Genomic DNA, 57,671 nt, shown 5'->3' with positions numbered 1-57,671 from the left:
GTCCGCCGCCATGGTCGAACGACACAGAACCACACCACCCCCGCTAAGAGCGCAAGGCTGAGACCCTCAAAGACTCTCAGTGCCACCAGATTCCACGTCGGCATACGGTCAACCGGGCCCGCCCGAAGTCAGGTGAAAAGACCCACCGCACCAGCGCCTGCACCGCTACGACAAGCCACAGGGCCGCAATCGCCGCCCCTACCGTCGCACCGCCAGTACGAGCGGGCTCGGATGCATTGGGGCTTGTCCGTGTGACGGCAAGCTCCGACACCACCATGGTGAACTAGCCTCCGTAGGTGCGCGAGCGCCTATTCAGCCGAGGAGTTTTTTCTAATTCAACACAGAATTTCGTTGACTCTCGAGTCGAACTCTAAGTAGCGTCATGCCTTATCAACCATCGATGAGGAGTTCGTGATGACGACCGGCATTCAGAAAACGATGGCGTGGAGCGGCGCCGCCTTCCTGCTGCTCCTATTCCCCGGCATCATCATGGTCGGCCTGCTCCCTCCGATGGCTCCCACGAAGTCCGCCGGCGAGGTCGCAGAGTTCTGGTCGACAAACACCGGGGTGAAGCGCACCGGACTTGTCGTCCTGCTGGCGGCGGCGGGACTCCAGGTACCCTTCGGCGCGCTCATCGCCGTGCGGATCAGGCAGCTCGAGGGCAGGTTCTCCCCGCTTGCCTACGCGCAGCTGATCGCCACCGGCCTTGCGGTGATGGCGATCGTCCTACCAACCTTTGCGTTCGCCGCGGCGTCGTATCGCCCCGAGCGCAATCCCGAGATCACCCAGGCACTCAACGACCTCGGCTGGCTGCCGTTCGTGATGAACTGGCCCGCGGCCACCATCCAGTGCCTGGCGATCGGCTTTGCGATCTTCGGCTACCAGGGGCCGCACCCCGTCTGGCCGAGATGGGTGGCCTACTACAACTTTTGGAGCGGTTTCATCTTCGCCGCAGGCGGTCTCGTGGTGTTGTTCAAGACCGGCGTGTTCGCCTGGAACGGACTGCTCGCGTTCTGGCTGGTTGCCGTGTTCTTCGGGGCGTGGCTCCTCGTCATGACCTGGCAGTTGCTGACAACGATTGGCGCGCAACCGGCAGACGACCGCGAGGAGCCCGTCCTCCACCGCACAGGCGCATGATCGCAACGGCCGACCGCGAGACACGGGCACGGGCCACAGAACCCAAACGCATTCCCGGCGAGGAAGGGATTTGGGTATTCGTCCTCGGCGACATGACGGTGTTCGCGCTGTTTTTCGCCACGTTCATGTACTCACGCGCCAAGAACCCTGAGCTCTTCGCCCGCGATCACGCGAGCCTGAACGTCGCCCTGGGCACCATGAACACCGTGCTGCTACTGAGCAGTTCGTTGTTTGTCGCATTGGCCGTACAGCAAGTCCTCACTGGTGTGCACCGCTCAGCGCTCCGGCTGTTCGGTGCCGCGCTCGCATGCGGACTGGGCTTCGTCGTTGTGAAGGCCGTGGAGTGGTTGCATCTGTTCGGTAACGGCAAGACCGTCGGCAGCGGCGAGTTCTTCTCGTATTACTTCATGTTCACCGGTATACATCTGGCGCACGTGTTGATCGGCTGCGTGGTGCTGAGCCGGCTCATCACGGTCAGCCGCAAGCCACAGCTGAGTGGGCGCGACACGATGCTGTGCGAGGCCGGCGGCATCTTCTGGCACATGGTCGACCTGCTGTGGGTCGTACTGTTCGCTCTCTTCTATCTGATGCGGTGATGGCAATGACGCGCCGGGTGACTCTGGTATGGGCCGCGCTCATCGGCCTCACGTTCGCATCGTTCACCGTTGGGGTCGAACAGGGCGCCGGCGTGGCATCGGCGGCCGCCGTGGTCATCATCGGCCTCGCGCTGTGCAAAGTGCGGCTGATCGGCCTGCATTTCATGGATATCCGGGCCGCTCCGTGCACACTGCGCCTCATATTCGAGGGCTACGTCCTCGTAGTGTTTGCCACGCTGGTGACGTTGGACCTCGTCGTGTCCTAGAAACGACATGGCCGGTCATCTGCGTACAGTCGAACGATAGCCAGAAAGTCAAGGCCGCGGGCCGGCAGTCCGGAGGAAGGCGATTTCAAATCCGCTCGGACGCGGGCCGCTCATGTCCTGAGCGTCAAAGGGTATGCGAGCACGAGGCTTTCGGACGTAGCAGAACAAGCCGAACCCAATCCCCGCCATCTACTACTACTTCCCGCGCCGTGACGAACGGCATGCAGAAAGTTGTGGACATTACACGTAAACAGGCCGGAGATCCGCAGAAGACCATCGAGCAAATATTTGGCCACGATGCACAGCATGGTTACCAAGATGAAGGCCATGACGGTCGACATCACTCAATTGCGGGATAACATCGGTAATTTCGACGACTTTCCTCCGCCCCCTGCACAACTAGTTCTCCCGTACGAGTCCGAGTTCCGAACAGGGTTCCACGCTATAGATGGTAGTTATCGGCGGTCGGACGTGAATAGCAGACCTTCACATTGACCTGTGACAGTTGACTGTCATAGTGTCGGGATGCAGGTCCGGCTGACCCGATCGCGGAGGAGCGTTGAGATGGCAGAAAGTATGTTCTCCTCTATGAACTTGACCGGGAATCCGGACGAGGTGGTGGCCGAGTTCACTAAACGGGTGACCGCGGGCACACTGACCACGGGTCTGACCACGTTCGGTATCGACCGGGTTCGGGAAGTACTGAGATTGCCCGTCACGATCGTGCCGATGTCCGCCATCTACCTCGGCGTTCCCGCCAAGAAGCTCTCCGCGCCGCGTCGACGTCCGGCGATGTCGGTGACGTTCCGCGACCGGTTCGGCAACTCCTGGTAACGAAAGAGGGTTCTTGGTCGTGTCTTTGGCGATAACGGAAGACCACCGCGCCTTCGCGGACCTCGCCGCGGCGGTGGTGGCTGCGCGCGGGGGCATGGCGGCTGCGCGCGACATGCTGCTGAATCCGGACCGACCTGACCGTTGGTGGGCCGCAGACGAGCTTTGGAAGGAGATGGCCTCGGCGGGCTGGCTCGGCCTGCACATCGACGAGCGGTTCGGGGGCCAAGGCTACGGCCTTCCCGAGCTCACGGTGGTGATGGAACAGCTCGGCCGCGCCGCTATCGGTGGGCCGTTCCTGCCGACGGTGGCTGCATCGGTGCTAATGGCCGAGTTCGGCAGCGAACAGCAGCAACAACGCTGGCTTCCCCGTCTCGCGTCGGGCGAGCTGATCGCAGGCGTCAGTACGACCAACACTGCGATTCGGTCGGATTCGACCATCACGGGAACAAACATCGCGGTTCTCGGTGACTCCGGCAGCGACGTCTACCTCATCACCGTCGGTGAAGACATCGTGCTGGTCGAAGATGGCGACGCCGTTTCCGTCCAGGTCGGCGAAACAAACGACATGCTCACCCGCCCGCTAGTCGTCCTAGAACTATCCGCTGCCCCCGTCGCCGACGTGCTGGTCGGTGCTGCTGCCAGCGCCGTGCGCACGCTTCGGCTGCTGGCGGCGGCCGAGGCGGTTGGCGGCTTGGCCGCTTGCACCGAAATGGCGACCAGCTATGCCAAGGATCGACGACAGTTCGATCGGCCCATCGGGTCGTTTCAGGCGATCAAGCACCACTGCGCGAACATGCTGGTCGATTCGGAACTGGCCGTTGCGGTCACCTGGGATGCAGCCCGCAGGCACGGACCAGAAGCCGACCTGGCGGTGGCCATGGCGGCCGGACATGTGCTGCCGGCCTATCAGCGCGTCGCGCTGCAAAATCTTCAGATCCACGGCGGCATCGGATACACCTGGGAGCACGACGCCCATCTCTTCATTCGCCGGGCCACAATCTTGCTGGCGTTCTGTGGCGGGCGAGAAGCATTGCACGACAAGGTCATCGAATCGCAACGCGCTGGGGTGCGACTGCATCACGCGCTAGATCTGCCGCCCGAAGCCCAACAGTACCGACTGGCCGCCGAGGAGTTCCGGTCGGAGTTGGTGCGGGCCGACGTTGACAGCAGACCCAAGTTATGGGCCCGCAGCGGATATCTGCAGCCGCACTGGCCGCCGCCGTTCGGGCGCGGCGCGGACTCGGTGGAGCAGCTGATCATCGAGGAAGTGCTCGGCGCACTGGGTAAGCCGCACCTCGGACTCGGCGAGTGGGTGGTGCCGACTTTGCTTGAGCACGGTAGCCCGGAGCAGGTCGAGCGGCTGATCTGGCCCAGCCTCGAGGGTGAGCTGCGCTGGTGTCAGTTGTTCAGTGAGCCAGGAGCGGGCTCTGATGCGGCCGCGGTCGCTACCAATGCCGAGCGCGTCGAGGGCGGTTGGTCGGTGACCGGCCAGAAGGTGTGGACAAGCGATGCGATGAATTGCCAGCGGGGTCTGGCCACGGTGCGCACCGATCGCAGCGCAGCCAAGCACCGTGGCATCACCGCCATGATCATCGATCTGGCGGCACCGGGTGTGGAGATCCGCCCCCTGAAGGAGATCACCGGCGCGACGCTGTTCAACGAGGTCTTCTTCACCGACGTCTTCGTCCCCGACCGCGACATTGTCGGTGAGGTGAACGCCGGTTGGAAAGTCGCCATGGCGACCTTCGGCAACGAACGCGTATCCCTCGGTGGTGGTTCAGTGACCCTGCCTGCGGACAAGCTCGCCGATTTGTTGGAGCAGTACCGCAGCGGCGACACAGGCCTCGCGCGTGAAGTCGGCGCCCTACTCGTGGAGTCGTATTGTCTTGCAGCGCTGAATCTCCGGCGGGCGGCCCGAGCGGTATTCGATTCCGGGTCAACGATCGAAGGCAACATTGCGAAGCTATACGGCGCTGAACACGCGCAACGCGTCGCCGAACTGGCTCTTTGCATTGTCACCCCTGCTGTCCTCGTCGGAGAGCAGGCCGAGGTCGTACATGACTACCTGTACAGCCGCTGTCTCACGATCGCCGGCGGGACCTCAGAGATTATCCGCAATCTCATCGCCGAACGCATCCTCGGCCTACCGCGCGACCCACTGCTGGCATAACAATCGAGCGATACCGTTTGTCTGCAAGCACTTGGCGAAACTCATCGATCCCAGCGGCCGCGCCGAACATGGGTAGCTGTGAAGCGGGTCTGCCCTGAAACCCAAGGGCGGCCTAGGCTTTTGACCAAACCCGTTTGGCCGGGGAGTTGAGCGCGTCGGACCGCTCGATATAAACCTGGCCGACTTCCCCATCCCATTCGCAGGGGCCGAAGTTCAGCACATACATCAGCCCCGGCCCCTCCAGATCCTTCCCGACCGCAAGGTACTTCTGCATCGACATCCAGATGGAGCGTCGGGTCTCCAGCACAGTGTCGATCGCCCCGCCATCCCAGCGCAGGCGAATAGGCAGGCGCTCACCCGAGAACTGCAGATCCTTCAGCCTCGGCGGTTCGAGCACCTCAGCGGTGCAGAATCTGCCGTCGCGGTCAACGACCGCTGCACCTTGCAACGTGATCAGCCCGTCCAGACGCCAGTAGGACGAGAAGACGAATGCTTTCCCACTTTCGTACAGGCAGCTCGCTATCACGTGACCGCCCCACGGTTCGCCGGTGCCGCCTCCGCGCGGGCCGCGCGAGTGGTCACGCCAGCCCGTCGCATCGATGTCATAGATCGTCTGGTCCACCCGCACCTGGCCGCGGGCGCGATAGAGCTGTTCGTAATGCTCCTTTGCCCAGCCCTGATTGGTCATGTCACCCTTGCCGCCCTCGCCGTGAGCCGAAGTGTGCGCGTCCCACACCGGCGTCACACAGTCGACCTCCAAGTCGATGACGAGGCGCTTGCGCAGGCCGTCCGGGACCAGCCCATTCTGCATATCGGTGTTCGAAACGTGTTGTGCGAAGCCGTCAAACGTGACCTTCCAGCGTTTGAACGGCTCAATGCATCGAAACGCCAGGTTCGGTCCCGCCGGCTTCTTCTGCTGGGGTGTGTAGTAGTAGCCCCACATCGTCAGAACGCCCTCATCGCCAGGCAGACAGACCAGCACCCGGTCCTCCCACATATCCCACTCATTGGGCACGCTGCCCAAGTGCAGCCAGAAGCCGAGATCTGCTCGAGGGTCGTATAACGCGAAAAGAAGATTCTCCGCCCAGAACGGCTCAGTCGGTCGCTCCGAGACGACACTCTCCTGCGCGGCCGGCAGTCCGCTCGACAAATCCTGGACGGTCACGAAATCTCCTTACTCACGGTGGTTTGGGGGCTCCATGCCGGCGTCGCCTAGTCGTCCCACCCGGACCAGCGCGATCCAAAACGCGGGGGCGGCGGACCGTCGAGAAGGCCGTCCAGCCAGTCCATGTTGCCGCTCTCGTTGAGTTGGCGCGCCTGGTCCGGCGTTAGCTGTCCGGTCGCCAGCAGCATGGCGGGCAGGCGCACCATCACGAGCGTGATGCGCAGGGCGTTCAGCACAAGGTGCCAGTCGAGGTGTTCAGCCGGGCGACCTATGAGCTCTTGCCAAAGATTGATCGCGTCGCGCCGCGAGCCAAACCCCGCAGGACGCGGCAGTCCGCGCGCGGTGGTGACGGCGTGATCCGTGTACGTCCACCAGGCCAAGTCACACTCCGGCCCCGCCAGGGAGACCATGTCCCAATCGAGCACGGCCGCCACGGACGTTCCCTGGTAGATGATGTTCTGGGGTCGCGCATCGCCCCAGGAGAACCCGGGCGGAGCGCCTTGAGGCAGATTTGTGACCAACCATTCCGAAGCGCGCTTAACCATTGGAAGCTCATCACCTCCACACCACTTGGCATACGCCAGCCAATGGTTCAGCTCCTGCTCGAGTCCCGTGCGGCCCAGGTTTGGCCGCGCCAAGAAACTGAATTCAGCCGGATCCAACCCGTGTAGTTCGGCCATCACCTCGATGGCGCCGCGCCACAACTCATGCTGCGACTGTGGTGGGAGTTCGACTACCCAGCCACTCACGTTGAAGGGCGGATTGTCCGGTGGCACCTGGCCCTCCACCCTCTCCATGACGAAGAAAGGCTGGCCGAACACCCTCGTGTCTGGCTCGTAACCAACCACTGGTGGCGACGGGATCTGCGGCTCCTGCGAAAGCTTCTCGTAAATCAGGTAGTGAGTCTTTACATCCATCCCCATGAATAAGTGCTCGGTCGCGCCGACTCGCATGACGTAGCTGGCCTCCTCACACTCGCCGTTCAATGCGCAGGTGGCGCTTATCATCAGGGTCTCGTTGGCGACGCCAGCGGTGTCGGGCTGATCCACTTTATGCACCTCGAGGTCGTCTCCGACGCGTCGGCGCAACCATGCCTCGATTGCCGGCCGGACCGCACCCATATCGCGAAGCCGAACTTTTGTGGGGATGTCGACGTATTCGACAGCCACGTCGTCGGCCATGCTCAATTCTCCTTCCTGAACTGTCTAGTTCTCTACAGCCGCCCGTCGACGCGGCAGCCGGATGCATCCATTGGGGTGAACGCAAGTCCTTGAGGGCGTGGAAGCCCTTCAGGGGCAGAGTCGGATATGTCAGTTGACCGTCGTACTTGTCGACTCTTGCGTGGGTGCATTTACTTTGATCCCCAAGGACTTTCGTCGGTGCACCGATCGAAGAAACGCTGTGCTTGAACGTCCCTCGCCGGAGGAATACACAAAATTCGCGATCGCCGTGAAAGCCACGCCGATGCCGGCCCGCACCAGCACCGGCCGAGGGCCCCTCACTGGGACAACATCATGCGTCGCGCCGACCGCCCACGGCTGCGCAGCCTCGAGATCGGTCATTTACCACGCCTCCGCTGACTGTCGGATAGAAACACGATGACAGTTCGGTGCCATATCGTCAATGCAAATCCCGGGATAGCACAGCTGATCAGGAGGAAACCCCGCCAGGCGTGCAAAGGCAAGGCTGGAGCTTGCACCTCATTACACTAGACAGTTGCGTGCCATACAGTGGTTCGTTGAGCCGGCCCTGGCAGGGCAACCAGCAACCCACCGTCAACGCCCGGACATACGGACCACGCGCCTCGCCTGCGGAATGGAAGGGCATACGAGGCCTTCGCCGCAGGCGCTGCGGGTCGCGCGCCGACGTCGCCGTGGCGGCTGCTTTGTGTTAACGCTGTGGCTATAGTTTCATCGAGTTGATATTGACGCGGGAGGGTGACAGTTGCCCCGTGGGGATCGCTCGCCTCGCGGTGCGCACGCGGAGCGCGTGCGCACTGCACTGCTTGAGGCGGCATTGCAGCTCTTCGGTGCATATGGTTATGACGCAACGAGCACCGATGAGATCGCTGAGGCCGCAGGTGTATCCCCCCGGACCTTCTTTCGCTACTTTCCGACCAAGGAATCGGTGCTTTTCTCGGGAGAGTTTGACTTCATCCGCGCGTTTGGTGGTGTCTATCTCGCCCAACCAGACTCAATCTCCGACTTCCAAGCAATGGAGCACTCGTTCGCGCTCCTCGCTCCCGCATTGAAACGCATCCGGACGCGGATCAGTCAGTACTACGACGCCATAGCGTCATCGGCCGTTCTGCTGGGCCGCGAACAACAGAATCACACCGCCAACATTGACGTGATCGCGAAAATTGTCGCCGAGCGGCGCGGCCTTCCGGCGCCGAATGAAGAATGCGAGCTGCTCGCGTCGGTGGGCATGCTGCTGCTCACCCGGGCCATCAACCGGTGGCTGAATACGCGCGGACAGGCCGTTGAGGACCTCATCCGCCAAGAGTTCGCGGCGTTGCCTGGGATCCTCAAGTAGCGGATCGCGATTCGCAACGCTCACGGGCCAGATCGGCACGAGGTATCTTCGGGCATCGCTTCGCGGCAAACTTGCAACCAGCTCAACGATTTTGGGACCCTCAGATCCCCCAGAGCCGCGGCCAGCTTCCGGTCGTCGCTCGCTTGCAGGGCCACGCAAGCCTAAGCTAAGTCACGCTGGGGGATCTTGCCGCGAGCTCGGGCCCGTCGGCTCGAAGCGGCCTTGCTCGCGATCGCCCAGCGGCCGTCGATTCATGTTGAAGGAGTTCGCGTCGTAGGTGCTGTCGGCCGGCAAGATCCGATACAGCTGGGCGCTTTGGCGGACGCTTTCCATGTCGGCGGGGCGTCCGTGGCATCGGTTTTGTCGGCATCGGCTAATCCATGACCTGTTGACTGGGGCCACCGCGAAATCGACGAGTCCCTTTGTCAGTTCACAATTTTCGACCATGCCGATCGGCCGCCGGTCGTCAAAGGCGTCTTCTTTGGTGGTTCCGATCAGCGATCCTCGCCCACTACACACCTTCGAGAGCCAAAGATGGCTGATCGTGCGGCCGCCGCACTGCGCAGGATGTTCAACCACGGTGAGATCACCGAGGGAACTATGCTGCCGCCCGAGTCGGAGTTGATGGAACGGTTCGGGGTGTCGCGGCCAACCCTTCGGGAGGCACTCCGCATACTCGAGTCCGAATCGCTGATCGAAGTCCAGCGCGGGGTGCGCGGCGGGGGATTGCCCGCCCGAAACGGTCCAGGCCATTTGCTCGTTCATCGATTGCGGAGCCGAGTAATGATGCTGCACGGGGACGTTCGACGGTCCCCGAAAATGTCTACGTGAGCTGGCTCTTGTTGCGTTCGGTTACCGCTCGTAACGGGTCTTCGATATTGTCGAAGCCCCCGACGTATGCCTGCCCTATCCGCTGCTCTGCCGCCAAAGCGGGGTTGATCACTGTGGCGGCTCCAGTGGAATAGAGTTCCTTGAGGCCCAACATCGTTCGCTCCGGCACGTCGGCAATCTGTCGCGCCAGCTCGAGCGCGCGGTCCATCAATTGTTCGTGCGGCACGACTTCCGTTACCAGCCCGATCCGCTCGGCGCGAGTCGCCCCGATGACTTCTCCGGTCATTGACATGCGCCGCGCGATGGCCGGACCGACCAACAGCGGCAACCGCGCTGTCATCCCGCCGCCGGGCAGGATCCCTACTCGAATGTGCGTGTCGGCGAAGACCGCTCGTTCGGATGCGATGAGAAAGTCACAGCCCAGGGCCATTTCGAGCCCGCCGGTGAACACGGCACCATTAATGGCCCCGATGATCGGCGTTCGCATGCTCGCCGTCGCGGCGACACAGTTGTGCGATTCGAAGATGGAGAAGTACTCAGCGCCGTGCCGCTGGGCCTCCCTGAGATCCACCCCGGCGCAAAACGCCGGGTCGGTGCCGGTGAGCACCACCGCGCGCACCGAGCCTTCGGCGTCAGCCTCAGTGAACGCCGCGTACGCCGCCTCGACCATTGCGCGGTCGAGTGCGTTCCTAGCGGCAGGCCGATTTAGCGTCACGACTCGTACGTGAGCGTAATCGACTGTCAAAACCGGTGTTTCGGTGCTCACACAAAGAAAACCTAGCACAGTCCCGGCTGTGACGTGAGCATCCTGCTGTAGCCAAACTCAGTTCAGACTGACGCATCACCCTCGTGTCAATCAACCGGTGCCCCTCGTAGCTGCTCAACCAGAGCGATCGTGGCCTCATCACCGATAGGCGATAGAAAACTAACCGGCACGCGGTCGATGAGCCCGTCGCACCGGTCGTGAATCTTCGCCGCAAGTTTGTCCAAGGGTGCGACGACCGCGAAGGCCTCTAACACCTCGTCATCGATGAGTGTTCCCATTTGATCCCACTGCCCCTGCAAAGACTGGTGATGCAGTTCGGTCTGCAGCTCACCCCACCCGTGCAGGTCCAGCACTTTGCGATAGGCAGGTGTCGATCCATAGAAGCCGATCTGTTTACGCATCGCTTTGGCATTGGCGGCTAGTTCGGCGTCGTCGCGTCCCGTCACCACGAAAACTGGGCAGGAGACCTGTATTTCGCGCCGCTCGCGGCCAGCACGCTGCAAACCGCGCAACAGCGCCGGCGTGGTCACCTCTTCGAAGTAGCGCTTCGTCGTGAATGAGTGCGCAAGCACGCCATCGGCGACCTCTCCACAGATCTCGGTCATCGTATCGCCCACTGCAGCGACGAAGATTCTCGGGAACTCATACGGCATCGGCTCTGGGGTGAACATCGGCGTCATAAGTCGATGGGTATAGAAGTCGCCCTCGAACTCTAGTTTGGTGCCATTCCGCCAGCACGACCATATCTCGCGCAGAGCTAAAACGAACTCTCGCATGCGACGGGCAGGCTGGCTCCAAGGCATGCCGAACCGCTTTTCGATGTGCGCCTTGACCTGCGAACCGAGACCCAAGTTGAAGCGGCCCTGCGAGTATGACTGAAGGTCCCACCCAAGGTTGGCGACCGTCATCGGGTTGCGAGCGAAGGCGACCGCGATCCCAGTTCCGAGCTCAAGGGTGCGCGTATGTTCGGCCGCGAGCACGAGCGGCAGGAACGGATCGTGGTTGAGTTCGGGCGACCAGCAGCAGTCGTAGCCCTGTCGCTCCAGCGTTTGGGCAGCTTCCGCGACGCCCGCAAGATCCGTGAAGGACGCCGCGTCGATCTTCAAGCCTCCACACTCGTCGCTCATGCCGATACCCTCTGCGCTTCGTTAGCGATCCGCCATACGGGTGTCGCGTAGTTCGTCGGCAAGCCCGCCAGCCAGATTTTTGGTTTTAAGACAGATTATATTAGCGAGTCGAATTTTCCTTGGTCTGCGTAGACTCTCTCTCTAATCGCCTCCCGACGATCAAGCATTTCTCGCCGTGGGCGAACCGCGGCACAGTCGCGCCAACCAGATCCCCCGCTGGTGGCATCTACCGCAGAAGAATCGTCCGTTTCCTGCCCCGACTTCGACAAGCAATGCGAAGGGGTCGGCGGCACGCCACAGGGCGAAACGCCTTAACTCAAGGTAACTTTCGCGTGAGTGGCAGATCGCAACCGGTGAGTGCGGTCGAGATGTCCCATAACCGGCGACCGGTCTCGGGATCGCAGGCCTTGCGATTCAACTTGACGACCTTTGGCCTGCCCCACTGGTGAAGCAGGCCGCGCGGAGCCCAGTACGTGGGGGAAGGCAGGTCCGTGATGGCTGCCAACACGGTGGACCGCGCCGCGAGGTCGCCGGGCTGGGCGATTCGAGGTTGAAGGTACCTGACCACCCGCGCGGCGAAGCCGGACCTGTCGGACACGATGGCGCTCTGGCTGATACCGGGGTCGGCGAGGTGTGCGGTGACGCCTCTGCGCGCCAATTCCACGGTGAACACGGCGGTTGCTAGTTTCGATTCGGTGTAAGCCGACCAAGCGTTGTACGCACGGCGTTCCCAGTTCAGGTCCTCCAGATGCAGCCTCGCCATCACGTACGTGCCGCTGGAGACGGTCACGACACGGTTCTTGATGCGATCGGCCAGCAGGCAGGTCAGCGCGAAGTGCCCGAGGTGATTGGTTCCCATATGGGCTTCAAAACCGTCAGCGGTGTGCGTGAGCGGCACGCCGAGTACACCGGCGTTGTTGACCAGCACGTCGACCGAGTCAATGGAGGCGGCGAACTCGTGCACGCTGCGCAGGTTTGCCAGGTCAAGGCGAGCGACCTCCACGTCGCCGTGCATGTCACGCGCGGCGGCCACGCCCTTGCTCGGTGTTCGGCAGGCCAGCACCACCTGGTGGCCGGCCGCGGCCAGCGCGGCTGCCGTAGCCTTGCCGACGCCGCTGTTGGCACCCGTAACGATGACCCTCATCTGGGGTCCTCAGCCAGCGACCACGGGTAGGTTTTCCCACCCGCGAACCGTGGAGGTGTGTGCCTGCACCGCGTTGTCCCAGTCGACCTGCCACTCTGGGAAACGTTTGAGCACCTCTTCCAACGCGACGCGGGCCTCGAGTCGGGCCAGATGGGCACCCAAACAGAAGTGGATACCGTGCCCGAACGCGAGGTGCGACTTCTTGTTGGCGCGGTGGATGTCGAAGCGGTCCGGCTCGGCGAACATCCTCTCGTCGCGGTTGGCTGCTCCGTGAAGCAGAATCATCACGCTACCTGCCGGCGCCGTGACGCCGTAGAGCTCGACGTCACGAGCAAGGGTGCGTGCATTCACCGGCGAGGGCGTCTCATAGCGCAGGAGTTCTTCGATCGCATCGGGTATCAAGCTGGGGTCGGCGACCAGCTCGCGTCGCTGATCGGGATGTTCGGCCAACACCTTTCCCGCCCAGCCGATCAGACGCACCGTCGTCTCGTTGCCAGCGGCGGCCAGCAACCCGATGTAGGTCATCATCGTCTCTTTGTCGAGGTGTCTCACGACACCGTCGGAGTCGCTGTAGGTCGCGTTGATCAGGTCCGTCATCAGGTCGTCTGAGGGGTTCTTGGTTCGGTAGTCGATGTATTCGCCGAATGTCTCCGGGTCTAGGATCTCCATGATCCAATCGCTGCCTTCGCCCGCGGCGCTGAATCCCTCCTCCACGCGCTGACGATTCTTGACCTGATCGGACTCGGCCATGCCCAGCATCATTCCGATGGTGCGCATCGGCACCTCGGCGCCAAGGTCGGCGATGAAGTCGAATCCGCCGCGTTCAACCATCGGGTCCAGCGCGCGCGCACAGTACGCGCGAACCTTCGGCTCGATCTCCGCGACACGACGCGGCGTAAAGACTCGCGCCAGCAGACCGCGGTGCCGATCATGCTCTGGCGGATCCTCGAAAAGGATCAAGCCCGGCGGAACGGGCGCGCCACTCTTGATCATCTCCAGGACGGTGCCTTTACCTGACCGGTACGTGTCCCAGTCCGTGCTGGCGTCCTTCACGTCAGCGAAGCGACTCAAGGCATAGAAGTCGTACAGCTCGTTGTAGTACAGCGGCGCCTCATCCCTGAGGCGACGCCACATCGGATACGGATCTACGTCGAGTTCGGGATCGTAGGGGTCGTAACGGAGAGTGGAGGTGTCGAATGTGTTTTCCATCATTGGCCTTTCGTTGCGCTCGCTGACCGTGGAACGCGCTGCAGTGCCGCCTTCACGCCGCCGCCCTAGAGCCTAAAGCAAAATCTCCGACGAGTTGTCAATTTTCGACTATATAGTTGAAAACTCTAAAATCAACGCCAAAGCGGTGGGCCATCAATGCCGACGACGAACAGGCCCCGACGATGAAGCCGTGCCGGTCGCCGCCTAGCCGCCGATCGCGAAGGGGTGTCGATCGGGGCCTCTATGCACGGCGGTCCGTCGGCCGCCCGCGCCCTGCGCCTGGCGGTTACGCCGGACCCGTGCCGTCGAGACCGTCTTCTCGCCACGGCTCGATCGAGGCCTCCCCGTTGATCCGCTCGTACATTTCGTCCACCGACTGCTGCATGAACTGCGCTTTCGGCCATCCAGAGTGAGCAGCGAACTGCAACACCAACTCGCGCATTTCGTCGTAGGTGATGTCACCGGACTTCATGGCCGAATACACGTGTGACTGAATGGGGATGATGGTGTCGTCCAGTCCCACGCACGCCAAGGTGATCCAGCGGCGGTCGCGTCGGTTCAGCCCTGGGCGCCTCCACAGCTCACCGAAGACGAAATTGAGGATGCCGCTCTCGTAGTAGGGGACACCCCGCGGCGGCGCATCGCAGCAATTCACCTCTCGAAAACACTGCTCGCCGCCTAGTTTACGGAGTTCCTGGTCGGCTGGTGCTGCGCTGAGTGGCTGCGGGAGACGCCGAGAAACTACAGCGACGCCCTCGGCGTGCAGCCGAACCAGTTGCTCCTTCAGAATCGTCTCGGTGACCTCAGCCTTCGGCCAGCCGCAGTACACCGCAAAGTGCAGGATGAACTCGTCGAGTTCATCGACCGTGAACTGGCTCGTCTTCAGCGCGGCGTAGAAGTGGTCGGCAAGCGTGCTGTGTGCGTCGGCACCTGCAGCGCAGCTCACGGCAATCAGTCGGCGGGAACGAAGGTCGATTCCGGGACGTGACCAGATCTCGGCGAACACGAAGTCGATCAGGGTGGCTGCCCTCGGAGTTGCTGGCTCGGTCGGCTCAACAGCCATGATGTCGCGATACAACGCCATGCCCCGTCGGCGCCGTTCCTCGGCGTCCACTTTTGTCGTGCTGACGCTCATATTTCCTTCACGCTGGCTTAGGTAGCCAGAACCCTTTTCGTATCAACGAATCGTCACTCCCGCATCGACCTTCAACTGAGTGCCGGTGACGAAGCGGGCTTCGTCGGAGAGCAGATAGAGCACGGCGTTACTGACATCGACGGCATCGATGTAGAACGTCGGCATCGCGTTCTGGAAGATCGGCCCCAGATCTTGGCGCTCGCCGCTCAACATTTCCATCAACCTCGGTGCCTCGATACCGGTTTCGACACCGGTGGGATGGACGGTGTTCACGCGAATCGCGTGATTGGCGAGTTCGTTGGCCAACGCCATGCTCAACCCGACCACCCCGTGCTTGCTTGCGGTGTAAGGCAGATGCAATGGAGTTCCCTTGATGCCCGCCGCCGAGCTGATGTTCACCAGGCTGCCGCCACGTTCCAGCATGTGCGGGATCGACGCCAGGCAGGTGTTCCAGGTACCAATCAAGTTGACGTCCAGAACAGTTCGCCAATCCTTGTCGGTCGTTGACTCCCATGTTCCACAAGTCAAGACACCAGCGTTGGACACAGCGCCGTCGAGATGTCCGAGTCGCTCAACACCCGTTCCGACGACGTCCTGCATCAGCTGTCGATCTCGGACGTCGACGCGAGCGGCGTGAACCCGCCGGCCCAAGGCCTCCACTTCCTTCACCGTGCTCGCCAGGTCTTCGGCCGAGCTCATCGCATAGCCGATTCCATCGATCGAGCTGCAAATGTCGACGAGGATGAGGTCGGCTCCCTCCTCCGCCAGTCGAATGGCGTGACTGCGTCCCATACCGCGTGCTGCGCCGGTGACCAGAACGACCTTGCCGGTCATGCGTCCCATGAAAGTGCGCCTTTCGTCGATCGTGAGTCGGCCGCCACCAGGTTCAGCGCACGGTGAAGCCGGCGTCGATGGGCAGAGCGATGCCGGTGACGTACTTGGCCTTCTCGCTCACCAGCCACTCGACGGCGTCGGCGATGTCGTCGGGTTGCAAGATTTCGATCGGCAGGGCGTTTTGCATCGCCAGCAGTCCTGGGTCGCCGGACGCGACCATCTGCGCCATCGCGTCGTTCATCGTCATTCCGCTGACCACGCCGGTCGGGTGAATGGTGTTGACCCTGATGTTGTGCGGAGCCAAGTCCAAGGCAAGGCATTGCATGAGCCCGACGATGCCGCGTTTGGCCGCGGTGTATGCCAGAGCACCAGTCATGTGCGTGCCGGTGCCCTTGATTCCGGCTGATGAGCTGGTGATGACGATGGAGCCTCCTCGACCGCCATCGATGAGGGGTTGGCGGGCCAGGAAACAGGTGTTCCAGACGCCGGTCAAATTGGTGTTGATGATGTCGTTCCAGGTGACGATCGGGTCGTCGTCTGGGCTGTAGCGCACGATGCCGGCATTGGCGATGGCGATGTCGAGGCGACCGAAGTGGGCGAGTCCGTCGTCGAGCACGGCCTTCAAAGCTGCCTGGTCGGCGACGTCGGCGATGCCCGTCACGATCTTGGCGCCGGCGCTTTCCACCAGATCTCGGGTTTCGTCGAGATCAGCTTGAGTCGCGTTCGGATAATCCATGCCCGGCAGATCGCGACATATGTCTGCCGCGATGATGTTCACGCCGTGGCCGGCGAGCCGCACAGCATGTGCGCGGCCCTGGCCGCGGGCCGCGCCGGTGATGAACGCGACCTTGCCGGCAAAAAAGTCAGACATGATGAAACTCCTTAGGTGTCAATGCTGTACCAGGACTAATGAGGTAGCGCAGGCGAGCCGAAGCCGATGCGCGGTGCCTGATTGCAGAGCCCTGGCTGCCGTGTGAGCGCGCGCCAGATTCGTGGTGTGCACGTAGTTGGCCAACCCGAACGAGGTGTCGTTTGCCAACGCGATTGCGTCCTCGTCGCTACGGAAGGGGGACACCGACACCACCGGCGGAAAAATGTGCTCGTGCACGCCCGCGCTGGAATTCGAAGGCCTGTACCTCGGCAGTTACCGTCATGCACGTAGCTCCCTCCAGCCGTGGCGACTGGCGCCTGTAAACCAGCCGTCCGTGACTTAGTTGCCGAGTACGTGGCGATCCAACAGCCCGTCCACCCTGACGACACTACCGGCAGACATGTCCCTTGAACGACAAATTAGGATAAAGTGTCGGTCAAGTCAAGCTTGGGTCCGAAGTCGAGGAGCGGTTGAATGGCCGGTATGGCGACACGGAGTGCTGCGGCGCGGGCCCCGGCATGGGGTGCAGATCTGCCGACGAGCGACGATCAGGCGCGCGAACGGTTGCTTGATGCCGCAGAGAAGTGTTACGCAGAACGTGGCGTGGGCCGAACGAAGATGACGCACATTGCCAACAAGGCAGGGGTACACCGCAGCACTGTTTACAGCTACTTCCCGAATCGCGACGCCGTGCTGGCCGAGTGTTTTCTGCGCGCCGTGACCGCAGTGCTCGATGCGGCGGATTCCTGTTGGGACACAGGGGAATCGTTCGCCGACCAGCTGGTGAATAGCTGCATAGTCGGCCTCGCCGTAACGCGAGAATCGCCGACCATGCGAATGTTGACCTTCGACGATGAAATGGGGCGCACCTTTCATGCGGCTTCAGCGTCCGAGAAGTGGCAGAACCGTTTACGAGACGGACTCGGCGAGCGATTCGCCGCCGCCGCGGCAAGGGGTGAAGTTCGCGACGATGTGGCTCCAGAGACGATGGCTCACTGGGTGACTCGCATCTGCTTTAGCCTCATCGCTGAGCCTGGACCGGCCGAATACGGAGGCGACGAGGGACTGCTGCGGGCCTTTCTTCCTGGAGCGTTCTCGCCGCGGTGAAGCCGTGTCGCGTCGCCGAGGTGAACGCGGCGGTTCGATCTAGCGCCAGCCTGCTACAGAAGAACGGCGATCGGAGGCGGCTGCCCCAAACCTCAGCCGGCGGGTAGCAGTGCGACCAGTGCTGCGACGTCGCCGATGCTGCGCAGCAAGTCGTTGAGGTGGGTGCACGTCGACGTTCCGTGAAGTTCATGCCGAATGCGAAAGTGCAACTGATCCAACCTCATTCCGGCGAGGCGGGTTGCGCTGGCGACGGCGCCCGGACATTCTTGCCAGGGGAGCACCCGGGCTACCGCCTGCGAGCTCAAGATGGTCTGGGTATCGGAATCCACCACTGCCTCGACCGTGTACTCGTGGATGATGGTTTCCGTGCCGTCGGCCCGGACGTAAGTGTCGCGAAACATCGCATCGATTCCTATTTCGGCTGCTCCCCCATGGTTTCCCACGTCCAGCCTGCGGCGACGACGCATCCCGTGGATAGGGAGCGCTACCATTTCGTGCCAAGCCAGCGGGTCGTCGGGGTCCTCGAGGCCCGGCGCCGGCGGTCCGGTCACAACGGCAGGGTCTCCAGCCTCGAATGAGGTCATCAGCAGACCGCCGGTCACGAAGCCCGCGCATTGGTCGGCGACCGGGAGATAGCCCGATGTGGCGCCGTTCCCCAGCGCGCCGGACGCCGACAACGCATGCCCCGAGATCAGGGTGGCGACCGGGACATCGTCGAGCAACGTGTAGCGCAAGTCGCGTCGCTCCCTTAATTGCGGAGCCGTCTCGTCGACCGCGGCTCGGAACCCGCTCATCGCCGGGGCACCGACCAGATGCATGCACGCGACCGCGGGCTCGACGTCAATCTGCTGAACCACGCGGGCGAGCATCTCGACGGTCACTCGCGTTCGGGCTTGGGCCATCTCGACGGCAGTTCCGTCGTGCGTGGTCATGAGGTCGCGTGCCCAACCAGATAGATGCACCGGATCCAGCGAGCCCGGATCACGCGTTATGTCAATGGAACTCGTGCGCCGCACCGAACCCGGTCGCCGCGGCGGCGTGCCCGTCGTCGGCTCGTGAATACCGTGCAGGGGATGCATCCTGAAATCGGGTGCGCCCAAGTCGGTTCTGGTCATAGCGGCGTCACGAGTTCACTGTGCCGAACTTCGCCGCAGCGAGGACGCTGCAGAACTCCAGATGTTTCCGTCGGAGTCGTAGAGCCCAAAGAACTCGGCATCCGGCCGCACGCACGCCGTCGGTCGACGGGTGAAGGCCAATTTGCTCGCCAGGATTCCCACGAAATGTCTCTCTTTTCAGTCTGGCGTGTGGCCGGTGTGGATACGTGGCCAACCTCAAGCGCTCGTCGGAGTCGTCGACCCCGACGCTGCGGTTGCCGCACGAACACGAGGCGCGAAAGTGCCCACGCTCGGGCAGTATCACCTGCCCGTCACGGTCGGCCTCGACGGGCACCGGATCGGTGCCGATATGGAAGGCAAGCGCCATGCCCGCCCTACACATCTCTCGTCGCGGGCTCCGGTCATCGCAGACTCGTCGGAGTCCACCATTGGCATCGAATCATCGGTTGGCATGGAAACCTCGTCGCTGTGAATCGTCAAAGCACGTGAGCACGTTTTAGAAACCTAACGTGAAGTCGAAAGGTTTCTCAAGAGTGTGCCCATCCAGTCAGCAGCCCTGGAGGTGGCAGGGCCCGGGGGACAATCAGATAAACATTTCTCTATATCATGGTAGGCTTCTTCTCATGCGTCGTGACGCTTCGACGCGCGGCGGATTGGTGCGGCTGACACGCGCCTCGATGCGTGTCCGGCAGGAAGGAACATAGATCATGGGGTTGCTCGACGGTCGGGTTGTTTTCATCACTGGCGCGGCACGCGGTCAGGGCCGTTCGCATGCAGTCACTCTCGCAGAAGAAGGCGCCAACATCGTCGCCGTGGACATCTGCCACGACATCGACGCCGTGCCCTACAAGTTGGGCACGTGGGAAGACCTTGAAGAGACGGCACGGCTCGTCGAGAAAACGGGCCGACAGATGCACTTCCAGGCGGCCGACGTGCGGGATAAGTCGGCCCTTCAGGCCGCGTTTAACGCAGGTGTAGAGCAGTTCGGGCATATCGACACGGTGCTGGCCAATGCCGGGATCATCCTCACCAACCCCGACGAGGTCGACGCCTCGGAGTCATTGCGGCTGGGCATCGACGTCATGCAGATTGGTGTCTGGAATGCCTTCCAGGTCGCGATTCCCCACATGAAGGAACGTGGCGAGGGCGGACATTTGATTGCCACTAGTTCGATGGCGGCACTGCTGGACATGACCGATGGCGGTGGAGGCTCCGACGCCTATGTGATGGCCAAGGTGGCCATTGTTGGACTCGTCCGAGCATACGCTAATTTGCTTGCCGCGCATCGAATCCGGGTTAATGCTGTGGCGCCGACGAACTGCGCGACGCCTATGGTCCTGGAAAACCCAGCGCTGTTCAAGGTGATCGAGCAGACGCCACACATGGCCACCGCGATGCAAACGGCGTTGCCGGACTTCCCGATGATCGAGCCCAGAGACGTCAGCAACGCCATCCTTTTCTTGCTGTCGGATCTCGGCCGCACATTCACCGGCAGCGTCCTCAAGGTCGACGCAGGCATGGACGTCCGCCGCTGAACAGTTGCCACCCTGGGCACGGCGTGACGCTCCGAGGCGCAATGCCTTTAGCGTTACCCGACTCACGAGACCCATGCCTTCGCCGACCAACCTCGAAGTCACGTCCGGGCACTGACGGCAACTCAGCAGCGTCCTCTGCCGTCTTCTTCAGCAACTCCCAGAACGCGTGCTCGGTCCTGACTCCGTGTTACCTCAATTGACTGCTGACAGTGGAGTGTGGCGGCCTGATCTTCGGCCTCGACTCACACCAGCGGCGTTGGCCCGAAGTCCCAGCAGTATGCGCACCGATTCTTGAACAGCGTTGTGCAGACAGTGGATAACGCCGCAAGCGAAGTTGCCCACCACCAGCTCGAAGCGCAGGCACGTCGATAACGATGTGCGTCGGCCCGACGCATTACCGGCCGGTCAAGAAATGAGCTCCTTGCCCGGTGTGCAAAGGGTGCCAATAGTTGACCACGAATCTTCACTGTCTGTAGCCCAGTATTGTCGCGATGTGCGGAGCGGTCCATCGCACCCGACGCTTCGTCGAAAATGATCTCCACCAAGCGAATCGCCACGGCACCCCGTGAACGGCTTGATCAACTTCTGCAGCGGCATGCTGTAGGCCATCGATTCGTCCCACTCACATACCAACTACGGGTGCGAGCACCTCACCCACATCGGTGATCAGTCCCGGGGTATAGCCGTGTGACGGCAGGTTAACGACCACCCCGGAAATTCCGACGTCGATCACGTATCGCTTGATCTGCTCAGCGATGTCGTTGAGATTCCCGACGGCCACGCGAGAATTCGGCGCAAATGCTTCAGAAGCGCCGGCGGCGTCAGTAACGACGACTGTTATCAGAGCACTCGTCTCAAGGGTGACCGGATCGCGATCGTGCTCCTGGCACCGTCGCATGAGGGCTTCGACCTTGCCCGGCAGCCGGTCGAACGGAGCAATGACATTGAGATGGTCGGCGTAGCGAGCAGCCAACGCGAATGTCTTCTGCTCCCCGCTGCCGCCGATCAGAATAGGCATGTCGTCGCGAATGCGCGGGTTGTTTAACACTGATTCAGCGTGATACCAGCGGCCTTCGAATGTGGGTCGCTCCCCACGGAGCATCGGTGGGATGATCTGCAGCGCTTCCTCGAGGCGTTCGAAACGGTCGGTGAAGGTGCCGAACTCGAAACCAAGCTGCCTGTGCTCAAGTTCGAACCAGCCGGCGCCGATGCCCAAGAATCCCCGACCGCCGCTCATCACATCGAGGGTGGTCACCGACTTCGCGAGCAGCGCAGGGTTCCGGTAGGTGTTCCCGGTGACGAGCGTGCCCAACCGCACCCGCCGCGTGGTCGTGGCCAGTCCCCCGAGGGCGGTGTACGCCTCCAGCATCGGGTCCTCGAGCGCACCTAGATGCGGAAGTTGGTAGAAGTGATCCATCAGCAGCACCGCATCGAAGCCAGCGGCTTCGGCCTCTTGGGCCTGCGCGACCACGGCTGGGTAGAGCTCGGAAACCGGTGCGCCGTAGGAAAAATTGGGGATCTGCAGGCCGAGCCGCAGAACGCCGCTACCACGGTGAGTGGCCGAAGACTTCGCGGCGTCAGCAGCTGACGGCAACACGACCATCAATCGGTTTCATCGGGCCGGCTCACCCAGGCACGAAGCGTCAACAACATCGGTCACTGCGACGGCGCAGGAAACGACGCCGGAGGTGCCATCGGGGACTCGATCGCCGATCAATCTTCGACAAAGCTGATGGCCCGTTCCGGACAGTTGGATACCGCCGAACGTGCCTCGGCGAGATGATCGTCGTGGACCACGCCGCCGCCGACGACATGTCCGTAGCCTTGGTCGTCATCCTCGAAGAGATGCGGAGCCAAAGAGTAGCAGAGTCCGTGGCCGGTGCAGGCGACGCCGTCGAGGTTGAGCTTCATCCCTCTGCCTTGTCGAACTCCAGGTGAAGCGATTCGAGCCCGACAGTGCCATGAGGCCAGTGCACTTTGGGTGTGGTGCCGGACTTGATCCGGTAGTGCGGAATCCGCTTGTGCCACTCCTCGTACACGATGCTCAATTCCAGTCTGGCCAGATGCGAACCCAGACAGCGGTGTGGTCCCATCCCGAAGCTGATGTGCGGGTTTTCCGGCCGGTGGAAGTCGATATCGTGCGGGTTTTCGAATACGGCTGGATCCCGGTTAACGGCGCCGAGATACGTCGACACACGTGTTTCCGCACAGAGCCGCGCCGACCCGATGTGAGCCTCGGCGGAGGTCACCCTCGGGATGAACGGGGCTGGCGGATCCAGACGAAGCAGCTCTTCCACCGCGGCGGGAATCAGAGCAGGGTCGTCGATGATCTCCTGCCGCGTGTCCGCACTCTCCGCAAGCCGCTGCATTGCACAACCCAGCGTATCCGTCACGGTGTCCAGCCCGGCGAGCACGAACAAGAAGCAGAGGCCGACGGCTTCGGCATCCGTGAGGTCGTCGGGTGGTTGTTTGGCCAATATCTGGCTCAGGACGTCATCACCGCCCTTACCGCGGCGCTGGGGAATCAGTTCAGTGAAGTACGTGTACATCTCGAGCGCCTTCATCATGCCCTCTTGAGCGGCGTCGCCGTCGGCGGCGAAACCGGCCCCCGTGAGGCCGATCACTGCGTTCTTCCACTCCCAAAACTGGTCGCGCATCTCGAGCGGCAATCCGAAGAACGTGAGGAATGCCTGGATTGGGAACACCTGAGCGACCTCGCTGACGAAATCGCAATGGCCGCACCGCGCGATCGGGTCGATGAGCGCGATGAATTGACTGCGCAGTTCGGCTTCCATCGGTTTGATGACGCGCGGACTGAAGAACGGCTGCAAGATCTGACGGTAGCGCGTCTGCGTCGGCGGGTCATAGGCGATGGGCACAAGCGGCACCGGGCTCTGCAGCATGTCGAACGCTTTGGCCGAAGAGAACGGGTCGGGGTGCTTGAGCACATCTTCCGCGCCGCGACGGGTGGTCACCGCATATCCATCGGCGACGGCGATCAGCGGGGCCACTTGGGTCGCCCGCCACGCCTGATCGCGTGCGACGTCCATGGGCAGTCCGTCCGTGTCGATCTGTGGAATTGCGTCAGCGGTCGTCATGGTCCCTCATCTGCCGTCGAAGTGTGCCGTACATCACTCTGGGTGTCTTGTAGAATCTAACTCACAGTCGAAAGTGTGACAAGGCGGCTCACTTGTGAACATCCACCAATCGCTGTGTCCGGCTTACCGTCAGTCGGGCTCAGGGCCGTGCACTGCTCAGCCGAAGAAACGTCACGCCGGCACGGTGAACGAACTATGGTCTCCACGGCGACGCGCATCAGCCAGCGCTTGGCGAATGAGTTTTCCGAGTTGGCGCTCGATCCCGCTGATGTTAGCGACGTGCAGCGCCGAGGCCGAGTCAAGCGCGTTGCGTTGAACGTGAGACTCATTGCTGTTCGGTGCCGTAACTCCGACGCATACGAAGCCGACGCCCCGCAAGCGGGCTTCGCTCATGGCGTGGCGGGTGTCGCCCGAGGCCTGGGCGCCGTCGTAGCCGTCATCGTAGGGGTGCCCGTCCGAAACGAGGATGACCACCCGCTTCATTGCTTCGGTCTGACGTTCCAAGATGGCGGTGCAATGACGAACGGCACCGCCGATCCGCGTGAAGCCCGCCGGACTCAGGTGGCCGATTCGCTCGATGGTCAAGGCCGACAGGCTTTCTCGTAGACCCTTGATCGGCATCACGTGGACCATTTCGCGGCCCCAACTGCGGAACGCGTAGAAACCAACAGGCACTCCGAGCGCATCGAGCGCGGTTGTAATGCGATAGGACATCTTGAGGTGTTGGTCGAACACCGATCCGGTTTCCCCGTCCACGCGCGCCGTCGTGTCCAGCGTCGAACTGCTGACGTCCAAAAGTACCAACGCCGCGACGCCCGGTCGCTGTCGCTTCTTCCCGATGAAGGGCAGCGGCGGAGAGCCGGATCTGCTTCGGCGCCAGTATGCTAGGTCGACGACGCCATCGGTGTGCAATTGTTCACCGAATTCGTTGCGCCCGTGTGGCGCAATCTCCAGCACGTTACGAGCGAGGCTGCGTGTAAGCGCCGTCGGTGCCCTCATTACCTCGATGCGAGCGAGTGCCGTGTGGTCACGGAAGCCATCCGGATTCCATGGCTCGAGTTCGTGCACGGTAACCCAGTCGTTGCGATACCGCTTCGAACTCTCGTCCCATTCCGGATAGCGGGCGTCGCCGCTGTAATTGCCGCCGATGAATCTGTGAGCGGCCGAGGCGATGCGGCGGCCGATGTTGACTCGGCGTCCCCCGCTGGGCCGCCTGCTCGGTTTGGCCACCGGCTTTCCGCCGCCGGCTTGGGATGCCGCATCTGCAGATTTGCCACCAGAATGCTTGAACAGACTCTGGATCAGCCTGGCCATCGGGTGGTTCGGCGTCAGCGGATTACTCAGCAGATCAAGGGACTTGGCCTCGTCGCTGTTGGTGTCGGGATCGTCCGCCTCATCGGCGTTTGAGTCATTGCGTATCTTCACGTCGCCGTCGTGCTCCCGGCCTGTACGCGCTGTCGCCGCCAATACCGCACGCGCGGGTCTGAGCTGACCGAAGAATTCGGGTGCAGGAGGAATCTGGGTTCGCGCCAATGCTATCCGCATCGACTCTTCGGCTGAACTGGTCCTGGGGATGTCCGTCAGCCCAGCCGCTAATGCTGCTACAAAGGGCGGCAATCGATCCGAGGTCAGCGAGAGCGCACGCAGACCTTCCATGGCGCAGTAGCGCGTGCACGCGCCAGACCGCCCGATGAGGTGACGCAGGACCCGCGGATCAAATGATCCGGCACCGTACATCGCGGCTTGTACGACTACTTGAGCCCGGGTCAGCGTGGTGAGTCGCCCGCCGTCGACTGCGATCGTGTTTCCCGACATATGGACGCCTTCGTCTTGCCCGGTCGTGGCCTTGACACACACCAGGCGTCCCGATACCGCACGGGCCAGCATTTGCAAGCCGGCGACGGTCGGTTGATCAGTCGATGTAGGCATCGATCAGTTCAGCGATCGACCTCGTGACCGTCGCGTCGTCGGTCAGCATGGCCGCGATCGCGCTGCGTGCCGCGCGATTGAGCGAAAGTCCGTTGGCGTGCAGCCGTGCCGCCGCGATCAAGGCCCGAGTCGACACCATCTCCGACATGCTCGGCTCGTTCAGATGTCGCACTGCTTGACCTAGTCGCACCAGTGTGGCGACGGCCTCGTCCGAGGCGCCCGACTGCTCCTTCACTATTTGGTGTTCGAGTTCCGGTGGTGCGAAGTCGAGTTCCACGGCCACAAAGCGTTGACGCGTTGAGGGCTTGAGGTCCTTGAGCAACGTCTGATATCCAGGGTTGTAGGACACGATCAGCATGAATGATTCAGGGGCATCGAGTGTTTCATTGAGTCGATCAATGAACAACTGTCGCCGATGGTCTGCAAGGGAGTGAATCACCACCGTTGCGTCGACGCGGGCTTCGACGATCTCGTCGAGATAACAGATGGCACCACCACGAACCGCCGTGGTGAGCGGTCCGTCCTGCCAGACGGTGTCCGCGCCCTCGAGCAGATAACGCCCCACCAGATCTGCGGCGAGCATGTCCTCATGGCACGACACCGTGACGAGGTCCAGTCCGAGTCGACGTGCCGCACTTTCCACCAACTTCGTCTTACCGCAGCCCGTCGGACCCTTCAGCAGCACCGGCAGACGCGCTCGCCAGGCTCCCAGCAGGATGTCCAGTTCATCCCCGACGGGATGGTAGTCGTCGACGACGCCGAGTGTGAGGTTGTGATTGTTGATCACGGGACCACGTTGGGAGGAGTGAATCGTCATACGTCCTTGCTCAGGTTAAGTAGGGCAGTTGAATCGTCGTTCGGCCGCTTAGTAGGTTTCCTCAGCCCCCGAGGTATACGTCGACCCAAGTGCGGCCGTCACCGGGGATGTCACGAGGCGAGCCGGGTTGACCACCAGTCGAAATGGGCCGTCCCGCAGCGGGATCGGGACATGGATACGGTGTTTCATGCCCGCAGATCCCATTGATCAGGTGCGACGGATAGACAGCGTGGCCGTCATTGTCGATCTGCAGGCCGATCCCGATCATCACGATGTTGTAGCTCAGGTAGCCGATGTTCGTCACCGCGGCGACGGCCAGGATCTGCAGGCCCACCTTTGCTTTGTTGGACACATTGAGGCGGTCGACCCCGCGCTCGACGACGGAATGGCCACGGTCATCTAGATAGAACCGCAGAACCATCAGCGGCGCCCAGGCAAGTCCACCCCACACCAGCGACTCATAGAGGGGGAATTGGTGCGATGTGCCTTTGAAGAGCGTCAGCCAGCTCACGGTGTTCGGATAGGCGATGATGTGCCCGTAGCACAGCACGGTCTCGATGACGAAGTCGGCGAGCAGCATAAAGCCGAGGGACCACAGGATGATGCCCAGCTTGCCGGTCTGTGGCCAGCGCCTCATTACGACCTTGCGCAGGAAACCGCAACCGATCATGCACAGCGACGCACTCCAGATGAACCCGATGCCGATCAGGATGGTCGGCTCGGGCATGAGGTTGCCATGAGGTGACACCCAGCCGGGCATGTCGGTCGTCCACGACCCGAAGTTCATCATCAGCGACGAGTACGAGAACTGCGGCGTGACGTAGTTCAGAATCGGATCCCATTGGATCAGCAGCAGGTAGGCGACTATGAGGATGGCGTCGAAGGTGACCCGCCGCTCCCGTATGCATCGCCTGCCGACGTAGATCAGAGTTCCGATGACGGCAATGATCGTCAGCACCTGGGCGCCGATGTTCCAGGCCAGATCCCTGCCCAGCTTCGGGTTGTTGGCACCGATCGGCGTAGGCGTCGCACGACCACCGAGGATCCAACTCGACGCGACGTAGATCGCCAGGGCGATGAACGCCGCACCGACCGTCGCCCAAGCGACGATCGGAACCGTGGTCCGCACCCGCGGCGTCTTCATCAGCTTGTCAGGGCCAGCACTCGCGAGCGGCCCTCTTTCCAACGTCGTCATGCGCACGCCCCTTCGTGACGAATTCAACAACGAATCCCTATCTGTGAAATGTATAACGTGTTCGACACGATGGGAAGCAAAATCTAAATTCTGATCGAAAATAAGCAAACAGACCTCCGGCGACGCCTGCGCACACGCGGCGGGACCCCGTCATCGAGGTAGGCGTCACGGGGGCCACCATCGGCGCAAGCGCTGCACCGCATTCGGTCATCCATGTCGTGAGTACCGCGGATTCGCTCATCGCGGGTAACCACGAACGGCCCGGTTGCATGTTCTCGGCTGGGCGCGTGAGCCGCGGCTGTCAGCCTCTGCTCGGTGTCGTCATGCGGGATGGTGCGGTCGGGATCGAATCGGCTCCAAACGCGCTGCGCCTATGATCGTCGACGCCAAATCCGGCTATCAGTTGTCAGCTTCCCTGCGCTCACCCCGCGGAGTCCAGCCCGTCACCGACACCGTATTGAGGTCCAGCGTTTCGCCCAGCGTCAGCGTTCCGGCCGCGGTGCCCTTGAGCCACTCGGCCATGACCTGGTCGGGCTCGCGATCCAATTCGTATATCACCAGATATCGGTGCGCAGGCGGCGGCAAAGGAGCAGGCAAGTCTTCCTCGCGCACCTTCACCTCCGAGAGGACGTAACGCTGTGCGGCTACCACTCCGGGCAGCGCGAGCACCTCGCGCACATGGCGTATGTCGTACCACTCGTTGAAGGCGTCGTCTTGGCCTTCAACGGGATTGGTCATCACAAGAAAAAGGCTCTTGGCCACCGACACAACCCCCTTGGCAGTTCCGAGGTGGACATCTCACGCACTATGGCAGCCAACTGTCACACTGTCAACGCCCACTGAAGCGCGTCAGATCAGACCGCTCGACGTAGGTGCATTCCGACAATTCAGCTTGGTAAGGGAGAAGGCGTCGTGGGTGTCCTTGGCGATTAACGCAACTGCCGCGTTCATCGCGGACTCCTCAACCGCCTGCACTCGCGATGCCATCACGCCCATCGCATCGCAGCGTATTGGCTGATGCCAGTTAACTGCCATACTCAGGCCCATCGAATACACCGCGTGATTTCGATCCGGTGCGCACCCTGTCGACCGATCCGAGGAAGGCTGACCATGCGGTTCAGCGTCGTCCTGCCCAACAGCGTCCACGTGGCCGCGCTCACCCAGCCGTGGGAGTGTGGCCTTGCCGGCAGCGACATCGCGCACGTCGCACGTACCGCCGAGAAATTGGGCTTCGCGCGCGTATTCATCCCGGAACACTTCGTGACACCCACATCGCAGGTAGAACTGTCGGGCAATCACTACTTCGATGCCACGACAGCGCAGGCCTACATCGCCGGCGCCACATCGACGATTTCGATTGGATCGATGGTCACGATTCTGCCGTTGCACAACCCCGTCATCGCGGCGAAGTCGATCGCGACGCTGGACTGGCTTTCCGGTGGCCGTGCGCAGGTGACGGTGGGGGTAGGCTGGCTCGAAGAAGAGTACGACGCCATCGGCGTCCCCTTCCGCAGACGCGGTCGGCTCACCGATGAATACCTCGCGGCGATGTTCGAAATGTGGCACAGCGACACGCCCGCCTATAACGGCGAATTCGTCAGATTCCGCGACATCGCGTTCGGCCCAAAGCCGATTCACAAGCCCCACCCACCGATCTGGATGGGCGGCGACGCCGAGGCCGTGCTCCGTCGAGCCGCCCGATTCGGAGATGGCTGGGCGCCGTGGCAGACCCGGCCCGAGGACTTCCCGGCCAAGCTCGATTACTTGAAGTCGCAGCCTGGCTACGATGGCCGTCCGTTCGCGCTTTTCTTCAGCTTGGCTTCGCTGAATATCGGCTTGGCGCACGAAATCAACGACGACCCCCATTCGCAATTCGGTCAGAACGCTCAGCAGGTCATTGACAACTGCAACATGCTCGCCGGCCTGGGCGTCACCGACACATGGGTGAATCCTCCACCGGTGGCCGACTTCAGCGCCTATCTCGATCATCTGCACTGGGTGGCCGAAGAAGTGATGCCGAAAGCAGATTGATCAAGGTTGGCAAGCCTGGCGACATGACTATCACCACGCTGGTGGTCGCCGACGTGGTCGCGAGACGGCGTGGGCTCTCGGCCCCTGATGCCGAGTGCGCGATGCCCGCCACGGTGGGGATGAGCCTGCTGGAAAGCGCTATGAGCCAGTGGCTGGCCGGAAGCGCTCGCAGTCCTTCTCGGACTTCACGTTCCGTACCGTCGATCGCGACGTCGTGACGGCCGAGGCCAACACCTGAGGCGGGATGCGGCGCCGTGGTGCGTCGCCATCGTCGTCACAGCCGCCCTTCGACGCGAAGCGCGGGATGGACCCATTCCGGCGACCGTTTCTCCTTGAACGCCGTGAAGCCCTCTCGCGCCTCGGGCCCCAGGACGCTTTGGTACATGTTGATCCGGTCGTACAGCCCCATGTAGTTGTCGAGATTGCCCTTGACCACTGCGCGCGCCTGCGGTGCGGTTCGGCAGCATTGAGCGAGTATCTCGCGCGCGGTGGTCAGCAAGTCGGCGTGAGGAACGACGCGGGAAATCATCCCCCATTCGAGCGCCTCCTCGGCCGACAGTACCCGGCCGGTGAACATCAGGTCCCGCGTGCGAACCGGTCCAATGATCCGTGCGAGCATCTGACTGTAGTAGGTATCAGCAATGCCGCGGTACAACTCCGGTACGCGAAAAGTCGCACGCTCGCTCACCACCGCCATGTCACTGCACATCGCAATCTGCAATCCGCCGCCCTGCGCCAGGCCGTTGACCGCGGATACCACCGGCTTGGGCGACTGACGCAAGGCCTCGAAAGGCGTGACGTCCATTCCCAGGGCAAAAGCCAATTCCATCCAGTTGTCCTCGGCGCGGTGCCCGAGATCGCCGCCGGGGGCGAACACGTCGCCGGTGCCCGTGATCAGCAGACCGGCCAAGTTGTCGTCTGCAGCCACTCGCGAGACTGCGTAGCGAATACCGAAATACATCGCCGCTGTCATGGCGTTGCGCGCGTGCGGACGATCCAGTGTGACTATCGCTAGCGCACCCTCGCGCTCGAACCGCAGGTACGGTGTGCCCAGCCAGTCGCCGTCCGGCGGTCGAGCCTCACCTGCGCTGATTTCCTTCGTCATGGACCGTTCTTCTGCGATTGATGACATAGGACTGTCATATTAGCAGCCAAAAGGCGTGCACATGCGCAGCAGAAGCTGCTCAATTCCAGGGATATACCGATCGGTGAATCACCATCTGACAGTCATCTGCCGCGACCCTTGGGGTGAACCCGTGGTCGCTGTCAACGGACAGTCCCGCTGAGCCCGGAGGAGCGGCCGACCCGGATGTACTCCATTCGAACCCATCCGGCACTCGACAATCGACAGTTCTCGGTGCCCTACCACCTGGTCATGTTGACTATTGGACAGCAGCACGCGGTCATCGAGGAGATCCCAGTGCTCAATTTGGCCAGAGCGCCCAAGATTTCGTCGACAACTGCGGATAACAGAGCGGCTGCACCCAGGGGTCCACGTATTGCCAGGACGAGCTGCTCCCCATGGGCCATGCCGAGCGACTCGACGCCTGTTTCCGTGCCTCCTTAGCGGAAGTGGACTCGTGGCCCTTGATACGGATATAACTATATGCCGGATTAGCGAAGGGTTAGGAGCTGAGCACTGCGCTGCTGCTCGAGATGGCAGTCTCGGGCCGGGTCGCCCATCCCGGATCGCATCGAAATCGTCGATCATCTGCGGCCACCGAGACCGGCAAGGTGCTGCGGCGCGAGATGTCCGAGGCCTGGGCGAAAACATCAGGAGTGCAACATGATTAGGGACAGGAGCCACCTGCAGAGCCAGTCCGCAACAGCCAGGTGACCGTCGCACCGGCCATCTCCAGCCAGGGCGGAGTCGGCGTGCTCGGGGCCAGGCGAGTGAGCTCGTATGACGATGAGTGGGCAGTGTGAGCGTATTGCGAGAACCTGGCACGGTTTACGCGGTGGCTTCACACCCAGCGACTAGTTGAGGAGCGACATGACCAACACCGGCCGCCGGCCACCACACGCGGCGCTGAAGATTCCGGCGGGTGACGTCACCATGGTCGCGGATGCCTATGGTGATCCGTCGGATCCGCCAGTGGTGTTGCTGCACGGTGGTGGCCAGACCAGGCATTCCTGGGGTTCGACCGCTGCCGATCTTGGCGCCAAGAACTGGTATGCCATCACGGTCGACCTGCGTGGGCATGGCGACAGCAGCTGGTCCCCGGACGGCTACTACGGGCTGGACCGGTTCGCCAACGATGTGACCCGGGTGGGCGACTTCCTCGGCCGCCCACCGGTCTATGTGGGTGCCTCGCTAGGCGGCAATTCCTCGTTGGCGGCGATCGGGGTCCGGCCCGATCTCGCGCTCGGCTTGGTCCTGGTGGATGTGTCGCCGTTCCTGCAACCAGCGGGGACGAGCCGGATCCGCGAATTCATGGTGTCGCACGCCGAGGCCGGCTTCGGCACGCTGGAGGAGGCCGCCGATGCCGTCGCGGCCTACGTTCCTCACCGACCGCGGCCGCGCAACCTCGACGGCCTGAAAAAGAACCTGCGCTTTCGGGACGGCCGGTGGTACTGGCATTGGGACCCTGCGTTTATGGCGTCGCCGAACGATCAGGCCGTGCAGCGCGATCAGCTCATTGACCCAGCCCGGCTGGGTGCGGCGGCGCGGGACCTGCGGCTGCCGACTCTGCTGGTGCGCGGCGGCGAGTCCGATGTGCTCAGCGTCGGCGACGCAGTGCGCTTCCTAGAGTTGGTGCCGCACGCCGAGTTCGCGTCGGTTGCCGGTGCGCACCACATGGTGGCCGGTGACGACAACGCGGTCTTCGAGAACGTGCTCGACGACTTCCTCGAGCGCCGGGTGCGCTCGCGGCTCAAGCTGTTCGACACTGCACGCTGACGAGGCGAATACGGCGAGGATGTGACGGCACTGCCTGCGACGGCGGCGACCAGCATTGGCAATCGGCCACGAATGCACTCATGGGCACCCGGCACATCGACTGGTACCTCTCCCCCGTGATCACTGCACTTCCGTCACGAGAAGCGGCCAGGGAGCGGGCCGTCGAGATCGCGTACGGCTACCTCGGTCTGCGCGCCCGGACCACGCTCGCAGAGACCACTCAGCTCGGAGACGAACTGATCGGGACGGCTGAGCAATGCCAGGGACGAGGCCGCAGGAAACGGCCGGCGAGCCGATGACTGAGGTTCGTGAAGCACACGCGGGCTCAAAGAATTCCCTGTAGCCCTGTCAGGGGCTTCAAGTCATGAACGCCGCCAGTCGCGCAACTCCTCGACGATCGGCTGCCAGAGCCCTTCCGAGGTGTCATATGGCGCAGCCAGGGCAACCCGGCTCAAAACGGAACCGAATCTGTCCGTCAACGCCCGCGCCACATCCGGCGGATCGGCGACAACGGCGAAGGCGTCGAGCATCTCGTCATCGATAACCTCGCCTAATTGGCTCCAGCGATCAGCCTTGATCATGGCCCGCAGCTCATCACCGATCACTTCCCAGCCGTGGGTCTGCAGGACGGGAAGGTACGCGGGGGTGGACGCGTAGAAAGCAATGCGGCTGCGCACCGCCGCATCGGCGGCCGCCCGAGCGGCCGCGGTTTCACCCGTTACGACGAACACCGCTCCACTGATCTGAAAACCATCCAGATCGTCTCGACCCGTGGCTGCCCGGCCCTCGATAAGCGCAGGCAACGTCACGGACCTGAGGTACCGCTCGGTTGTAAAGCTGTGCAGGAGAAAGCCATCGGCGACCTCCCCCGCAACACGCGACATTTTGGGGCCAACGCCTGCCAGAAGCACCGGCGGATTGCCGTGTGGGTTGGGCCCCGGATCGAAGAACGAGGTCATGAGCGTATGTCGGTAGAACTTCCCCTCATGGTCAAGTCGCTCGCCGGTTCGCCAGCTCCCCCAGATCGCCCGGATGGCCAGGACGTAGTCGCGCATCCGGTCGGCCGGAGCTGACCAGGGCATGCAGAACCGGCGGCTGATATGAGCCTTCACTTGCGAGCCCAGCCCCAGCATGAATCGACCTCGGGAGTAGAGCTGCAAGTCGTTCGCGAGCAGCGCTGTGGTCATAGGGTTGCGAGCGAACGCGACGGCGATATTGGTGCCCAGGGCAACCGTGCTTGTGTCCTGCGCGCACATCGCCAGCAGCGGAAACGGATCGTGCTTCATCTCGGGCATCCACACTCCGCGATATCCGGCCGCTTCCGCTTTCTTCGCGGCGGCCAGGGCGCCGACGTCATTCGGAGCAACCAGGTCGACGTCCATGACTCTCCTTGATCGCGGGGTGGTGTTACCGGCGGGATGCTTCCAGCGCCGCACTGGCAGATTCTAGTTGTCGACAGATTCTAGGGTGAAATGGACTCCCACCGCCTCTTGTCGCATTATCGAACTTTCGGTAGATTTTGATCCACCTAGGGAAGGAATACTCGAGATGTCGTCAGCCGATCAGGGGTTCACATGTCACCCGGGCGAGCGTTATGAGATGCCCATCGTGTTCGGGCCGACGGAGCTTCCGCAGGTATCACAGTGGGGATATCTCCGAGCGCTCGACATCACCTTCGTCACCGATCCGGTCGCGGTGCGTCCACTGGTACCGGCGGAGCTCGACCTCCCGGAGCAGCCGACGGTCGTCATCAGCAGGCGCTCATTCGACCAGGTGGACTACCTCGCAGGTCACGGCTACGAAGAGCTGTGCGTCGGTATCAGCGTGACCCACAACGGCGAGGAGGGGACGACCAGAGGGAACTTCTGGCCCGTGATGTGGGTCGACCAGATTCGGCCGGTCACCGTCGGCCGCGAGTTCACGGGTTTCGCCAAGCTGGGCGCAGACTTCAGCCCGATACGAGACGATTCCGGCGACCTATCGTGGGAAATGTCGGAGTACGGAACGGTGTTGGCGCGCGGCACAATACGCAACGCGAAGCCAGTCGACGACGTCGCGCTGGACAAGATCGCGCAGGCGGGCAGCATCGGGTACGCCTTTTGTTCTCGCTACATCCCACCTATCGTCAACAGCCCCGGTGTCGACGAGGTGACTCGTTGCCAGATGCGTTCGCAGATCACTTCCGTGCAGGTGGGTGAGGCCGAACTCGAGTTGGCCTCACCCTCGTGGAAGGATGCTCCGAACGGGGCACGCGCAATGTCAGCCTTGGCTTCTCTCCCGATACTCCAACTCCGTCGGGCCATGGTCATCGAAGGATCCTCCTCCTTCGACCGCTCGACGATCACTGCTCTGCCCCGCACGCGATCGCTGAGTAGCGCGACCACCGCTGTCGCCGCGAGCGGGCCGGCGCGTTGAAGGTCAGCCTCAGCGAGGATCAGCGAGCAGTCGAAGAACTGTTCTCCGAGTTCTTCGCAAAGACTTCGGAACCGATCGTCGTCCGGCGAGCGGAGCCGCTTGGCTTCGACTCCGAGCTGTGGTCGAAGCTGTGCGCTCTGGATGCGCCGGCGATGGGGGTCGCGGCGGAGAAAGGAGGCGGCGGAGCCACCATGGCCGACCTCGTGGTCTTGGGCGAATGCGTTGGGAGATCGGTAGCGCCCGTTCCCATCATCGAACACACGGTAGCCTTGCGCGCCCTGCCCGAGCCGTCCGCTGAACTGCTCGCCGGGGACGAGCTTGCGACGATCGCGCTGCAGTCTGCAACCGGCGGACTCGACTGGGGCCTCATTCCCGCCGGGGCGGTCGCCCGCACCGTCGTCGGCCCGTGTGACGAGGTCACGGTAGCCGTGTCTGCCGAGCCCCCCGGAGTGGCGCCGGCAAACCACGCGTGCATGCCCGTGGCCTTTCGGACCTTCGACCACAACACCGCATCGAACCTAGGCGACAAGTCGGTGTGGTCACGTGCGCTGTCGGAGTGGCAAATACTCACCGCCGCATCGCTGGTCGGCATCGCTGCGAAGAGCCTCGACACCGGAGTGGAGTACGTAAAGTCACGCGAGCAGTTCGGCCGGCCGATCGGCACGTTCCAAGCGGTACAACACGGATTGGCCGATTTGCCGGGGCTTATCGATGGCGCCCGGCTGCTCACTTTCAAAGCGGCGTGGGCCATGGACACTTCGGATTCCACCGCGCCGAGGTCCACCGATGTCGACGACAACGAGGTCAACGATCCGACATCGCTTGCTTTGATGGCCTATCTCTTCGCGACCGAAGTGGCGGCCCAGGTCACCGACCGTGTGCTGCACTACCACGGCGGGTACGGGTTTGCCAACGAGTACGACATCGGTTTGTACTACCGCCGAGCGCGCGGCTGGTCGCTCGTGCTCGGCGACCCCGCTGTTCAGTACCAGCACTTGGCAGACCGATTGTTCGGGGCAGTCTCTACCGATGACACGTCGAGAAAGCGGTAGCGGCAATGGATTTCAATCTCTCCACTGAGGCGGCGGCATTCCGTCAGGAGATCAAGGACGTCATCGCCCTCACTTACACGCCAGATCGTCGCGGTGAACACCATCGCACCGGCACATTCGCCTGCCCGGCCTTGTATCAGGAGCTCGCACGGCGAGGGCTGCTCGAACGCACCGTACCGGGGCTGGGCAAGGGTGATCCGATCGAACTCTGGATCCTCTTCAACGAGCTCGAGAAGGCGACGGTGCCCTACGACGCACTTTCTGTGATGCTGATCGTTTCCGCGATGGTTAACCGGCTAGGGTCCGAGTTCCATCGAGAACGCATCCTCTCCTCGTTGCTTTCTGCGAAATCCTATGCCTGCCTTGGCTACAGCGAGCCGGGGAGCGGAAGTGACGTGGCTTCGGTGTCGACGCGCGCGATTCGCGATGGCGACCAGTGGGTGATCAACGGATCCAAGATGTGGACGACGATGGCCCACGAAGCCGATTGGATCCTGCTGCTGACGCGCACGGACCCGACTCTGCCGAAGCACCGCGGTCTCACCATGTTCGTGCTTCCCATGGACACTCCCGGCATTTCAGTGGAACCGGTGTGGACGATCGGGTCCGAGCGCACCAACGCGACGTTCTTCGACGATGTCCGCGTGGGCGATGAGTGGGTCCTCGGAGGCGTTAACAATGGTTGGGCGGCGATGGGCGTCGGGTTGTCGTTCGAACGCGGCGTCGTCGGTGAGACAAACGGCGGTGTTGCGCTGTTGCGGCATTTTCGGCAGTGGGCCGAAGACACCGGTGCGGTGCGCGACCCCGCCATACGACAGCAGATGGCCCAGACCGCTATGGACAATGAAGTCGCGAAGCTGCTGACACAGCGGTCGGCGTGGCTGGCGGCGAGCGGTGAGTTGCCCGTAGTCGAAGGTGCGATGACCAAGCTCTTTGCGACCACGGCATATCAAAAGGCTGCCCATTGGTTCCAACAGCGCGCCGGAGCGGCGGGTCTGCTTCGGTTTGGCGAGGCTGGCGCAGCCGCGGATGGTTGGATCGAGTACGAGGGCCGCCATGCACCACTTTGCACGATCCGCGGGGGCACTACCGAGATCAACCGCAACATCGTGGCGGAGCGTCATCTTGGACTTCCGAAATGCGTCTGACTCAATTGCCTTCGACGCCTTGGCTGTTGGTCCGACGGCCCGGCCTGCAACCGAACGAGGGTAGCCATGTTTCGCCACGGTCGGCGTCCAGGCGACGGGTTGGCGAACCGGGCGCGGCCCGCGGGTTCGTCACCGCTAGCGGGCTGGCATTCGCAGGCCCGCGTCGAGCCGCACCACTTCACCGTTGAGCATCGGGTTCTGCGTGATATGCACGACGAGCTGGCCGAATTCGCTCGGCCTTCCGAAACGTTTGGGATGGGGTATTACTCGGGTCATCGCGCCGAGTGCCTCATCGGGCAGGACGCCGAGTAATGGCGTTTCGAAGAGTCCCGGCGCGATAGCCATCACGCGAATGGCGTGACTCGCCAGATCGCGGGCCAACGGCAGCGTCATCGCCGCGACGCCCCCTTTCGAGGCAGAATAGGCGACCTGGCCAATCTGCCCGTCGTAGGCGGCGATCGATGCGGTATTCACGATGACACCCCGCTCTTCGGCGTCGAGCGGGGTGGTCGTCATCCGGGCGACCGCGGACCGGATGACATTGAACGTGCCGATCAAGTTGACGCCGATCACCCTGGCGAAATCCGCCGTCGGGTGCGCGCCTTCTCTGCCGAGCACGCGACGAGAGATACCGACCCCGGCGCAATTCACGACTATCCGCAAGTCGCCGGCCGACTGCGCAAGGTCGAGTGCCGCTTCGACAGTGGATTCGTCGCACACGTCCGTTGGCGCAAACAGAACGTCCTCGCCGAGGTCGGCCGCAACCGCCCGACCCGCAGAAGACGGCAGATCGGCGATGACGACTGTCGCGCCACTGTCTCGCAACGCTGCGGCGGCTGCAAGCCCCAGGCCGGAAGCGCCCCCAGTGACCAACGCTACGGAATCGTCCATCCGCACCGCTTACCCCTTCCCGATCAACACCTACTTTCTACTAGCGAATAGAATATAAGCTTATCCTGCAACCCCCCGCAATCGTGCACGACGGGCCGGTGCCGAGCGACGCGGAAGCCGCTCCGACCCACCGCATGCGTCGACGGCGACCGGAGAAATGCGCGGTTTCTCGTATACTCGGGCGGTGACAACGAAGAGCCGGACCAGGGTGCCATTCGCGAAGTCAGCACGAACGCGGGCACGGATCCTCGATTCCGCCGCACGGGTGTTCAGCCAGAACGGATACGCCGGCACGCGCCTCACCGACATCGCGGAGGCCGCCGAGGTCAAACAAGGCAGCCTGTACTACTACTTCGACTCGAAGGACACGCTAGTCGCAGAGATGCTGCGCGTCGGACTCGAGAAGACGCACGAACACGTCGTCTCGGCCGTCGAAGCCCTGGGCCCCGAAGCCTCGGCGACCGCGCGTCTTGGCGCCGCGATTCATGCGCACGCCGAGGCCGTGATCGAGGCCGTCGACTACACGGCAGCCAATGCACGCATCCTCGGCCAGCTTCCCGACGAGCTGCGCAAGCGTCACATCCGCGTCGACCAACGGCCCTACGGCAAGCTCTGGGACGGACTCCTCAGCGACGCGCGCGACGCTGGCGAAATTCGAGACGACCTCGACCTGCAGACCCTGAGGCTCCTCATCATGGGATCGCTGAACTGGACCGTCGAATGGCCCGACCGCGCCAAGCGATCCCCTGAAAAGGTCGCCGACCTTCTCATCTCAGCACTGTTCGACGGGATCACCATCCGGGACCATGCGGTCCAGATATAGGCCGGCCCCTAGCGCATTCGTCCTGTCGGCCAGTCGTTCCGTTGGGGCCGCGATTCCGCATCCTTCGGTGAATCAGTAAACTATATAACATCTTGTAGCGCGATGCATGCGCGCCCTCGCCACGGTGCGCGTGCACCACTTTCAGCGCGCATGCTGTCGCCGGGGCGAGGGAGAAAAGCTAAGTATGGAACTGGCCGTAAAGGACGCGCGGGTGATCATCACCGGGGCGACCGCAGGCATGGGGCTGGCAACCGCGCACGTCTACGCGCAAGAGGGGGCACGACTAGCCATTCTGGCGCGCAGTCGCAGACGGCTCGAGCAGGTGGCGGCCGAACTTCGCGCCGCGGGTAGCCCGGAGGCGCTCGTGGTGCCCATTGATCTTGCTCAGGCGCAAAGCGTGCACGCGGCCTTCCGGCAGATCGAATCTTGTTGGGACACTGCCAATGTCCTGATCAACACCGTGGGCCCCGGCCTCGAACTCGTGGCTGGGTTCGATGAGCTGTCCGATGACGATTGGACGAGAGCGCTCGACCTGATTCTGCTCAGCGCTGTGCGGACGTGCCGCGCTGCGCTCCCGCTGCTGCGATCTGCCGACTGGGGGCGCATCGTCAACATCTCAGCGCATTCCGTGCAACGGCAATCACCCAGGCTGATCGCCTACACAGCCGCCAAAGCTGCATTGACCAGTATGACCAAGAACTTGTCCCAGACACTTGCCCGTGAGGGCATTCTGGTCAATACCGTTTCGCCGGGGACCTTCATGACCGAGCAGGTCAGCAACTTCATCGAGGCGATGCCTCGGGAGCCCACGGGGCCGCGCACTGCCGAGGATGTCGGCGCGCTTCTACAGCAGGTTTTCGGCGATGCTCTCGGATACGTCGGCCGCGCCGGGCGCCCCGAGGAGATCGCGCCGATGATCGCGCTGCTGGGCTCGCGACTCAACTCTTTCACCACAGGGGCAGATCTCAACGTGGATGGAGGTTCGGACTTTCGATGAGTCGCAGGGACTACCGCAACCTCCATTGCGGCTTGCCAGCTCCACCGCGAGTCACCTTCACGGTCTCCACGCCGTTGGCTAGCTGCGTGTAGTGCACACCATTGCGGATGGCATCGGTACGTCCGACGTCGAGTGAGTCCCAGATCGCCTTCACCGTTCCCTGCACCGCCAGGGGCTCGTTGGCCGCGATCTGGTGAGCGATCTCGTCGGCACGTGGCCAAAGCTCCTCACGCTCGGTGACCTCCGATACCAAGCCCATTTGCATGGCACGGCTGGCCGACATTCGCTCGTTGAGGCCCATGAGCGCGATCCGCAGCACTTCACCCAGCGGCATCCGGGCGGCGAGCCCCACAGGCTCGAGCACGGCAGCAAGCCCGTAAGTCACATGCGGATCGAAGAACGTCGCATCGTGGGAGCTGATGATGATGTCCGCCTCATTGAGCAAATAGAACGCGCCACCCGCCGCCATTCCGTGCACTGCGCAGATAACCGGCTTCCACACCTGATTAGCCTTGGGGGACAGATAACTGCTGGGATCCTCGCGGCTCCACAGATTGGGCCGGGACACCATCTCCAGCGTGTCGTCCGTGTCTACGCCCGTGCAGAAAGCGCGCTCACCAGCCGCTCGCACCACCACGGCGTGCACCTCGTCATCGAGCCGAACATGGCGCCAGACCTGCGAGAAATCCTCGCACATATGCTGATTGAAGGCGTTCAGCCGGTCGGGTCGATTGAGCGTGATGGTCGCAACGTGGCCATCCAACGCGTAGAGCAGCGTTTCCAGTTCCATCATCGTCCCTTCGAAACGGTCGGCTGACCATCGGCTCACAAGTTATGCAGTCGATATCTTGCCACCCTTTAGTTATCGAATCAGAAACAGATTCTATCCGATTGGGAGACGTCATTCGGGCGGCAGACCGTGACACCAAATGGTTCTCATTGTGGGTAGGCGCGAAAGGGATCCATCATCTCGCCCGCACGCGTCCACCCGCGGATGCCCCGCAGACTCGCCCACCTTCCGCGGTATCGCGCGTATCCGAGGCTTACGGCCGAATGGCCCTCACCTAAGAAGCCTTTCGTTATCGCGCCCAGGGCATCTCGGGATCGGCGACCATCACCAGCGCCTGGTAACCACGCTTGCCCAACTCCTCGGCAATCGCGGCGTAGGCTGCCGCAGTCCACCCCGCAGGAGAACGCACCATGAGGCCGTCTGCGAGATCGAGGTGATCGATATCGAAGACCAAGCCGGCCAATCCACGCGCCGTACCCGTATAGGGCAGCCCCTCGCCCATCGCATTAGTCCCGTTGTCCATCCGCCGGCATGCCGCGGCGTTGTCGACTTCGATGCATACGTTGACCGCCAACAGAATCGGACGTTGCCGATGTCCGCGCGCACACCGCGCCGCGCGCTCCTCAACGACTCGCTTCTTGGCTTGCCGCAGGTCGCTGGCCGCCACGAGTGTGGCTGGACTCACGAAAATTCGATCCTCGGGCCCCCGCAGCGAACTGCGCCCGCTCTGCGCCGGGTTCGCGATCGCCGCGCGCTCGTCCTCAGAGACCACGAGCGCTACCCGGAAAGGACGAGCAGCACGCGCAACAGTAGAGCTGCTCGCTGAACTCACGACTGACGAAGTCATCGGATGGACCCTTCGACGAAGTTCAGGTGCCAACGCAGGCTTCGATGTCCGGTCCGCTTGCCTCACCACCTAGCTGCAGCAGAATCTACTCTGCTATAGAAAATTTTTCAATGGCAGGCTCTCAGAGGTCAAGGACCGTAACAATTCAGGTCGCGGTGGCGCCCGGATGCTGACCGCCGGCGATCCCAGGCGCGTACACCCCACGGGCCGTGGTAGGTGTCTGCCAACGCGGCGGTGACCTACGCCGATAACCCTGTCCGGTCGGCGAGCTCACGCACCATGGCCATCCGGGCATGCGACACGACATCATGGCCGCCGGCCGAGACTTTCACCCGCGATGGATGCCACCGCGACATTCTTCACCTGCGAAGTGCCTTATCGTCAGGATCTTTGAACCGTAGAGCAGTGCAATTATCCCTTGCAGGACGGGCACTTTCGCTTGTCTACACCCCCGGGCACCTACACCGATCCAGGAAAATTCGAGTGAGCAGGACCGCGTCCGCTGGTTTGAATGGTCGTGGGCCCTTCCTTTGAGAATGGATAGGGCGGTGGTGCAACACGACTCGCGGTCACACCACCGCCCCACCGCGTCCTTTTCTCGCGCTGGCAGGCGCGGCTGGGTCAGCGCCCGAGATAAACGTCGACCCAAGTCCGTCCGTTGCCCGGCACGTCGCTCGGCGATGCCGGCTTGCCGCCCGTAGGTATCGACATACCGGTCCCCGGAGTGGTGCACTTGTTCTGCGGGCCGCACAGCGAGTTGGTCAGGTGCGACGGGTAGACCGCCGAGGCATCATTGTCGTTTTGCAGGCTGATGCCGATCATGACGATGTTGTAGCTCACGTAGCAGATGTTGGTCACCGCGCCCAGCGCGAGAATCTGCAGGAGGACCTTCGTCTTGTAGGACACGTTGAGGCGATCAACGCCGCGCTCCACGACCGAGTGACCACGGTCGTCCAGGTAGAACCGGAGCACCATGAGGGGCGCCCACCCGAGCCCTCCCCATACGAGCGCTTCGTAGATTGGGAACTGATGAGATGTCCCCTGCCACAACGTCAGCCAACCCACGGTGTTGAAGTAGGCGATGTTGTGACCGAAGCACAGAACGCTCTCGATGAGGATGTCCATGACAGCCATGAAGCCGACCGACCACAGGATGATGCCGAGCTTGCCGGTCTCCGGCCACCGCCTCATCACGACTTTGCGCAGGAATCCGCACCCGAGCATGCACAGCGCTGCACTCCACATGAACCCGATGCCGATCGCGGCGGTCGGCTCAGGCATCAGGTTGGCCCCCGGCGACACCCAGCCCGGCACGTCGGTCGTCCACGAGCCGAAGTTGATCATCAATGAGGTGTAGGAGAACGTCGGCACCACGTAGTTGAGCACCGGATCCCATTGGACGAGCATCACATAGGCGATCATGAGCATCAGATCGAAAGTGACGCGCCGTTCCCTGATGCATCTGCGGATCACGAAGAAGAGCGCGATGCCGACGGCGACGAGGGCTGCCACCTGAGCGCCGATATTGAACGCGATCTCGCCGCTCGTCGGCTCGTCCTTGCCGAGCGGGGTGGGTGTGGCGCGACCGCCGAAGATCCAACTCGCCGCAATATATGCCGCAAGCACCATGAACAAAGCGCCGATCGTCGCCCACACAAGGATGGGGGTTGACGTCCGCACCCGCGGCGCTTTCTTGAGTCTGTCCATGCCGCTGAGCTGCGGCTCGACATCCAATGTGGCCACGAGCACCTCCCCTGTGATTAGTTAAACAAATAACTCTTAATGTGAAATGTAACGCAGAGCAAACCCGATTGGAAGCCAGAATCGAAGCGTGAACCGAAAAGCGGCAGGCATCTGCGGACTGCGCTGGCCCGATCTCGGGCACGTCGCCGGCCCGAGGGCGGCGCGCAGGACGCGCGCGGGCGCAACCTGATTGAAAAAAACACCGCCAGCGGCTTGCGGCTGTGTGCGGGCATGTTCGCCGAACGTGTTGACGCGGGCGAGCCAATTCGCAAGAGCTGCGGATCCCGGCGGCGTTCGACGCGGTCTCGGATAAGTCAAGTTGCTCCGCGTCAACAACGGCCAATCGAGTGGCGACGCTGTCGTCCCTCCGCTTGCCTCACCACCTAGCTACAGCTAGAATCTACTCGTCTATAGAAAATAGCAATGGCAGGCTCCCCGAGGTCGAGGATCGTAACAATGCAGGTCGCTGTCCAGCACGAGCTCATCGAGCGCTTCCGCAAGCTCGCTGAGGCGAAGTCCACACAACTGAGCGATGGCCCGCGGATGTTGCCCGCCGGCGAGTACACATCGAGCGAACAGCTGGAGCAGGAACGCGAAATCCTGTTCAGGCGTCACCCGGTGGTGGTAGCGCTCACTGCAGACGTTCCGCATTCCGGGGCCGTCTTGGCGACGCATATCGATGGTGTGCCGCTGCTGGTGACTCGCGCCAAAGACGGGCGCGCCAGGGTATTCATCAATGCGTGCCGGCATCGGGGTGCGCCGGTCGTCGAGCCCGACTGCCGTAGAACGGGTGCGCGAAATCTGAGCTGCCCGTTCCATGCGTGGTTGTACGCGCTGGACGGCAAGCTGATGCGCAGACCGATAGCCCAGGATTACTTCAACGGTGAGTCGTCCAATCTGACGGAGGTCTCCTCCGACGAGGCGCACGGTCTGATTCTGGCTCGGCTCGACGGCGCCCCCGTGGACGCCAACGCCTACCTAGGTCGGTTGAGCGAGGATCTGGACAGTTTTGGGCTGGCCAACTTCCATCACGTCGAGACACGCAAGGCAATTCAAGACTGCAACTGGAAGATGATCATCGACACCTTCCTCGAGACATATCACGTCTTCTCGCTGCACAACTCCTCGATATCGCGGCTCTACCACTCGCACCCCCAGCTGTTCGACGCCTTCGACCAGCACTGCCGCAGCATCGGCGTCCGAAAATCGATTGATGATATCGGCGAGGACCAGAGCACCTGGCAGTTTCCGCCGCATGCCACGATTCACTACGCCGTCTTTCCCAATACTCTCGTCGTGCATCAGCTCGACCATTTCGAGGTATGGCGGATCTTCCCTCACGACACGCCGGGCAGCTCGGTGGTGGAAACGAGCATCTATGCACCGGAACCGCCCAATGACGACACGATCAAGAAGTGGATTCTCAATCTCGACATCCTGATGCAAGTCACCGGTCAGGAAGACTTTCCGATGTGTAAGAAGATCCAGTCGGGGTTGAACAGCGGTAGTGTCGATTCGCTGGTGTTCGGCCAGAACGAACTGGGGTTGATCCATTTCCACGAACAGATTGCCGAAGCCTTGTGCAAAGTGAATTCTGGTTCGAGCCGCTGACGCCCGTCAGCTTCTTGCGTCGCGCCGCCACCATCTACGGCGACAACACGGCCGTCGTCGACGGTGAACGCACGTTCAGCTATCGCGAGCTGCTCGACCGCAGTACGCGGCTGGCCGGGGCGCTCATCGACCTCGCCGGCGGAAAAGCCGTGGCGATTCTTGCGCCGAACAGCCACGCGTTGCTCGAAGCGCACTACGGCGTGCCGTGGTCCGGCTCACCTTTGCTCACGCTCAACATCCGGCTGTCTGCGCCTGAGCTCGCCTGGATCATCGACCATGCGGAAGCGGCCGTCCTCATCTACGACAGTTCACTGTCGACACTGGCTCACGCAGTATCGGACATCGTCGACTCGCGGATGAAACTGGTGTGTTGCGGCGGGGAGAATGACGAATACGAACAGCTGCTCGCCGAGGCGGAGCCTCGAATCCAGCCGATCACGGACGAGAACGCCTTGCTCTCGCTCAACTACACCAGTGGCACAACCGGCAAGCCCAAGGGCGTCATGTATCACCACCGCGGGGCATACCTGCAGTCTGTCGCGATGGCCACGCAGATGCGCCTGGAGAACAAATCGAAGATGCTGTGGACATTGCCGATGTTCCACTGCCATGGGTGGTGCTTCACATGGGCCGTCACCGCTGCGGGCGGGGCCCACATCTGCTTGCGATCGGTCGATCACACCGAAATTTGGCGCCTGATCGACGACGAGGGGGTCACTCATCTCAATGGCGCGCCCGTGGTCCTGAACTCGATCGCGTACGGCGATGCGGCCCATGGGCTCGTCCCTCCGCGCAATCTACTCATCGGTACCGGTGGAGCACCCCCGACGCCCACCATCCTGGCGCGACTCGCCGCGCTCAACATGGACGTCGTGCACCTTTACGGTCTCACCGAAACCTATGGGCCGGTCGTCATCTGCGAGTGGCAGCGATCGTGGGATTCATACGACGCACCGCGGCGCGCGCGACTCAAAGCCCGGCAGGGGGTGTGCAACATCGTCTCGCAACCCGTCCGGGTCCTTGATGCGAATGGTGATGACGTACCGAAGGACGGGCGAACCATGGGCGAGGTCGCCATCCGCGGAAACAATGTGATGGCGGGCTATTTCAAAGACCCCGGGGCGACTGAAGCTGCCGTGCCCGACGGGTGGTTCCGCACCGGAGATCTCGGCGTACTCCACGAAGACGGTTATCTCGAACTTCGCGATCGCAGCAAGGACATCATCATATCCGGCGGCGAGAACATCTCCTCGATCGAAGTGGAAAACGCTATCGCCTCGCACGAGTCGGTGCTCGAGGTCGCCGTCGTCGCCGTGCCCGACGATCGTTGGGGCGAAGTTCCGGTTGCACACATCACCCTGCATCCGGGAGCAACCGCGGACCAGGCCGACATCGAAAGACACGTCCGAGAGCAACTCGGTGGGTTCAAGGTGCCCAAGCGAATAGTGTTCGAGGCGCTGCCGAAGACTGGCACCGGCAAGGTGCAGAAATTCGCACTGCGAGAACAGTGGCGTCAGAAGCTGCAGTCGCCTGATTTAACAGTCTAATTGGCTACCGGCACCGGCGGGCTCGTCACCGGCGCCATGTGCTGTGCCGCCACGATCGAAAAGTAGGGAGCGTCCATGCCCAACGACCTCATCTCACGGCGCGACGTCGAATTCTTGCTCTACGAGTGGCTGGGTGTGGACGAGCTGCCGAAGCGTGAGCGCTACTCCGACCACAGCAGGGAGACATTCGACGGGGTCCTCGACCTCTGCGAGCAACTCGCCGAGAAGTACTTCGCACCGCACAACAAGCTCAATGACACCAGGGAACCGACCTTTGATGGACGTCACGTCCACGTCAACCCCGAGGTGAAGCGAGCGCTCGATGCATTCGCGGCCGCCGACCTCATCGGCATGAGCATGGATTACGAACTCGGCGGCGCGCAGTTACCGGTCACCGTGGCAAGCGCCGGCTTCGCCTGGTTTCACGCCGCCAATGTCAGTACCGCAGCCTATCTAATGCTCACCATGGCCAATGCGAACTTGCTGGCCACATATGGGAGCACGCGTGACCACGAGCTCTTCGTCAAACCTATGCTCGCCGGCCGGTTTTCGGGCACCATGTGTCTGTCCGAGCCGCAAGCTGGGTCGTCGCTCGCCGACGTCAGCACCCGCGCCGAACCCACCGATGATGGCCATTACCGACTTTTCGGCAGCAAGATGTGGATTTCGGGCGGTGAGCACGAGATGACCGAGAACATCGTGCATCTGGTCCTCGCGCGCATCGCCGGGTCGCCGGCGGGGGTGAAAGGGCTTTCCTTGTTCATCGTGCCCAAGTTCCTGGTCGATGATAATGCCGCGATCGGAGAACGAAACGACGTCTCCCTTGGTGGACTCAATCACAAGATGGGATACCGCGGCACAACGAACACCGTCCTGAACTTCGGTGAGGGTGCCCATCGCCCGTTGGGTTCAGCAGGTGCGGTGGGGTACCTGGTTGGCCGACCCAACGCCGGTATCTCTTACATGTTCCACATGATGAACGAGGCTCGGCTTGGCGTCGGCATCGGCGCCGTTGCACTGGGGTACACCGGCTACCTCAAGTCCGTGCGATACGCAAGTGAGCGGTTGCAGGGCCGCGTTCCGGCCCGCAAATCCGCGGAGGACAAGCCCGTGCCGATCATCGAGCATGCCGACGTCAGGCGAATGCTGCTAGCTCAAAAAGCCTATGTCGAGGGCGCTTTGGCCCTCGCGTTGTATTGCGGATACTTGATCGACACCCGCGCCAGCAGTGAGGACAACAAAGAGGCTGAAGAAGCGGCGCTGCTGCTGGACGTGCTGACCCCGATTGCCAAGAGCTGGCCCTCGCAATGGTGCGTTGCGGCCAACGATCTCGCGATCCAGGTACACGGAGGTTACGGATATACCCGCGACTACGACGTGGAGCAGCACTACCGCGATAACCGCTTGAATCCGATCCATGAGGGCACACACGGCATTCAGAGCCTCGACCTGCTCGGCCGCAAAGTGACTCAGCACGACGGCGCAAGCCTGGCCTTGGTGTCCGACCGTATCGGTAAGGCGATTGACGGTGCGACCGCGCTGGGCGGGGAGCTCGGGCACCTCGCCGATCAGCTGGCTCAGCGGTGGGTCCGTCTCGTCGAAATAACGACGAAACTGGTCGGCGAATCCGATCGCGAACTGGCGCTGGCCAACAGCGCGATCTATCTCGAGGCGTTCGGCCATTTGGTGATTGCGTGGATGTGGCTCGAGCTGTTGATCATCAGCGCGCCGAAGAACACTGACTTTCACGCTGGCAAGGTGCAGGCCGGCAGGTTCTTCTTCCGTTACGAACTGCCCCGCGTCGATCCCCAGCTCAATCTGCTCGAAACCCTCGACAGCACGACCGTCGACATGAAGGCGGAATGGTTCTAAACGGCGTCCGGTCGAGCTGCTCGAAACCCTCGACAGCACGACCGTCGACATGAAGGCGGAATGGTTCTAAACGGCGTCCGGTCGACATTTCGCCGGCGAAAGCTGGCCTGGGCGCGCGTCACCGGTAAGAGGGCACTCGCTCCTGGGTCATTCGACGGCGCGCGCCGCTGAGACGGGCCGGTAGGCGGGCTCAATCGCCACGCCGAACGAGCGCGCCGCGAAGGCCAGCATGTGGTAGTGCCCAACCACCATCGGCACCTCGATCAGCTGCTCCTGGTCGTAGTGCGCCGCCAGGACCGACCATGTCGATGCGGAGATCTCGCACTCATCGTGGAGTTCGTCGGCGCTTCTCAGCAGCGCCGACTCCAGTTGCGTCCAGCCGTCGGCGTCGGCGCCGGCGCGGACCCGGTCGACCTCCTCGGAGGTCAACCCGGCATCCGCGGCAAACACCAGGTGATGGGCCCATTCGTAGGCGGCCCCGCAGCGATCGGCGGTCCGCAGGATCAGCAATTCCCGGTCACGGGCCGACAACTTCCCGCTGAGCAGGCCTCCGCACAGCGGCAGCCAGCGCCGAAACAGCCGCTGGTGTCGCACCAGGGTAGTGAACAGATTGAGGTCACGACCCGGCCCGACTTTATCGAGCAGCTCGTTCGTCGCGTTATCGCGCTCCTCGAGCGGGAGCGGCGCGATGCGGACTTCGGAGCCGTCTTCTCCTGCCGAGCCCACGCCCTCAGGCATGCGCCGGGACGGCAACGGGTGGGAAAGCACGCTCCGTGTCGATGCCCTTCAGGCGCGGCAGCACCTGCTCTGCAAACAATTTCTGATTGGCCGCACCGATTTCGGGGCTCATTCCCGCGAAGGACAGTACCGAAGTCATCCCGACGCCGTCGATGCGACGAACATGGTCGGTCAACTGTTCCACCACCTCGTCCGGAGTGCCATAGACCTGCAATTCGGCGAGGAATTTCACGAAGCTATCCGCCCCGTGCTTTTCGATGTTGGCGGCGAACTTGCCGTAATACTCGTAACCGGGAACCTTCGCTAGGCCGGGATTGCTGAACTCGTACCAATCGAACGTCGATTTCGCGTACCGATAGTGATATTGCTCGTGCAGCTCCTGTGCCGCGGACGAGGACTCGTGCACGATCACAAAGGACATCAGCAGCGGTTTAGGCGGCTCGTAACCATTCAACTCGACGAACCGCTCGTTGTACTTCTTGACGTCGGCAACCGTTACATCCCACGGCTTTTGGGCGATCACCATGATACCCGCACCGAGTTCAGCGACGATGTCCATCGATTCAGGCGACACCGAAGATGCGTATGTGCGGTTGCGCAGCGGAGCCAGCGGCTGGGGTCGAAGTTGCACGGGCGGCTGCTTCCAGAGTTCACCGTCCGACTCGATGACTCCCGTGTCGAAGGCGTTGAGGATGCCCTGTGCATACTCCTGGAAACGCTGGCGCGACTCCCCCATGTTCAGCCGGAAGCCCTCGAATTCGTGACGGCCCAGGCCGCGGCCGATGCCGAGCAACAGACGACCGTTCGACAGGTGGTCAAGCACCGAGAGCTCCTCAGCGACCCGCAGCGGCTCATGCCACGGAAGCACCACCACCGAAGGTCCCAGCCGGACGTGCTTAGTCTTGGCCGCCAGATAAGTCAACAGCTGCAACGTGTTTGGCGACACGTCGTAGCCACCGAAGTGGTGCTCGGCGATCCACAACGACTCGAAGCCCAGCGGCTCGGCCTGTTCTGCCAGCGCTATCTCATGCTTGTAAAGCGCCGAGTCGGAACGATCCTCGTCGGGATTCTGAAAGAAGACACTCTTGCCAACATGCATGTGCTTGACCTATCTGAAGTCCGATTGACGGCTAGATTCTACCATATAGTAGAATTTATTTGTCAATCCATCCACCCCTTAAGCGCTTTCCATACGGGTGAACGCTTCTCGGCGTACCAGATTCAAGCTGTTCGACGACCCTGTCGAGGGTCATCTGTGCGCCCCACCGGCGGAGTAATCTACTTAGTACAAGAATCTGTGCCTCGCTAGAAAGCCATTGACGCGCGCCTGATCGTTCTATAGGCTACCGATATGATGTTCTATAGGCTAACTATATGAATGCTCGACGTGCTCTGGCCCTCTCGCCCCACGGCGCGAGCGCTGGGAACAAGATCAAACGAAATGGAATGGAGAGTGTGTGACGTGACCAGCGAGCCTTATGGTCTGTGGGATGCAGACAATCACTTCTATGAGGTCCGGGACTGCTTCAGCCGTCATATCGAGTCCAAGTACAAGGATGTCGCGATCCAGGCCCGGATGCACCCCGATGGCAACGAATACTGGCATTGCGGTGACAAGGTTCTGACCTTCTGCAACGTCAAGTTCGACAAGACCGAGGCTCCGGGTTCGTTCAAGGAAATCCTGAATAATCCCGAGCTGGGCGGTTTCGACGATGCGCGGGACGAATCGTCGATGTTGCCGGCTTTCCATGACCAGCAGGCGCGGCTGGAGCTGATGGACAGCCAGAACGTCGAGGGCACGATCCTATTCCCGTCGATGGCGAATGGGATCGAGCAGGATCTGCTCGACAACCCCGAGGTGCTGTATGCCAACCTGAGGTCGTATAACCGCTGGGTCGAGGAAGACTGGGGCTTCGGCAGCAATGGCCGCATTTTCGGCACGGGGTGTCTGTCGCTGGCCGACGCGGACCTGGCCGTGGAAGAACTGGACCGCCTGCTCAAGGCGGGCGTGAAAGTCGTCTATCTGCGACCGGCCCCGGGTGGCGGAGCACAGCCCTGTTCGATTGCCGATCCCAAGTTCGACCCGTTCTGGGCGCGCCTCGAGGAGGCGAAAGTGCCGGTTGGGTTCCACGTGTCAGCCGGTTTCTTCGACGCGTCGACCGTGTGGGGCGAGAAGCCCCGGCCGGGAACGCGCGACACCTCGGCGTTGCAGTTCGCGATGTTCCACGTCGAGATTCCCATCATGACCACGCTCGCGGCGATGGTCCTGCACAATCTGTTCGGCCGCTTCCCGGGACTGCGGGTCATCAGCGTCGAGCATGGCTGTGGATGGGTCCCCTATCTGTTGAAGACGCTCAACAAGGCAGCGTGGTGGGGACGTTTTGGCGATTGGCCGGGCGGCACGCTCCCTGATCGCCCATCGGAGATGTTCAAGCGCAATGTCTATGTCGTTCCCTTTCACGAGGACAACACGCCCGAACTGGTCAAGCGCATCGGCGCGAACCGCGTGTTGATGGGCTCGGATTATCCCCACGCGGAGGGGCTGGCCCAGCCAGCCGAATTCGCGGAGGGGCTCACCGACCTGGACCCGGGTTGCGTGCACCGGATCATGCGTGACAACCTGCGCGAGCTACTGATGAACTGAACCCCGGCAGTCGGCTGCCGGTTCGCCGTTAAGCCTGCCGCCACCTCGCGGCAGATATCTGCCGCGAGGTGCAGGTGTTCGTGATGCGCAGCGTTGTAGTCGGGGCCTAGCTAGTTCTAAAACAGCACGGTGCCGAAGCGCGGCGAAGAAGGCGCGGACCTGCCGATCGGGAGACTTCCGATCCCTCATAACGGTGTAGCGGCAGACATCGGCGAGGACAAAGCCGGCCACGTCGATCGCGCGCACCATGACATGCGCGACATCAGCGCGGATCCTCATCGCTTAGCGTGCTTCCCATACGGGTGCACGCTTCTCGGCGAACGCGCGCGGCCCCTCCTTCGCGTCCTCGCTGGCAAGGAGTGCCTCGCCCTCCCGTGCGACTCTCGCCCACTTTGGTTCCTCGGCTTCGATGATGCGGTCATCGGCTCCGTAGGCCACGCGCTTGCTCGCCTGTACGGATAGCGGTGCATTCACGGCGATCTGCTCGGCGAGCTGCAGCGCATACTCCACCACCGTGCCGTCGGGCACGACCCTGTTCACCAATCCCCAACGTGCCGCCTCGGCAGCCGAAATCGGGTTGCCCGTATACAGCAGTTCGAGTGCGACCTTGCGCGGCAGCTGCTCGACGATACGGAAGACGCCACCCGCACCGGCAATCAAACCGCGCTTCACCTCCGGCAGGCCGAATACGGCCCGCTCCTCCGCCACGACCAGGTCGCTCGCAAGCGCCAGCTCTGTGCCGCCGCCGAGCGCTGACCCGTTGACGGCGGCGATGACCGGCTTGTCGATGAAGTGATGGACGAGTCCGGCGAACCCCCATTCTGGATGGTCCGGATGCAACACGCTCTCGCCGCGCGACAACGCCTTGAGGTCGGCCCCTGCGCAGAACGACTTGTCACCGGCACCGGTCACCACGACCGCCCAGACTGTCGGATCCTGCTGCGCCGCCTCGAGCGCATCACCGACGGCCGTACTAACCGCTTGGTTCACCGCATTGCGGGCGTCGGGTCTGTTGATAGTGATGACGAGGACCCGTCCGGACCTCCGGATGAGTGCCGCATTCGTGGTCACGGCCTCCGACGTTGTCACACCAGCTCCACGATGGTCGCGTTGGCCTGCCCGCCACCTTCGCACATCGATTGCAGCCCATACCTGATGTTGTTCGCCCTCATGTGATGGATCATGGTCGTCAGCAGTCGGGCACCTGAGCCCCCGAGGGGATGGCCGAGCGCGATCGCGCCGCCGTTCGGGTTCAACAGCTTCTCGTCCGCGCCGATCTCGAGCTGCCATGCCATCGGCACCGGTGCAAACGCCTCGTTGATCTCGAACACCCCGATGTCGCCGACGTTAAGTCCAGACTTGCGCAGCGCCTTCTGGGTGGCAGGAATAGGTGCGGTGAGCATCAGGACCGGATCGGCGCCCGCGAGCACGGCGGTGTGCACGCGAGCGATCGGCGTGCAGCCGAGCTCCCGGGCCTTCTCCCCCGACATGATCAGCAGCGCCGCCGAGCCATCCGAGATTTGTGAGGCGTTGCCCGCGTGAATGACGCCGTCCTCCTTGAAGGCCGGCTTGAGACCAGCGAGCGTTTCTACCGAAGTTCCGCGCCGAATACCTTCATCGGCTGTCACGACGGAACCGTCGGCGCGTCGAATGGGCACAATCTGGTCATCGAAAACGTGCGAATCCTGTGCGGCCGCGGCCTTCTGGTGGGATTGAGCGGAGAACTCGTCGAGTTGTGTTCGGCTCAGTCCCCAACGCTCGGCGACCAGCTCCGCTCCCACACCTTGATTTGGGATTCCGTAGCGTGCTTGAAACCGCTCGGGGAAAGGGCCGGCGCCGAATTCGGCCGCAGAACCGATGGTCACCTGGGACATCGACTCCACTCCCCCGGCGACCACGACGTCGTACTGCCCGGCGATCACGCCGGCGGCGGCGAAGTGCAAACTCTGCTGACTCGATCCGCATTGCCGATCGACCGTCACGCCGGTGACCGTGTCCGGCCATCCGGCAGTCAGCGCCGCGGTGCGTGCGATGTCACTGGACTGTTCGCCGATCTGGCCAACACAACCCCAGATCACGTCGTCGACGACGGCGGGATCGACGCCGGCTCGGTCCACCAGCGCGGCGAGTACTTGGGCGGATAGCTCCGCGGGGTGGACGTCGGCCAGCCCGCCGTTGCGCTTACCGACGGGCGATCGAACAGCCTCTACGATGTATGCGTCGACCATGGAATGTGTTCCCTTCTTGCTTTGCGTTGAGGACGCGCCGATTCGATGTTTCTGCGAACGCCATTGCGTCACAGTTGCTTTGAGTGAGGCCAGTGCCCGAGAGCACTGGCAACTCGACGTGACAGGGAGTCAGAACTTATAGGCGCCCGACAGGAGATACTTGGCGATGGTGCGCCGCTGAACTTCTGGCGGACCCTCGCTGATTCTCGACACGCGTGTCGTGTGCCAGCCATGGATCATCGCCGCTTCGTTGCTCAGGCCGATCCCGCCCAGGATCTGCATTGACCGGTCGTACACGCGGTACATCGCCTCGGCGACGAGCGCGTGGCTCATCGCGGACTCAAATCGTGCCTGATCCCCGGCGTCGTGCTTGCGCGCCACGTCGAGCGACGCCAAACGCGAGGTGTAAATGTCAATGCAGTTGTCGGCAAGCATGTTTTGGATCGACTGATGCTCACTCAGCGTCTTGCCGAATGTTTTGCGTACCTTCGCATAGTCGACGGCCTTATCGTTCGCCCACCGGCCCAGACCGATCAGCCGCGCGAGCTTCGTCATCTTCAGCAGGCCAGAGCCCTCCATCGCGACACGGAAGCCCTCGCCAACTTCACCGAGCCGGTACTGATCCGGGATGCGGACGTCGTTGAAGGTGAGGATTGCTTCTTCGCCGCCGATTTCGTCGAACACCTTGACGATCGAGTACAGGTCGTATCCCGGAACATCGGTGGGCACGTAGAAGCCCGTCAATCCTCCCTTTCGCGCCGCAAAGCGCTCGCGGTCGGTGATGGCGAACGTGATCAAGAAGTCAGCGGTCGGAGCCCACGAGGCCCATTGCTTTGTGCCGTTGAGGACCCAGTGGCCTCCGTCACGGACAGCGGTGGTGGTCATCATCCAGGCGTCGGAGCCTGCGTCGGGCTCCGACATCGCAAATGATCCCTGTACCTCGCCGCGCAGGAGCTTGGGCACCAGATCAGCCTTAAGAGCGTCGGATGCGTAGGTCCACAACGCCGTCGGACCTGTGCTCGCGTGTGCGAGGACCTGGAAGGCCAGCTGCGTCTGGGGTGAGCCATACCGGTGACAGAGAGCCTCGAATACTTCGAAGTACAGTTCGGCACTCAGCCCGCCGCCGCCGAGTTCGGTAGGGCAGAACATCGTGTAGAAGCCGGCCTCGGCCGAAGCCATCCGCGCAGCCCGACGGGCCTGAACTACCTCGTCGGCGATGCGCCCGTCCTCGCGCCAGTACAGTCGCGGATCATGCAGAGCCGCCTCGATGGGTTGCTGAATTTTCGCGACTTCTCTGTCGATGAAGGCGAATAGCGCATCACACACCTCCTTGGCGCCCGGAGCGGCGGGCTCGATGTCGTGATTTGTTGCGACGGCCACCTAATCACTCCCTTGGAACCTCGGTCTGGCCCATTTCGGACCAGACCGAGGCAAGTCGCTAATCCTGAAGACAGGCTTCTACGTCAATGTGATACAGGCGGGCCGCATTTTCGTAGAAGATCTTGCGGCACGCGTCGATGGGCAATTCGTTGAGCGTCTCGTCGACCACGTCGCGCGGAGACATCGCGGTCGAGGCCGGCCCGGGAGACAGGCTCGTCGGGTGGGGGAAGTCCGTCTCGAACATCAGGTTGTCGGCGTACGCCGCGCCCATGTAGCGCACGGTTTCGCGTTCGAACCAGTAAGTGGTGTAGATCTGGTTGCGGAAGTAGTGGCTGGGAAGTTCGCGATCCGGATGAGCCTTCGCAGCACCGGAGTTCTTCCAGTTCCAGTCGGCACTCTCGATCAGGTAGGGGATCCACCCGAAGCCGCTTTCGACATTGACAAAGTTCAGGCCCGGGTATTTGTGACACACTCCGGACAGCAACAGCTCGGACACGTTCTCGCACAGACCCATCAACGACATCGTGGTCTCCTGCGCGTAGTCGGCCGGGCCCTGGACGTCCTTGATCATGCGAACCCAGTCCTCTTCGGTCTGAGATTGATATCCGACATGGAAGTTAACGGAGAGCTGACGTTCCTCGGCCGCCTTCAGGATCGGGGCCCAATGGTCTTCCCGCAGGCGCGGCAGGCCCAACTTGTAGGGCTTGGCTATGAAGTTGATTCCGCGGTGCCCATTGTCGTGGCACCGGTTCATCTCCTTCACCGCCTCGTCCAGGTCCCAGAAGGGCAGCGTCGTAAGGCAAACGAACCGTTCCGGAGCCACAGAAGCGAACTCGGTCAGGAAGTCGTTGTAGGCGCGGATGCAATCCAAGACGAGTTCGGGCTCGTTGTAGCCCATGAAGGCGTCCATGGAAAACGCCAGTAGGTTGGGGTACGGAACCTCGGCAGCGATCTTCATCGCGTCCATCCGCTTCACCCGCTCCTTGGCATCGAACGCGGCGGGGTCCGCCGTCTCCGCGGACGGCGGATGCTTTGGCGGATACTCGTGCCACCCGGCCATCGCATAGCCGGACACCCCGGACAGTCGGCGCCCCCCGATGATCCAGATGTCTTCGCCCCGGCGCTCGTCGAAGACCACCTTGGGAGCGAGCTCGCTCCACTTCGAAGGCAGCCGCGACGTCCACAGATCGGGCGGCTCGCTCAGATGTGTATCGGTATCGATGATCGGCATCACTGGGGTGCTCAATTGAGCAACCTCCTTCTCAGGCACGGCCAACTGCAGCAGCCAGATGACTTTCTACTATATAGTCGAAACTAGCATTTCGTTAGGACGGAACGCAACAAGCATCCGACGCCGTCGATCACGTCCGCGCAGCCTCGCTTGAGGGTCCGCGGCCGCGGGTGGCGGCCTACTGCCACCGCATGCATTCGAGCGGCTGCCGGAGCCCGGTAAGCGACGCATGACGACCGAACACGCCAGCGCCGCTATTCTACCTTGTGCTAGATTCTGTTGCCGTACCGAATCTTGCCCGAAGGCTGCCGTGACTGCTTCGTCGTTCGACCACGCACTGCTGCGAGATGTATTCGCCTGTCACCCCACGGGAATCGTGTTCATCGGCGCCATGGTCGATTCCGCTCCGTGCGGAATGGCCCTCAGTGCGTTTACGCCCGTATCGCTTGCCCCGCCCCTGGTTTCGGTGTGCGTGCAGAACAGTTCGTCGACCTGGCCTCGCCTTCGCACGTGCGGCCGCCTTGGCATCAGCGTGCTGAGCCACGGTCACAGCGGCGCCGTCCCGTCACTGTCAGCGAAGACGGGCGGCCGCTTCTCCGGCGTCACGGTCGTCTCATCTCCGAGCGGCGCCGTTTTCCTTGGCGGGTGCAGTGTGTGGATCGAGGCCAGTCTTTACCAGGCCGTCGAGGCCGGGGATCACAGCATCGTCATATTGCAGATCACCGACATCACCCGGCATGACGATGTACAACCAATCGTTTTCTATCGCAGCCGGTGCCATGCGCTGGCCGTCGTCGAAGCGTGAACCACCATCAAATCCGCCGTTCGGCATCATCAGGAAGGAACATTCATGGCAGGAGTGCAGGATCGGGTCATCGTCGTCACCGGAGCCGGGGGCGGCTTGGGACGCGAGTATGCATTGACGCTCGCGCGAGAGGGTGCCAGCGTTGTGGTCAATGATCTCGGCGGGGCACGCGACGGCAGCGGCGCCGGGCAGAACATGGCCGACGATGTGGTCGAGGAGATCCTGGACGCCGGCGGGCGCGCAGTGGCCAACTACGACAGCGTGGCCGAGCCAGCGGGTGCCGAAAACATCATCAAGACCGCGCTCGATGAATTCGGCAAGATCGACGGCGTCGTCAGCAACGCGGGCATTTTGCGTGACGGCACCTTCCACAAGATGACGTTCGACAACTGGGACGCCGTGCAGAAGGTGCATCTCTACGGCGGGTACAACGTCATCCGCGCCGCGTGGCCGCACTTTCGCGAGCAGCACTTCGGCCGCGTGGTCGTCGCCACCTCGACCAGCGGGCTGTTCGGCAACTTCGGCCAGGCCAACTACGGCGCGGCCAAACTGGGACTTGTCGG

General features: G+C 62.4%; 52 protein-coding genes and 2 pseudogenes (1 of these 54 cut by a window edge). 24 read left to right on the top strand and 30 right to left on the bottom strand.

The features are described 5' to 3' along the window. Nucleotides 1-414: 414 nt before the first annotated feature. The 5 genes from C1737_RS24455 (at nt 415) to C1737_RS24430 (ending at nt 5,003) form a co-directional block, all read left to right on the top strand. Nucleotides 415-1,137 carry a hypothetical protein gene (locus tag C1737_RS24455; protein ID WP_102419670.1) on the top strand — a complete coding sequence of 241 codons (723 nt, stop codon included), beginning with the start codon at nt 415-417 and terminating at the stop codon, nt 1,135-1,137. Then, complete coding sequence (locus C1737_RS24450) at nt 1,134-1,733, top strand: cytochrome c oxidase subunit 3 (RefSeq protein WP_102419669.1); 600 nt, start codon at nt 1,134-1,136, stop codon at nt 1,731-1,733. The genes C1737_RS24455 and C1737_RS24450 overlap by 4 nt, the downstream gene beginning before the upstream one ends. Beyond that, nucleotides 1,733-1,999, top strand: coding sequence for a cytochrome C oxidase subunit IV family protein (locus tag C1737_RS24445; protein ID WP_102419668.1), 267 nt, complete (start codon nt 1,733-1,735; stop codon nt 1,997-1,999). The genes C1737_RS24450 and C1737_RS24445 overlap by 1 nt, the downstream gene beginning before the upstream one ends. Before the next feature lie 588 nt (nt 2,000-2,587). Next, nucleotides 2,588-2,833, top strand: a complete 246-nt coding sequence (locus C1737_RS24435) for a hypothetical protein (protein ID WP_174813833.1) — start codon at nt 2,588-2,590, stop codon at nt 2,831-2,833. A gap of 19 nt (nt 2,834-2,852) precedes the next feature. Beyond that, entirely contained in the window at nt 2,853-5,003 is a 2,151-nt protein-coding gene (locus tag C1737_RS24430) for an acyl-CoA dehydrogenase (RefSeq protein ID WP_102420106.1), read from the top strand. A 112-nt stretch (nt 5,004-5,115) separates the two neighbouring features. Here the strand turns inward: C1737_RS24430 and C1737_RS24425 are convergent, their stop codons facing one another. Both C1737_RS24425 and C1737_RS24420 read right to left on the bottom strand, forming a co-directional pair. Further along, nucleotides 5,116-6,168: a hypothetical protein gene (locus C1737_RS24425; protein WP_067923907.1), complete on the bottom strand. Its 1,053-nt coding sequence runs from the start codon at nt 6,166-6,168 to the stop codon at nt 5,116-5,118. A gap of 47 nt (nt 6,169-6,215) precedes the next feature. Continuing rightward, the gene (locus tag C1737_RS24420; RefSeq protein ID WP_067923904.1) at nt 6,216-7,349 is read right to left on the bottom strand and encodes a phosphotransferase family protein; all 1,134 of its coding nucleotides are present in this window, start codon (nt 7,347-7,349) and stop codon (nt 6,216-6,218) included. A 763-nt stretch (nt 7,350-8,112) separates the two neighbouring features. Between C1737_RS24420 and C1737_RS24415 the strand changes: the two genes are divergently transcribed. Then, on the top strand, nt 8,113-8,703 hold the full coding sequence (locus C1737_RS24415; RefSeq protein ID WP_067923900.1) for a TetR family transcriptional regulator: 591 nt from the start codon (nt 8,113-8,115) through the stop codon (nt 8,701-8,703). A gap of 534 nt (nt 8,704-9,237) precedes the next feature. Then, nucleotides 9,238-9,441 (top strand): annotated as a pseudogene (locus C1737_RS24410) (FadR/GntR family transcriptional regulator); the annotation flags it as partial. 85 nt (nt 9,442-9,526) lie between these two features. On the opposite strand, the gene C1737_RS24405 reads toward C1737_RS24410, so the two are convergent. The 8 genes from C1737_RS24405 to C1737_RS24370 all read right to left on the bottom strand — a co-directional run bounded on the left by C1737_RS24405 (nt 9,527) and on the right by C1737_RS24370 (nt 16,893). Next, complete coding sequence (locus tag C1737_RS24405) at nt 9,527-10,300, bottom strand: enoyl-CoA hydratase (RefSeq protein ID WP_102420105.1); 774 nt, start codon at nt 10,298-10,300, stop codon at nt 9,527-9,529. An 86-nt stretch (nt 10,301-10,386) separates the two neighbouring features. Beyond that, entirely contained in the window at nt 10,387-11,427 is a 1,041-nt protein-coding gene (locus C1737_RS24400) for an LLM class F420-dependent oxidoreductase (RefSeq protein ID WP_102419667.1), read from the bottom strand. A 316-nt stretch (nt 11,428-11,743) separates the two neighbouring features. Continuing rightward, a complete protein-coding gene (locus C1737_RS24395) occupies nt 11,744-12,571 on the bottom strand; it encodes an SDR family NAD(P)-dependent oxidoreductase (protein ID WP_102419666.1) in 828 nt (275 codons plus the stop codon). A gap of 9 nt (nt 12,572-12,580) precedes the next feature. After that, nucleotides 12,581-13,783 (bottom strand): cytochrome P450, encoded by a 1,203-nt coding sequence (locus tag C1737_RS24390; RefSeq protein ID WP_232075019.1) that lies wholly within the window; start codon nt 13,781-13,783, stop codon nt 12,581-12,583. Between the two features lie 283 nt (nt 13,784-14,066). Beyond that, nucleotides 14,067-14,915 carry a carboxymuconolactone decarboxylase family protein gene (locus tag C1737_RS24385; RefSeq protein WP_067923884.1) on the bottom strand — a complete coding sequence of 283 codons (849 nt, stop codon included), beginning with the start codon at nt 14,913-14,915 and terminating at the stop codon, nt 14,067-14,069. Between the two features lie 42 nt (nt 14,916-14,957). Continuing rightward, the gene (locus C1737_RS24380; RefSeq protein ID WP_067923881.1) at nt 14,958-15,758 is read right to left on the bottom strand and encodes a mycofactocin-coupled SDR family oxidoreductase; all 801 of its coding nucleotides are present in this window, start codon (nt 15,756-15,758) and stop codon (nt 14,958-14,960) included. Between the two features lie 43 nt (nt 15,759-15,801). After that, nucleotides 15,802-16,620 (bottom strand): mycofactocin-coupled SDR family oxidoreductase, encoded by an 819-nt coding sequence (locus C1737_RS24375; protein WP_102419665.1) that lies wholly within the window; start codon nt 16,618-16,620, stop codon nt 15,802-15,804. Nucleotides 16,621-16,638: 18 nt separating this feature from the next. Further along, entirely contained in the window at nt 16,639-16,893 is a 255-nt protein-coding gene (locus tag C1737_RS24370) for an aldehyde dehydrogenase family protein (protein WP_102419664.1), read from the bottom strand. A 201-nt stretch (nt 16,894-17,094) separates the two neighbouring features. Between C1737_RS24370 and C1737_RS24365 the strand changes: the two genes are divergently transcribed. Then, nucleotides 17,095-17,727: a TetR/AcrR family transcriptional regulator gene (locus tag C1737_RS24365; RefSeq protein WP_102419663.1), complete on the top strand. Its 633-nt coding sequence runs from the start codon at nt 17,095-17,097 to the stop codon at nt 17,725-17,727. Nucleotides 17,728-17,819: 92 nt separating this feature from the next. Here the strand turns inward: C1737_RS24365 and C1737_RS24360 are convergent, their stop codons facing one another. Continuing rightward, on the bottom strand, nt 17,820-18,842 hold the full coding sequence (locus tag C1737_RS24360; RefSeq protein ID WP_174813834.1) for a DUF2889 domain-containing protein: 1,023 nt from the start codon (nt 18,840-18,842) through the stop codon (nt 17,820-17,822). Between the two features lie 130 nt (nt 18,843-18,972). Here C1737_RS24360 and C1737_RS26795 point away from each other — a divergent pair, with 130 nt between their 5' ends. Together C1737_RS26795 and C1737_RS24355 are read left to right on the top strand one after the other, a co-directional pair. Next, nucleotides 18,973-19,314, top strand: coding sequence for a hypothetical protein (locus C1737_RS26795; RefSeq protein WP_158243998.1), 342 nt, complete (start codon nt 18,973-18,975; stop codon nt 19,312-19,314). Nucleotides 19,315-19,549: 235 nt separating this feature from the next. Further along, nucleotides 19,550-20,377 (top strand): mycofactocin-coupled SDR family oxidoreductase, encoded by an 828-nt coding sequence (locus C1737_RS24355; protein WP_067923873.1) that lies wholly within the window; start codon nt 19,550-19,552, stop codon nt 20,375-20,377. Nucleotides 20,378-20,999: 622 nt separating this feature from the next. On the opposite strand, the gene C1737_RS24350 is transcribed toward C1737_RS24355, so the two are convergent. From C1737_RS24350 to C1737_RS24320, 7 genes are all read right to left on the bottom strand, one after another. After that, nucleotides 21,000-21,980, bottom strand: a complete 981-nt coding sequence (locus tag C1737_RS24350) for an LLM class F420-dependent oxidoreductase (RefSeq protein ID WP_102419662.1) — start codon at nt 21,978-21,980, stop codon at nt 21,000-21,002. Between the two features lie 110 nt (nt 21,981-22,090). After that, nucleotides 22,091-22,288, bottom strand: a complete 198-nt coding sequence (locus C1737_RS24345) for a ferredoxin (RefSeq protein WP_067923870.1) — start codon at nt 22,286-22,288, stop codon at nt 22,091-22,093. Next, nucleotides 22,285-23,475: a cytochrome P450 gene (locus C1737_RS24340; protein ID WP_102419661.1), complete on the bottom strand. Its 1,191-nt coding sequence runs from the start codon at nt 23,473-23,475 to the stop codon at nt 22,285-22,287. Before C1737_RS24340 ends, C1737_RS24345 begins: the two co-directional genes overlap by 4 nt. A 171-nt stretch (nt 23,476-23,646) precedes the next feature. Beyond that, a complete protein-coding gene (locus C1737_RS24335) occupies nt 23,647-25,362 on the bottom strand; it encodes a VWA domain-containing protein (RefSeq protein WP_369807570.1) in 1,716 nt (571 codons plus the stop codon). A 25-nt stretch (nt 25,363-25,387) separates the two neighbouring features. After that, nucleotides 25,388-26,188 (bottom strand): CbbQ/NirQ/NorQ/GpvN family protein, encoded by an 801-nt coding sequence (locus C1737_RS24330; protein ID WP_067923969.1) that lies wholly within the window; start codon nt 26,186-26,188, stop codon nt 25,388-25,390. A gap of 94 nt (nt 26,189-26,282) precedes the next feature. After that, a complete protein-coding gene (locus C1737_RS24325; protein ID WP_142393487.1) occupies nt 26,283-27,524 on the bottom strand; it encodes a spirocyclase AveC family protein in 1,242 nt (413 codons plus the stop codon). A 291-nt stretch (nt 27,525-27,815) separates the two neighbouring features. Further along, complete coding sequence (locus C1737_RS24320) at nt 27,816-28,178, bottom strand: DUF4286 family protein (protein WP_068057263.1); 363 nt, start codon at nt 28,176-28,178, stop codon at nt 27,816-27,818. 348 nt (nt 28,179-28,526) lie between these two features. Between C1737_RS24320 and C1737_RS24310 the strand changes: the two genes are divergently transcribed. Then, nucleotides 28,527-29,447 (top strand): TIGR03619 family F420-dependent LLM class oxidoreductase, encoded by a 921-nt coding sequence (locus C1737_RS24310; protein ID WP_068057237.1) that lies wholly within the window; start codon nt 28,527-28,529, stop codon nt 29,445-29,447. Next, a pseudogene (locus C1737_RS27575) lies at nt 29,357-29,554 on the top strand (hypothetical protein); the annotation flags it as partial. The gene C1737_RS24310 and the pseudogene C1737_RS27575, both read left to right, overlap by 91 nt. 167 nt (nt 29,555-29,721) lie before the next feature. On the opposite strand, the gene C1737_RS24305 reads toward C1737_RS27575, so the two are convergent. After that, on the bottom strand, nt 29,722-30,552 hold the full coding sequence (locus tag C1737_RS24305; RefSeq protein WP_197514468.1) for an enoyl-CoA hydratase/isomerase family protein: 831 nt from the start codon (nt 30,550-30,552) through the stop codon (nt 29,722-29,724). 888 nt (nt 30,553-31,440) lie between these two features. Between C1737_RS24305 and C1737_RS24300 the strand changes: the two genes are divergently transcribed. Next, nucleotides 31,441-32,346 (top strand): alpha/beta fold hydrolase, encoded by a 906-nt coding sequence (locus C1737_RS24300; RefSeq protein ID WP_067923854.1) that lies wholly within the window; start codon nt 31,441-31,443, stop codon nt 32,344-32,346. A 362-nt stretch (nt 32,347-32,708) separates the two neighbouring features. On the opposite strand, the gene C1737_RS24290 is transcribed toward C1737_RS24300, so the two are convergent. After that, nucleotides 32,709-33,728: a TIGR03617 family F420-dependent LLM class oxidoreductase gene (locus tag C1737_RS24290; RefSeq protein ID WP_068057233.1), complete on the bottom strand. Its 1,020-nt coding sequence runs from the start codon at nt 33,726-33,728 to the stop codon at nt 32,709-32,711. 85 nt (nt 33,729-33,813) lie between these two features. Here C1737_RS24290 and C1737_RS24285 point away from each other — a divergent pair, with 85 nt between their 5' ends. Genes C1737_RS24285 through C1737_RS24275 form a run of 3 tightly spaced genes read left to right on the top strand, consistent with a single transcriptional unit; the run spans nt 33,814 to nt 36,961 of the window. Then, a complete protein-coding gene (locus C1737_RS24285; RefSeq protein ID WP_142393486.1) occupies nt 33,814-34,761 on the top strand; it encodes an acetoacetate decarboxylase family protein in 948 nt (315 codons plus the stop codon). Continuing rightward, nucleotides 34,758-35,813: an acyl-CoA dehydrogenase family protein gene (locus tag C1737_RS24280; RefSeq protein WP_068057232.1), complete on the top strand. Its 1,056-nt coding sequence runs from the start codon at nt 34,758-34,760 to the stop codon at nt 35,811-35,813. Before C1737_RS24285 ends, C1737_RS24280 begins: the two co-directional genes overlap by 4 nt. 5 nt (nt 35,814-35,818) lie before the next feature. Then, nucleotides 35,819-36,961: an acyl-CoA dehydrogenase family protein gene (locus C1737_RS24275; protein WP_068057230.1), complete on the top strand. Its 1,143-nt coding sequence runs from the start codon at nt 35,819-35,821 to the stop codon at nt 36,959-36,961. 135 nt (nt 36,962-37,096) lie between these two features. On the opposite strand, the gene C1737_RS24270 is transcribed toward C1737_RS24275, so the two are convergent. After that, entirely contained in the window at nt 37,097-37,858 is a 762-nt protein-coding gene (locus C1737_RS24270) for an SDR family NAD(P)-dependent oxidoreductase (protein ID WP_174813836.1), read from the bottom strand. Nucleotides 37,859-38,009: 151 nt separating this feature from the next. Between C1737_RS24270 and C1737_RS24265 the strand changes: the two genes are divergently transcribed. Then, nucleotides 38,010-38,675 carry a TetR/AcrR family transcriptional regulator gene (locus tag C1737_RS24265; protein ID WP_082962731.1) on the top strand — a complete coding sequence of 222 codons (666 nt, stop codon included), beginning with the start codon at nt 38,010-38,012 and terminating at the stop codon, nt 38,673-38,675. Nucleotides 38,676-38,859: 184 nt separating this feature from the next. Beyond that, complete coding sequence (locus C1737_RS24260) at nt 38,860-39,672, top strand: SDR family NAD(P)-dependent oxidoreductase (RefSeq protein ID WP_068057225.1); 813 nt, start codon at nt 38,860-38,862, stop codon at nt 39,670-39,672. 10 nt (nt 39,673-39,682) lie between these two features. Here the strand turns inward: C1737_RS24260 and C1737_RS24255 are convergent, their stop codons facing one another. The 3 genes from C1737_RS24255 to C1737_RS24245 all read right to left on the bottom strand — a co-directional run bounded on the left by C1737_RS24255 (nt 39,683) and on the right by C1737_RS24245 (nt 43,058). Continuing rightward, the gene (locus C1737_RS24255; RefSeq protein WP_102420102.1) at nt 39,683-40,462 is read right to left on the bottom strand and encodes an enoyl-CoA hydratase/isomerase family protein; all 780 of its coding nucleotides are present in this window, start codon (nt 40,460-40,462) and stop codon (nt 39,683-39,685) included. 289 nt (nt 40,463-40,751) lie between these two features. Next, entirely contained in the window at nt 40,752-41,234 is a 483-nt protein-coding gene (locus tag C1737_RS24250) for a hypothetical protein (protein WP_102419660.1), read from the bottom strand. Nucleotides 41,235-41,930: 696 nt separating this feature from the next. After that, nucleotides 41,931-43,058, bottom strand: coding sequence for a spirocyclase AveC family protein (locus C1737_RS24245; RefSeq protein ID WP_068057221.1), 1,128 nt, complete (start codon nt 43,056-43,058; stop codon nt 41,931-41,933). Between the two features lie 450 nt (nt 43,059-43,508). Here C1737_RS24245 and C1737_RS24240 point away from each other — a divergent pair, with 450 nt between their 5' ends. The 3 genes from C1737_RS24240 to C1737_RS24230 all read left to right on the top strand — a co-directional run bounded on the left by C1737_RS24240 (nt 43,509) and on the right by C1737_RS24230 (nt 48,082). Beyond that, the gene (locus C1737_RS24240; protein ID WP_068057219.1) at nt 43,509-44,663 is read left to right on the top strand and encodes an aromatic ring-hydroxylating dioxygenase subunit alpha; all 1,155 of its coding nucleotides are present in this window, start codon (nt 43,509-43,511) and stop codon (nt 44,661-44,663) included. Further along, nucleotides 44,633-46,210: an AMP-binding protein gene (locus C1737_RS24235; protein ID WP_068057217.1), complete on the top strand. Its 1,578-nt coding sequence runs from the start codon at nt 44,633-44,635 to the stop codon at nt 46,208-46,210. The genes C1737_RS24240 and C1737_RS24235 overlap by 31 nt, the downstream gene beginning before the upstream one ends. Nucleotides 46,211-46,285: 75 nt before the next feature. Next, entirely contained in the window at nt 46,286-48,082 is a 1,797-nt protein-coding gene (locus C1737_RS24230) for an acyl-CoA dehydrogenase (RefSeq protein ID WP_102419659.1), read from the top strand. A gap of 147 nt (nt 48,083-48,229) precedes the next feature. Here C1737_RS24230 and C1737_RS24225 read toward each other — a convergent pair whose 3' ends face one another. Next, on the bottom strand, nt 48,230-48,820 hold the full coding sequence (locus C1737_RS24225) for a carboxymuconolactone decarboxylase family protein (RefSeq protein ID WP_068052728.1): 591 nt from the start codon (nt 48,818-48,820) through the stop codon (nt 48,230-48,232). Beyond that, nucleotides 48,813-49,919: an LLM class flavin-dependent oxidoreductase gene (locus C1737_RS24220; protein ID WP_068052709.1), complete on the bottom strand. Its 1,107-nt coding sequence runs from the start codon at nt 49,917-49,919 to the stop codon at nt 48,813-48,815. The genes C1737_RS24225 and C1737_RS24220 overlap by 8 nt, the downstream gene beginning before the upstream one ends. A gap of 363 nt (nt 49,920-50,282) precedes the next feature. Here C1737_RS24220 and C1737_RS24215 point away from each other — a divergent pair, with 363 nt between their 5' ends. Next, on the top strand, nt 50,283-51,464 hold the full coding sequence (locus C1737_RS24215; protein WP_158243994.1) for an amidohydrolase family protein: 1,182 nt from the start codon (nt 50,283-50,285) through the stop codon (nt 51,462-51,464). A gap of 282 nt (nt 51,465-51,746) precedes the next feature. Here C1737_RS24215 and C1737_RS24210 read toward each other — a convergent pair whose 3' ends face one another. From C1737_RS24210 to C1737_RS24195, 4 genes are all read right to left on the bottom strand, one after another. Then, on the bottom strand, nt 51,747-52,535 hold the full coding sequence (locus C1737_RS24210) for a crotonase/enoyl-CoA hydratase family protein (protein ID WP_102420101.1): 789 nt from the start codon (nt 52,533-52,535) through the stop codon (nt 51,747-51,749). A 14-nt stretch (nt 52,536-52,549) separates the two neighbouring features. Beyond that, nucleotides 52,550-53,692, bottom strand: coding sequence for a thiolase family protein (locus C1737_RS27320; RefSeq protein ID WP_068052715.1), 1,143 nt, complete (start codon nt 53,690-53,692; stop codon nt 52,550-52,552). A 129-nt stretch (nt 53,693-53,821) separates the two neighbouring features. Beyond that, on the bottom strand, nt 53,822-55,072 hold the full coding sequence (locus tag C1737_RS24200) for an acyl-CoA dehydrogenase family protein (RefSeq protein ID WP_082962369.1): 1,251 nt from the start codon (nt 55,070-55,072) through the stop codon (nt 53,822-53,824). A gap of 58 nt (nt 55,073-55,130) precedes the next feature. Continuing rightward, nucleotides 55,131-56,318 carry an amidohydrolase family protein gene (locus tag C1737_RS24195; RefSeq protein ID WP_142393483.1) on the bottom strand — a complete coding sequence of 396 codons (1,188 nt, stop codon included), beginning with the start codon at nt 56,316-56,318 and terminating at the stop codon, nt 55,131-55,133. A 295-nt stretch (nt 56,319-56,613) separates the two neighbouring features. Here C1737_RS24195 and C1737_RS24190 point away from each other — a divergent pair, with 295 nt between their 5' ends. Continuing rightward, on the top strand, nt 56,614-57,108 hold the full coding sequence (locus tag C1737_RS24190; RefSeq protein ID WP_232075020.1) for a flavin reductase family protein: 495 nt from the start codon (nt 56,614-56,616) through the stop codon (nt 57,106-57,108). A 45-nt stretch (nt 57,109-57,153) separates the two neighbouring features. Continuing rightward, nucleotides 57,154-57,671, top strand: partial view of an SDR family oxidoreductase gene (locus tag C1737_RS24185; RefSeq protein ID WP_067923810.1) — the 5' portion only. 355 nt of this gene lie beyond the right edge of the window; the window shows 518 of its 873 coding nt (coding positions 1-518); the start codon lies at nt 57,154-57,156; its stop codon lies off the right edge, out of view.

This window comes from Mycobacterium sp. 4858 (genome assembly GCF_900240975.1).
In the GTDB taxonomy this organism is placed as follows: domain Bacteria; phylum Actinomycetota; class Actinomycetes; order Mycobacteriales; family Mycobacteriaceae; genus Mycobacterium.
The sequence above is the reverse complement of the archived record's forward strand: the minus strand, read 5'-3'. Positions and strand labels throughout refer to the sequence as shown.

Coding starts and splice junctions, on each gene's coding strand:
- C1737_RS24275 (WP_068057230.1), top strand. CDS start 35,819: ATGGATTTCAATCTCTCCACTGAGGCGGCGGCATTCCGTCAGGAGATC.
- C1737_RS24400 (WP_102419667.1), bottom strand. CDS start 11,427: ATGAGCGACGAGTGTGGAGGCTTGAAGATCGACGCGGCGTCCTTCACG.
- C1737_RS24300 (WP_067923854.1), top strand. CDS start 31,441: ATGACCAACACCGGCCGCCGGCCACCACACGCGGCGCTGAAGATTCCG.
- C1737_RS24255 (WP_102420102.1), bottom strand. CDS start 40,462: ATGGAACTGGAAACGCTGCTCTACGCGTTGGATGGCCACGTTGCGACC.
- C1737_RS24355 (WP_067923873.1), top strand. CDS start 19,550: ATGGGGTTGCTCGACGGTCGGGTTGTTTTCATCACTGGCGCGGCACGC.
- C1737_RS24375 (WP_102419665.1), bottom strand. CDS start 16,620: ATGTCTGACTTTTTTGCCGGCAAGGTCGCGTTCATCACCGGCGCGGCC.
- C1737_RS24360 (WP_174813834.1), bottom strand. CDS start 18,842: ATGACCAGAACCGACTTGGGCGCACCCGATTTCAGGATGCATCCCCTG.
- C1737_RS24435 (WP_174813833.1), top strand. CDS start 2,588: ATGAACTTGACCGGGAATCCGGACGAGGTGGTGGCCGAGTTCACTAAA.
- C1737_RS24310 (WP_068057237.1), top strand. CDS start 28,527: ATGCGGTTCAGCGTCGTCCTGCCCAACAGCGTCCACGTGGCCGCGCTC.
- C1737_RS24450 (WP_102419669.1), top strand. CDS start 1,134: ATGATCGCAACGGCCGACCGCGAGACACGGGCACGGGCCACAGAACCC.
- C1737_RS24340 (WP_102419661.1), bottom strand. CDS start 23,475: ATGACGACCGCTGACGCAATTCCACAGATCGACACGGACGGACTGCCC.
- C1737_RS24380 (WP_067923881.1), bottom strand. CDS start 15,758: ATGGGACGCATGACCGGCAAGGTCGTTCTGGTCACCGGCGCAGCACGC.
- C1737_RS24385 (WP_067923884.1), bottom strand. CDS start 14,915: ATGAGCGTCAGCACGACAAAAGTGGACGCCGAGGAACGGCGCCGACGG.
- C1737_RS24445 (WP_102419668.1), top strand. CDS start 1,733: ATGGCAATGACGCGCCGGGTGACTCTGGTATGGGCCGCGCTCATCGGC.
- C1737_RS24260 (WP_068057225.1), top strand. CDS start 38,860: ATGGAACTGGCCGTAAAGGACGCGCGGGTGATCATCACCGGGGCGACC.
- C1737_RS24395 (WP_102419666.1), bottom strand. CDS start 12,571: ATGAGGGTCATCGTTACGGGTGCCAACAGCGGCGTCGGCAAGGCTACG.
- C1737_RS24290 (WP_068057233.1), bottom strand. CDS start 33,728: ATGGACGTCGACCTGGTTGCTCCGAATGACGTCGGCGCCCTGGCCGCC.
- C1737_RS24420 (WP_067923904.1), bottom strand. CDS start 7,349: ATGGCCGACGACGTGGCTGTCGAATACGTCGACATCCCCACAAAAGTT.
- C1737_RS24220 (WP_068052709.1), bottom strand. CDS start 49,919: ATGCATGTTGGCAAGAGTGTCTTCTTTCAGAATCCCGACGAGGATCGT.
- C1737_RS24390 (WP_232075019.1), bottom strand. CDS start 13,783: ATGATGGAAAACACATTCGACACCTCCACTCTCCGTTACGACCCCTAC.
- C1737_RS24365 (WP_102419663.1), top strand. CDS start 17,095: ATGGCCGGTATGGCGACACGGAGTGCTGCGGCGCGGGCCCCGGCATGG.
- C1737_RS24335 (WP_369807570.1), bottom strand. CDS start 25,362: ATGCTGGCCCGTGCGGTATCGGGACGCCTGGTGTGTGTCAAGGCCACG.
- C1737_RS27320 (WP_068052715.1), bottom strand. CDS start 53,692: ATGGTCGACGCATACATCGTAGAGGCTGTTCGATCGCCCGTCGGTAAG.
- C1737_RS24230 (WP_102419659.1), top strand. CDS start 46,286: ATGCCCAACGACCTCATCTCACGGCGCGACGTCGAATTCTTGCTCTAC.
- C1737_RS24345 (WP_067923870.1), bottom strand. CDS start 22,288: ATGAAGCTCAACCTCGACGGCGTCGCCTGCACCGGCCACGGACTCTGC.
- C1737_RS24225 (WP_068052728.1), bottom strand. CDS start 48,820: ATGCCTGAGGGCGTGGGCTCGGCAGGAGAAGACGGCTCCGAAGTCCGC.
- C1737_RS24350 (WP_102419662.1), bottom strand. CDS start 21,980: ATGGTCGTGTTGCCGTCAGCTGCTGACGCCGCGAAGTCTTCGGCCACT.
- C1737_RS24240 (WP_068057219.1), top strand. CDS start 43,509: ATGCAGGTCGCTGTCCAGCACGAGCTCATCGAGCGCTTCCGCAAGCTC.
- C1737_RS24305 (WP_197514468.1), bottom strand. CDS start 30,552: ATGACGAAGGAAATCAGCGCAGGTGAGGCTCGACCGCCGGACGGCGAC.
- C1737_RS24265 (WP_082962731.1), top strand. CDS start 38,010: ATGCGCGGTTTCTCGTATACTCGGGCGGTGACAACGAAGAGCCGGACC.
- C1737_RS24455 (WP_102419670.1), top strand. CDS start 415: ATGACGACCGGCATTCAGAAAACGATGGCGTGGAGCGGCGCCGCCTTC.